The sequence below is a fragment of the Heminiphilus faecis genome, from assembly GCF_008728965.1.
GTDB classification, from domain to species: Bacteria; Bacteroidota; Bacteroidia; order Bacteroidales; family Muribaculaceae; genus Muribaculum; species Muribaculum faecis.
In genome coordinates this window covers 1-53,608 of sequence record NZ_VSMC01000022.1, presented here as the reverse complement: position 1 = coordinate 53,608, position 53,608 = coordinate 1, and the positions used below count along the sequence as shown (strand labels likewise).

Annotated in this window: 44 protein-coding genes and 1 pseudogene; 34 read left to right on the top strand and 11 right to left on the bottom strand. The window is 49.2% G+C overall.

What is annotated here, in order from left to right; translation table 11 throughout:
- Nucleotides 1–949 precede the first annotated feature (949 nt).
- The 6 genes from FW767_RS09845 to FW767_RS09820 all read left to right on the top strand — a co-directional run bounded on the left by FW767_RS09845 (nt 950) and on the right by FW767_RS09820 (nt 3,702).
- The gene (locus FW767_RS09845; protein WP_121699906.1) at nt 950–1,165 is read left to right on the top strand and encodes a hypothetical protein; all 216 of its coding nucleotides are present in this window, start codon (nt 950–952) and stop codon (nt 1,163–1,165) included.
- Between the two features lie 11 nt (nt 1,166–1,176).
- Entirely contained in the window at nt 1,177–1,398 is a 222-nt protein-coding gene (locus tag FW767_RS09840; RefSeq protein WP_100766161.1) for a hypothetical protein, read from the top strand.
- Between the two features lie 14 nt (nt 1,399–1,412).
- Nucleotides 1,413–2,009, top strand: coding sequence for a hypothetical protein (locus FW767_RS09835; protein WP_121699867.1), 597 nt, complete (start codon nt 1,413–1,415; stop codon nt 2,007–2,009).
- Nucleotides 2,010–2,024: 15 nt separating this feature from the next.
- Nucleotides 2,025–2,447 (top strand): PcfK-like family protein, encoded by a 423-nt coding sequence (locus FW767_RS09830; protein ID WP_121699868.1) that lies wholly within the window; start codon nt 2,025–2,027, stop codon nt 2,445–2,447.
- A 150-nt stretch (nt 2,448–2,597) separates the two neighbouring features.
- On the top strand, nt 2,598–3,149 hold the full coding sequence (locus FW767_RS09825; RefSeq protein WP_205523888.1) for an RNA polymerase sigma factor: 552 nt from the start codon (nt 2,598–2,600) through the stop codon (nt 3,147–3,149).
- 1 nt (nt 3,150) lies between these two features.
- Entirely contained in the window at nt 3,151–3,702 is a 552-nt protein-coding gene (locus FW767_RS09820; RefSeq protein ID WP_121699870.1) for a hypothetical protein, read from the top strand.
- Nucleotides 3,703–3,930: 228 nt separating this feature from the next.
- Here FW767_RS09820 and FW767_RS09815 read toward each other — a convergent pair whose 3' ends face one another.
- From FW767_RS09815 to spt, 6 genes are all read right to left on the bottom strand, one after another.
- Nucleotides 3,931–4,293: a RhuM protein gene (locus tag FW767_RS09815; RefSeq protein ID WP_121699871.1), complete on the bottom strand. Its 363-nt coding sequence runs from the start codon at nt 4,291–4,293 to the stop codon at nt 3,931–3,933.
- Between the two features lie 11 nt (nt 4,294–4,304).
- Entirely contained in the window at nt 4,305–5,540 is a 1,236-nt protein-coding gene (locus FW767_RS09810; protein ID WP_121699872.1) for a site-specific integrase, read from the bottom strand.
- Between the two features lie 381 nt (nt 5,541–5,921).
- On the bottom strand, nt 5,922–10,439 hold the full coding sequence (locus FW767_RS09805) for a DUF4062 domain-containing protein (RefSeq protein ID WP_262714010.1): 4,518 nt from the start codon (nt 10,437–10,439) through the stop codon (nt 5,922–5,924).
- Between the two features lie 170 nt (nt 10,440–10,609).
- Nucleotides 10,610–11,161, bottom strand: coding sequence for an NADH peroxidase (locus tag FW767_RS09800; RefSeq protein ID WP_121699874.1), 552 nt, complete (start codon nt 11,159–11,161; stop codon nt 10,610–10,612).
- A 42-nt stretch (nt 11,162–11,203) separates the two neighbouring features.
- Nucleotides 11,204–11,626 (bottom strand): Fur family transcriptional regulator, encoded by a 423-nt coding sequence (locus FW767_RS09795; RefSeq protein ID WP_235898100.1) that lies wholly within the window; start codon nt 11,624–11,626, stop codon nt 11,204–11,206.
- 243 nt (nt 11,627–11,869) lie between these two features.
- On the bottom strand, nt 11,870–13,057 hold the full coding sequence (spt, locus tag FW767_RS09790; RefSeq protein ID WP_121699875.1) for a serine palmitoyltransferase: 1,188 nt from the start codon (nt 13,055–13,057) through the stop codon (nt 11,870–11,872).
- A gap of 241 nt (nt 13,058–13,298) precedes the next feature.
- On the opposite strand from spt, the gene FW767_RS09785 reads away from it, so the two are divergent.
- Together FW767_RS09785 and FW767_RS09780 are read left to right on the top strand one after the other, a co-directional pair.
- Entirely contained in the window at nt 13,299–14,879 is a 1,581-nt protein-coding gene (locus FW767_RS09785) for a sulfatase-like hydrolase/transferase (RefSeq protein ID WP_148464465.1), read from the top strand.
- Nucleotides 14,880–15,126: 247 nt separating this feature from the next.
- The gene (locus FW767_RS09780) at nt 15,127–15,594 is read left to right on the top strand and encodes a DUF6291 domain-containing protein (RefSeq protein WP_121699877.1); all 468 of its coding nucleotides are present in this window, start codon (nt 15,127–15,129) and stop codon (nt 15,592–15,594) included.
- Between the two features lie 122 nt (nt 15,595–15,716).
- Here FW767_RS09780 and FW767_RS09775 read toward each other — a convergent pair whose 3' ends face one another.
- From FW767_RS09775 to FW767_RS09760, 4 genes are all read right to left on the bottom strand, one after another.
- On the bottom strand, nt 15,717–16,124 hold the full coding sequence (locus FW767_RS09775; protein ID WP_121699878.1) for a DUF4332 domain-containing protein: 408 nt from the start codon (nt 16,122–16,124) through the stop codon (nt 15,717–15,719).
- A 254-nt stretch (nt 16,125–16,378) separates the two neighbouring features.
- Nucleotides 16,379–16,633, bottom strand: coding sequence for a type B 50S ribosomal protein L31 (locus FW767_RS09770; RefSeq protein WP_121699879.1), 255 nt, complete (start codon nt 16,631–16,633; stop codon nt 16,379–16,381).
- Between the two features lie 130 nt (nt 16,634–16,763).
- The gene (locus tag FW767_RS09765) at nt 16,764–18,617 is read right to left on the bottom strand and encodes a biotin/lipoyl-containing protein (protein ID WP_121699880.1); all 1,854 of its coding nucleotides are present in this window, start codon (nt 18,615–18,617) and stop codon (nt 16,764–16,766) included.
- Nucleotides 18,618–18,722: 105 nt separating this feature from the next.
- Entirely contained in the window at nt 18,723–21,110 is a 2,388-nt protein-coding gene (locus FW767_RS09760) for a transglycosylase domain-containing protein (RefSeq protein ID WP_369863607.1), read from the bottom strand.
- A gap of 281 nt (nt 21,111–21,391) precedes the next feature.
- Here FW767_RS09760 and FW767_RS09755 point away from each other — a divergent pair, with 281 nt between their 5' ends.
- From FW767_RS09755 to FW767_RS09630, 26 genes are all read left to right on the top strand, one after another.
- Nucleotides 21,392–22,765 carry a hypothetical protein gene (locus FW767_RS09755; RefSeq protein WP_121699881.1) on the top strand — a complete coding sequence of 458 codons (1,374 nt, stop codon included), beginning with the start codon at nt 21,392–21,394 and terminating at the stop codon, nt 22,763–22,765.
- Complete coding sequence (locus FW767_RS09750) at nt 22,762–24,327, top strand: SPOR domain-containing protein (RefSeq protein WP_121699882.1); 1,566 nt, start codon at nt 22,762–22,764, stop codon at nt 24,325–24,327. The genes FW767_RS09755 and FW767_RS09750 overlap by 4 nt, the downstream gene beginning before the upstream one ends.
- Entirely contained in the window at nt 24,320–25,753 is a 1,434-nt protein-coding gene (locus FW767_RS09745) for a TackOD1 domain-containing metal-binding protein (protein ID WP_121699883.1), read from the top strand. Before FW767_RS09750 ends, FW767_RS09745 begins: the two co-directional genes overlap by 8 nt.
- A 39-nt stretch (nt 25,754–25,792) precedes the next feature.
- Nucleotides 25,793–27,139: a glycosyltransferase family 2 protein gene (locus FW767_RS09740; protein ID WP_121699884.1), complete on the top strand. Its 1,347-nt coding sequence runs from the start codon at nt 25,793–25,795 to the stop codon at nt 27,137–27,139.
- Between the two features lie 45 nt (nt 27,140–27,184).
- Nucleotides 27,185–28,471, top strand: a complete 1,287-nt coding sequence (locus tag FW767_RS09735) for a nucleotide sugar dehydrogenase (protein ID WP_121699885.1) — start codon at nt 27,185–27,187, stop codon at nt 28,469–28,471.
- 235 nt (nt 28,472–28,706) lie between these two features.
- Nucleotides 28,707–31,142 carry a hypothetical protein gene (locus FW767_RS09730; protein WP_121699886.1) on the top strand — a complete coding sequence of 812 codons (2,436 nt, stop codon included), beginning with the start codon at nt 28,707–28,709 and terminating at the stop codon, nt 31,140–31,142.
- A 180-nt stretch (nt 31,143–31,322) separates the two neighbouring features.
- A complete protein-coding gene (locus FW767_RS09725) occupies nt 31,323–34,427 on the top strand; it encodes a PAS domain-containing hybrid sensor histidine kinase/response regulator (RefSeq protein ID WP_235898099.1) in 3,105 nt (1,034 codons plus the stop codon).
- 11 nt (nt 34,428–34,438) lie between these two features.
- Nucleotides 34,439–35,809, top strand: a complete 1,371-nt coding sequence (locus tag FW767_RS09720; RefSeq protein ID WP_121699888.1) for a bifunctional cytidylyltransferase/SDR family oxidoreductase — start codon at nt 34,439–34,441, stop codon at nt 35,807–35,809.
- Between the two features lie 4 nt (nt 35,810–35,813).
- On the top strand, nt 35,814–36,635 hold the full coding sequence (locus tag FW767_RS09715) for a LicD family protein (protein WP_121699889.1): 822 nt from the start codon (nt 35,814–35,816) through the stop codon (nt 36,633–36,635).
- 66 nt (nt 36,636–36,701) lie between these two features.
- Nucleotides 36,702–37,655 carry a Rossmann-fold NAD(P)-binding domain-containing protein gene (locus FW767_RS09710; RefSeq protein WP_121699890.1) on the top strand — a complete coding sequence of 318 codons (954 nt, stop codon included), beginning with the start codon at nt 36,702–36,704 and terminating at the stop codon, nt 37,653–37,655.
- Nucleotides 37,656–37,669: 14 nt separating this feature from the next.
- A complete protein-coding gene (locus tag FW767_RS09705) occupies nt 37,670–38,467 on the top strand; it encodes a formate/nitrite transporter family protein (protein ID WP_121699891.1) in 798 nt (265 codons plus the stop codon).
- Between the two features lie 22 nt (nt 38,468–38,489).
- Nucleotides 38,490–38,945 carry a DUF4494 domain-containing protein gene (locus FW767_RS09700; protein WP_121699892.1) on the top strand — a complete coding sequence of 152 codons (456 nt, stop codon included), beginning with the start codon at nt 38,490–38,492 and terminating at the stop codon, nt 38,943–38,945.
- Between the two features lie 11 nt (nt 38,946–38,956).
- The gene (locus FW767_RS09695) at nt 38,957–39,631 is read left to right on the top strand and encodes a YggS family pyridoxal phosphate-dependent enzyme (RefSeq protein WP_121699893.1); all 675 of its coding nucleotides are present in this window, start codon (nt 38,957–38,959) and stop codon (nt 39,629–39,631) included.
- A gap of 109 nt (nt 39,632–39,740) precedes the next feature.
- A complete protein-coding gene (locus FW767_RS09690; protein WP_121699894.1) occupies nt 39,741–41,144 on the top strand; it encodes an MFS transporter in 1,404 nt (467 codons plus the stop codon).
- Between the two features lie 41 nt (nt 41,145–41,185).
- On the top strand, nt 41,186–43,216 hold the full coding sequence (locus tag FW767_RS09685; protein ID WP_121699895.1) for a transketolase family protein: 2,031 nt from the start codon (nt 41,186–41,188) through the stop codon (nt 43,214–43,216).
- Nucleotides 43,217–43,952: 736 nt separating this feature from the next.
- Nucleotides 43,953–44,318 (top strand): 30S ribosomal protein S6, encoded by a 366-nt coding sequence (gene rpsF / locus FW767_RS09680; protein WP_121699896.1) that lies wholly within the window; start codon nt 43,953–43,955, stop codon nt 44,316–44,318.
- Between the two features lie 3 nt (nt 44,319–44,321).
- Nucleotides 44,322–44,591, top strand: a complete 270-nt coding sequence (gene rpsR, locus FW767_RS09675; RefSeq protein ID WP_068961324.1) for a 30S ribosomal protein S18 — start codon at nt 44,322–44,324, stop codon at nt 44,589–44,591.
- 21 nt (nt 44,592–44,612) lie between these two features.
- Nucleotides 44,613–45,059 carry a 50S ribosomal protein L9 gene (rplI, locus tag FW767_RS09670; protein WP_121699897.1) on the top strand — a complete coding sequence of 149 codons (447 nt, stop codon included), beginning with the start codon at nt 44,613–44,615 and terminating at the stop codon, nt 45,057–45,059.
- A 166-nt stretch (nt 45,060–45,225) separates the two neighbouring features.
- A complete protein-coding gene (cls, locus tag FW767_RS09665; protein WP_121699898.1) occupies nt 45,226–46,644 on the top strand; it encodes a cardiolipin synthase in 1,419 nt (472 codons plus the stop codon).
- A 92-nt stretch (nt 46,645–46,736) separates the two neighbouring features.
- Nucleotides 46,737–47,030, top strand: a complete 294-nt coding sequence (locus tag FW767_RS09660; RefSeq protein ID WP_121699899.1) for a hypothetical protein — start codon at nt 46,737–46,739, stop codon at nt 47,028–47,030.
- A gap of 4 nt (nt 47,031–47,034) precedes the next feature.
- Entirely contained in the window at nt 47,035–47,328 is a 294-nt protein-coding gene (zapA, locus tag FW767_RS09655; RefSeq protein ID WP_121699900.1) for a cell division protein ZapA, read from the top strand.
- Between the two features lie 115 nt (nt 47,329–47,443).
- Entirely contained in the window at nt 47,444–48,988 is a 1,545-nt protein-coding gene (rny, locus tag FW767_RS09650) for a ribonuclease Y (protein WP_121699901.1), read from the top strand.
- Nucleotides 48,989–49,008: 20 nt separating this feature from the next.
- Nucleotides 49,009–50,277 carry a PSP1 domain-containing protein gene (gene ricT / locus FW767_RS09645; protein ID WP_121699902.1) on the top strand — a complete coding sequence of 423 codons (1,269 nt, stop codon included), beginning with the start codon at nt 49,009–49,011 and terminating at the stop codon, nt 50,275–50,277.
- Nucleotides 50,270–50,743 (top strand): gliding motility lipoprotein GldH, encoded by a 474-nt coding sequence (locus FW767_RS09640; RefSeq protein ID WP_205523887.1) that lies wholly within the window; start codon nt 50,270–50,272, stop codon nt 50,741–50,743. Before ricT ends, FW767_RS09640 begins: the two co-directional genes overlap by 8 nt.
- A 16-nt stretch (nt 50,744–50,759) precedes the next feature.
- Entirely contained in the window at nt 50,760–51,941 is a 1,182-nt protein-coding gene (locus FW767_RS09635) for a M24 family metallopeptidase (RefSeq protein ID WP_121699904.1), read from the top strand.
- A gap of 15 nt (nt 51,942–51,956) precedes the next feature.
- Nucleotides 51,957–53,369, top strand: a complete 1,413-nt coding sequence (locus FW767_RS09630; protein WP_121699905.1) for a CCA tRNA nucleotidyltransferase — start codon at nt 51,957–51,959, stop codon at nt 53,367–53,369.
- Between the two features lie 146 nt (nt 53,370–53,515).
- Here FW767_RS09630 and FW767_RS13330 read toward each other — a convergent pair.
- Nucleotides 53,516–53,608: pseudogene (locus FW767_RS13330) on the bottom strand (transposase); the annotation flags it as partial.

Genomic DNA, 53,608 nt, shown 5'->3' with positions numbered 1-53,608 from the left:
TTTTTCTACCGATTCACTCTTGGGGGCGGACTCGGCCGCCCCCGCCGCTTGGGCATCCCCCTCCGAGAGGAGTGAGGTTGGTCTGCTTATCTAAGCAAAGTTTTTGCACTTCGATTTTGAATCTTCATGATTTTTTTATCCTCACATATAAGTTTTTTCGTAAAAGCGGTTTTGTCCGTCGGCACACCATCGCCCAAAATGATTTTGGATGAACGTATGCCGACTACCGCATAAGCGGAGAAAAGGGCTTTGCCTCACGCCTAAACAGAAGTTTAGACTGATGATGCAAGGCCCATTTCTTTTGCGCTTATGCCAGAGAGGTGCTTTTACGGATTTCAGACGATTTTTCTTTTTCGCTGTCCATTTGAGCCGGAAGCGGAAAGCCGCGCATGACCGCCCTCTCCATAAATGTAACAAGCCGTCACCCACGGCAAGCAAACCTGAAAGAATGATTTTATATCTCCGACCGGACACGTCCTGCCGGAGATATAAAACCATACTTTCTACACAGTAGTTTGCCCGGTTCCACGCTTCCGGCTATCTCCCTTTTTCTTTTGTGGACTTCTTTTTTACGGATTTCTCTTTTGAAGTTTTCTGTCTAATCTGCCTCCACTTCCGTTTACCTCCATTTCCGCGCCTTTCAGTGGGCCGCATCAGGCAGTCATTTCCGTTCTGGGCGCAAAGGTAATTCCGGGATTGGACGGGAAAGCAAGGTCAAGCCTCCTGTTTTCGGGAAAAATCTCCAGCCCTACGGGTAGTATTTTTCCCGAAAAACCTTGCATTCCCTAATCCCTACCTTTTTAAGCACCCGAAACGAAAACGACCGATGCGACAGAAAGACGCATTAAAAAAATGTCGGATAAACGAGAGGCAGATAAGATAGTTTGAAACTCAACTCCCTCAGCTCTTGAATCCGCATTAAAAACAAAAAAATCAAAACAGCGAAGATATGACGGCAACGGCAAATTTCAGACAATTGGCGCAATACATAGGACTTGCGATATGCGGTTTAATCGTGCGCACCGCCTTCGGGATATTGGGTATCCTTTGGGGCATCATCACGGAGATAGTAAACGGAGTGTCCCGAGTGGCGATAGGCGTAATCGTGGCTATCCTCTCAACCATCGCCTTCTTCGGCTTCATCCTTTGGTTACTAACCCTTTAATCCCTACCGAAATGGCAAAGAGAAGCAGCAAAACGGCAGCACAGCAGTGCAGATACTACGAGGTGGACAACATCTTTGTGTACATGGTGGAAACGTACATCAACGGCAACATATCCGTGTTCCGTGAACTCTACCACGAACTGAACAAGGACGCACGGAGGGACTTTACAGACTTCCTTTTGAGCGAGGTTGAGCCGACCTATTGGAGAGAGATACTGAAACAGACAATTTAAATACCGACAGTGATATGAGAACGATAACAAGAACATACGACTTATTCCAATTAGCCGAACTCTCCGCAGTGGCGAGGGAAACCGCCTATGGCGAATGGCTGCACACTTTTGAATACGGATGGAACAGCGAGAACCGAAACACGCTGGACGCATTTGAAAGCGTGTTCAATATCAAGGTCAATGATTGGAGCTACGACACGTGCCGTTATTCCTACCACTTTACCTCACATTACAGCGGAGAGGAAGAGCAACTCAACGGCATACGGCATCTGAAATACATCGTCAATAACTATTGGCACATCCTATTCAAGCCGAAAACCTATTACCTCAAAGGCGATTACAAGAAAAGGCGCAAAAGCCGTGTATTCACGGATAATTGTTGCGTACTGACAGGCTATTGCGCAGACGAGGACATTCTGAAACCCATCTATGACTTTCTGAAAGCACCCGATACCCGAACTACTCTGTACGACCTTATGGACAAGTGCCTTGACAGCTTTTTCAAGTCGTGCCGTGACGATATGGTATACCAATGCAGCGAGGAGAGTTTTGAGGAAAGTTGCGCAGCCAACGACTACGAGTTTTTGGAAAACGGAAAGATGTATAACTGATAAAACGACAGCGATATGAAAACGACAGACCATTTCAAGAGAACTATACAGATGTATTTGGAACAGCGTGCAGCGGAAGATGCGCTCTTTGCCAAGAACTACCGCAACCCAGCCAAGAACATAGACGATTGCGTGACCTACATTCTGAACTATGTGAAGAAAAGCGGTTGCAACGGCTTCACGGACGGAGAGATATACGGACAAGCCGTCCACTACTATGACGAGAACGAGATAGAGGTGGGCGAACCTATCCAATGCAAGGTAGCCGTGAACCATGTGGTGGAACTCACAGCGGAGGAAAAGGCGGAAGCACGGCAGAACGCTATCCGACAATACCAAGACGGACTGATGCGCGAAATGCAAAACCGTCACAAGCCGAGAACCGACGCCAACAAGGAGATGCTCGCCTCCCACAAGGTGGACACCTCGGATTGTTAATGACTTAAATGACAATAACGGCTATCTCATCTAAATCACTTAAATCGGAGGTAGCCGTTATTTTATCCTATGTTATTCCAATGTGTAGTAGCCTGATTATTACTATCTTTGCGAATGAAAAACAAAAAATATATAAAATATTTCGCGTTTATGAAACTTTCGAGGCTGAATATGCACCTAACGAAGCAAAGCAAACAAAACAAGCTCAGTATGACAGACCCACCAACAACAGAAAGGGATTTTGCCTCGTTCATAAAGCAGCACTCCCGAATCATCAACAAGGTTAGCTATTTCTACGCTACCGATAAATTGCCGTTTGACGATATCAGGCAAGAAATCTATGTCAGCATTTGGCTGGGATTAAATCAATTTCGAGGCAACAGTAAAATGTCAACATGGATTTATAGGGTAGCGGTAAACTCTGCACTCATGGCCTTACGTTCATCGAAGCCAAAAATCGAAACTGTATCGGTTGATTTCGGACTGCTCGAAGCATCTACCGAAATTGACGATGCGCAAAAGGAGAATTTTCAAGCCCTGCACTCTCTTATCAACCGACTTGAAGATATAGAGAAAGCAATCATTCTTCTCTGGCTCGATGAATATTCCTACGATGAAATAGCCGATACCCTCGGCCTTAAACGCAACACCGTTGCGACTAAAATTCACCGCATTAAAGACAAACTCGTTAAACTGATATAATATGCAACTCGACGAACTCAAAAAAAGTATGTCAACGCTTGAGCAGGTGCTCGCCAAGACAAACACCGATATAAAGATAAACGTGTCAGCCTCTAAAACAGCGCAGACCAAGATACTCAAAAAATTCCGCAAGGCATATACATCTTTGCTCTTAGTAGCTATTATATTTGTGGCTGCGGCAATCTACAACATCAATCCAATCTCGTTTCCTCTCTATCTGAAAATATACCTGTCTTCGTTCCTCGCTATCGGTGCAATATGGTACATTTATCTGTACCGCAAATTAAAGAGCATCAACATAGCCGTCCTCTCTCCCAAACAACTTTTTTCAAAAACTGCAACTATCAAGTTGCTGACTTTATCGGGTGAAATATTCATCGGTATGTGTCTTGTTTTCTTTTTCGCCCTTCTTTTGCCGAGCGTATGGACTTTTCACCGTATTGGCTTCTGGATAATGACAATTGGACTGATTTTAGGCATTGTTTACAGCATATTCCATTATTGGCCGCAATACATAAATTTGTTCCGCGACTTCAATTCCATAAAGGAATAAATCAGACCTTCCCAACTCTCCGTATAAGCCGCTCCTAATTCGGGCGGCTTTTTCATACCATCAAAAACGAGAAAACAATGGCAATTAAATAAAACAAACAGCCCTTAAAAATTGCTACCCATATTTGATTTTCCATAAATTGTTTCAATCATACACTTTTCGTACACCTCAAATATCATAAATATCGATTATTCGGAGAATTTATGCCATGCATTACAGCTATGTGTTTTAGCAATACCCAGCTTTTCCGTTCTGTATGAACATCACGTATGCCTGCCGCTTTTCCTTTGAGAGTACCTTGCCTACCAGCCACGTGCGGAACACGTGTGTGCAGTAAGTGTTCAGCCGGAAGGCGACGGGGATGATGATTTCAAGCGAGTAAACATCCGCGTACAGCCCGTTTTCAAGTTGTATGTAGCGGCACACCTCGTAGTCGTTCAGCACGTCCGTCTTTAGGACGGATTTGATGGCGGCGTTCACTGCCGGAACAGCCGTGTGGAACAGTCCGGCGATTTCTCCGGCGGTCATCAATACATCGTTACCGGTTACGCGGACCGCCTTGTCCTCTATGATGATTATGTCACGTTTCATGGCTTCTCTTTTTATATGGTGCAACCTGCAAATTCCTCGATTTGGTTCAATCTTGCGGCAAGGTTCTCCATGTCTTGGTTGAGCTTCTCTTTGGTTATCTTAGCGTATATCTGCGTTGTCTTTATGCTCTTGTGCCCTAACATGGAACTTACCGTTTCAATGGGCACGCCGTTGGAGAGGAACACCGTCGTGGCTGCCGTGTGGCGGCTTTGATGCCACGTGATATGCTTGGTGATGCCGCAACGCTTGGCGACAGCACGGATTCCGTACAGGCAGGTCATGTAGTGCGGCACGGGGAATATCCTACCGTCCTCGCACAGACCCCGGTATTTGTCGATGATGCGCTTGGCTATGTCAAGCAGCCGGATATTGGAAACGACACCCGTCTTCTGGCGGTTGATGTTTATCCACTCGTGTTCGTCGAAATAGGTACGGATGTTCTCTTCCGTCAGGTTGCGCATGTCGGCGAACGACAGGCCCGTGAAGGCGCAGAACAGGTATAAATCACGGTATAGCTCCTGCTTGGCGTTCTTCAGTTTGCCCTCCATCAGCAGCCGGATTTCATCTTTCGTCAGGAAACTGCGCACCGTTTCCTCCTTCTTGATTTCGTACTCGCGGAACGGGTCGCGTGTGAGCCATTCGTTGTTGATGGCGATGAACACCATCGTCCGAAGCGGGCAGACATACAGCCACACGGTGTTGGTGCAGCAGTGTTTGTCCGTGCGCAGGAACATTTCAAAATCGGAAATGAAAGCGGGCGTAAGCTCTTTCAGAGCAATGTCTTTTACGCGGTAGCGGATGGTGAGGAACTCTTGCAGGTGCTTGTAAACGGTCTTGTACTTCAAGAGCGTGCCTTTGGCTTTCATGCCTGCCGCCACCTGTTTCTCGTAGTCCTCGTTGTGCTGCCGGAACACCTGCATCAGCGTGTGATAGCGGTGTTCCAGTCCGAGAAAGGCGTTTTTGACCTTTTCTGCCGTGACGAAGTTGTCACGCTCCATGATTTCCTGATAATGTTTGTTGATGCGCACCCGCATCTTGTCAAGCATGCGGTTCGTTTCGAGTGCAGCCGTGCTTCTGCCGGTGACACGTCCCCCTTTGGTGTCCCACAGCTTGGGATAGACGGTCAGTTTACAGCTGAACTGCGTCTGGCTGCCGTCCACCGTGATGCGTCCCATGACGGGCACTGTCCCGTCCTTTTTCACTACCTGACGTTTGAGGTAGTAGATAACTGAAAATGTACTCTTCATCGTCCTTAATTTTTTAGGATCAAAATTAGTCGGTGAAGAATCCATCGTCGGTACGCAAAACACGGAGGAACGGCGCAATCTTTTTCCGTGACCGGATTTGTTGCATGGGTTGTTAGTAACTCACTAATCCTTAACGCTTTGTTTCGCTATCCGTGTCCGTATGTCGCCCTTTCGGGCATGGTTACGGACAAGTAACGTAGCGGCGTCCAGATTTGGCTTCAGCGGTGATTGTGATGGCTTCACGAATAATCGGAAGCGACTGAAACCCCTGTAACTCAATTCTATCACTATATCTTTACGCATTTCACTTTTTTGTAGTAACTTTGTAAATATTATATAAAAAACTGCGCCTGCCAGATTAAGGGTCTGTATGGTATCGGATTATTTCTTGAAGAAGCGTCCAAAAAGATTTTTAACACCATTGGGCTTTTGACCACATGCAACCACATTATCATCGCATATAATCTTATCAGCGGGTACTTCAACCGGAAAGAAGGCTACATGACCGGAATTTCTGACAGCGGCGATACCACTGTCGCAAATCGAATAGAATTTTGCTTCCGGCTCATAAGTCTGTTTAATTATGTTTCCATCATAGTCGCAAAACAAAATACGTTTATCTCGGCAGATAGCATAGAAACACATACATTTGGGATGCATATATATGTTCATCACATCATCGGCCAACTTAACATTATTCAAAAGCGACATGTCACAACGGTAAAGCGAATATCGAGAATCACGGTAAAACAGAAATTCACTATCGTGGGAAACTCCCAGCAAATGTCCTGACAATGGTCCGGCTATTTTAACGCTGCCTGATGGCAATGAAACGACAGATACCTGTCTACCGTCAGATACATATACTGCCAGACCTTCGCGCGAATAAACATACCGAGGCATAAATACCGGCTTGAAGAAGTATTTGAAATAATATATTTGAGTAAACCCAAACTTATCCTTATTTACAAACTTATTTTCCTGCATGTCAAAAATCCACCCCTGACATACGACATAACGATTTCCGGGCAGTATCTCAAACGCATCAAAACAATTCAGCCATGGGGTATCGGCATTAAACAACTCAAACCGTTGAAAAGAGGATGATACTACGTCATATTTGTACAATACCGTATTTCGTTTGCAGGCATCAGGACTTCCTTCCTCTATAAGTTCTGCAGCGATAGCTACTCGTCCGTCAGAAGAGAATCGCAGACACGGACTACCATAGTTTTGCATATGACATTCCGCAATAAAGCGGCCATCATCAACAGAAACGATACGAAATCTATCGCCATCAGGCAGCCCTACACAATAAGCTATAAGTCTGCCGTCAGGAGAAATAGCACTCGACCTCACCCAACCCGGATATTGCCCTTCAGGAGCAAAGAATGTCTCTCGCCATACTCCCGCATCATTTTTGCATATTAAAACCAAAGGAGCCAATGTAGAAGAATCCTGATTATTAATTGTTACAATATGCCGATTACCTGAGGCAGACGATGAAATGCCCAATACTCCGCAAAATCCTTTCTTGCTCACATAATAAGTCGATAGCATTCCATGCAAGTCATAAAAATCGCTACGACCGACAATACCATATAATCCATCATTGGATATTTCAAATGACAAAGGTATCATACTATATGAAACCGCATCATCAACATGTGCTCTAATACGTGAAAGGCTAATTTCAGTGACTACGCCATCATCAATTATATAAGCTATATCTCTGTCTTGAAAGATCTTTCCCCTGAATCCTTTAAAGCACCAATATTCATATTTCCCTTTATTATAATATAACAAATATATGACTGACTTCTTTTTTAATCGATCTATTGGGGGCCAATTCGCGATAACAGCAAAATCGTCAGACGCATCCAATATTCCCGTACATTGAAATTCAAATACATGAAGCCGTTGCTCATGAAGATCAAAATACATTAATTTACCATTATCACCAATCACCCATGCCACGTTACTTTCATGAGAAAAACGGAAAGGATATTCTTCTACGGACTTAATACGATTGTCTGTACCGGTTATATATATAATATTACCCGTACTCAAATTCACTATATAGATACGTCCTGATTCTGACGGATTACAGTAAGCGACATAATTACCGTCATCGGAAATATCCATTATCACATTATATACTTCTTGTGAGTCTATCAGGCCACCAAAAGCTATCTTTCCATAAAATTCACGTGAAGACAACTTATATATTTCCACCCCCTCCAAATTCGAAACGACCAAAATGTCGGCAGTAGGTTTTAACCGAATTGCACACGGCATTTCACATTCAAGAACAGAATTCCAAGTCCCATTCCGGTAATCGTATTCCAAAAGTGCACGTTTATTGTCGTAATCCGACAATTTATATGATTTTTCATAGTATATAAAATCATCTGTAGCATGTACTCTGTTAGGCTCCACAAATAACAATGAGCGTTCCTCATTAAGCTCACGCAGTTCATCTCTCAAGTAGAGTTTCTCAAGTCCTTTATTCTCAACGGCTTCTCCTAAAATCGTGCCTTTCCAAAGATTAAGACATCGTGTAATATACATATCTTCGGTTAAGTCATACGGCAATTTCGAGAATATGGCTTTCATCTGAAACAAACGGCGCACTTCGTTCTTCATATCAGACGATAATGCATATTTTATAGCGATATCAACATCTTCAAGCAACGATTCAATACCACACAATCTTATTTTCAGTCTTACGAATTCGCTATCGCGAAGCAGAGAAATAATTTCAGGTGCCACAGATGCATCATTAATATCGGCTACAGTTCCGAGACAGTATATCAGATCGCTGACAGCCGACACATGTCCTTCACGCCATGTTTTGCGGTAATAGCAATATTGTAGGTACAATGCATGGCTAATATCTTGAGCTGTCAACCAGTTATCATGTACATATTCCCGTAGCTCATCATTGACAAACCTTATTAGCTCTCCTTTATAATCTTTACGGACAGTCAATATTATGCTCTCAAGCTCATTGTAGTAGCGCGACCAATGAATGGATGGAATCCCATACTCCTCAGTCATCAAAAATTCATGAAAGCTCTCTGACTTTAATTCTGCTACAAGTACTTCATCCAATGCCAATATACGGTTAATCGTAGTAGCATCAACACCTATGCGTGAAGTGGCAATAACAGCAAGTGCAATACGCGAAAATCGTTCCCCATGACGCTCCGGCACAACAAGCATATTGAATATATAACCTACAGCATCAAGACGCGAGTATGGAAGCTCAGTCAAAGATGACCGAGAATCGACAGAGGCCAACGCACCTGACAAAAATCGCAAAAACTGTATAGATCCTGAATAACCGGACAATCTGTTGTTAAGCTGCATCCATTGTTCGTCAGTCATACGACGTCCGGCTTGGGACAAAAATGACGAAATATAATCTCCGCTGTCCTCTCCGGGATTACCGATATCATAAAAATCATTTTTCGTCAAACCTTTAGTAAAACGCTCATCATTTCGGCATGATGCTATTATACGCAAGTTATGATAACATCGTGAAGCTTCATCCACAATTCCCTCACTGCTGTATGGATTTATCAACGAACGACTTTCAGACGCCAACCAGTCCAGAGTACCGCTACTTATACCCTCATAATCAATACGTTCTACTCCATCAAGGATAATGACATAACGCCCGGGGCGCACACATTCATCAGCTAATTCAAAAATTTTACCGCTCCCACTTTTTATCTTACTTTTTACAAACTCCATATCATATGGCTCGGGGGTTCGTTCAAGTGCCTCTTCTGTATAATAAGAGCGAAGTTCGTTAAGTATAGAAGTAATAATGTAATCAAAACGGTTATTTCTCTCCGTAATGCCAACGAAGCGCAGCACCACTCTAAAATCAGGAATCTTGCGACACTCCGTAGCCAAACGAGCCATTAAAGCTGTCTTTCCGGCTCCGACTCCACCCCTGACAACCAATGCATATTGGTCAGTCTGTTGATATACGCGACTCAATATATCGGCAAATTCCCGCTCTCGGCCTACGAAACTACGACTTTCACTTTCTGCAAATTCCCATCTTAAACCTTGTTCAAACTCGTCAACCGACAACGTATTATCACGCACTGCCTGTTCCACAACCCGTCGTATACGTCTCTCCATCTGCTGTTCAAAATAGAGCGCATACTTCTCGCTTTTGTACTCATTGTACTTTAAATCACTACACGTCAATATATTTTCTTCACTAACAAAACTACGTATTCTGTCTTTAAGCCTGACACAGCGCTCTATGGCACCGCTATCTCCATCATAGAATTTTGTCTTATCACAATCACTTACATCAGTCAATGAACGGAAATATGCTACTACATGATCGCCAGCATTTTCCGTGTCAAATATGCCGGCGGCAATCTCCTGCGCAGTTGCTGACTGCTGCGGATAAAATTTATGGAACAGTTCTTGCAAAGGCCGTTCAAACATCTCGGCATAATCCTCGACCGAGATATTCTTATGTCTGCGTCTAAGAATAAACTCTCCGTCAGGCAACTTGTTGCCATCATATTTATAACAGGTTCTCAATAAAGACTTACCGGCAATATCGACATTTTCATATAGTGCCCGCATTTTATCGGCGGCCATAGTCTCCGGGAGAGGTATCCATCCGTAGCGTTCACCCAACAAAACTATAAAATTAGGCTTAGGAGATAGCTTTTGGCATCGCCTCAGTTCATCAAGACATATGCGCATCGTCATGTTTTCTTCTGCATCCTCCCGACCTATGCCCCATCGCAAATCAACAGCCTCGATAGTCCAACCATGTGCAATGTACTCTTTACGCAAGCGCTCCATGATACCAAGAATAATATTACGTTCTATTTCCATATCGGAGAAAGTAGAACTGATAAAAAAAACGGATGTAAGGATGTCGAAACATGATAATCAGCGTATAGTTTGTATATATCGTAAATATACGATTTAAAATACTAATTTGACATATTAGGCTGTCTTTTTCACATACAAAAAGCGGCTGCCGAATTTGGCAGCCGCAGATTAAGGGTCAGTATGGTATCGGATTATTTCTTGAAGAAACGGTTGTAAAGACCTTGGAAGCCTTGACCGTGACGGGCTTCGTCCTTAGCCATTTCATGTACGGTGTCATGGATAGCGTCGAGATTAAGTTCTTTGGCGCGACGCGCTATGCGCATCTTGTCTTCGTTGGCACCAGCCTCAGCTGCCATACGCTTTTCAAGGTTGGTCTTGGTATCCCATACAACCTCTCCGAGAAGTTCGGCAAACTTAGAAGCATGTTCTGCCTCTTCCCAAGCATAGCGCTTGAAAGCCTCGGCGATTTCGGGATAGCCTTCACGATCAGCCTGACGCGACATAGCGAGGTACATGCCCACTTCGCCGCACTCGCCGTTGAAGTGTGCCGTAAGGTCCTTGATCATTTCCTCGTCACAGCCCTTGGCTACACCGATTTCATGCTCGGTTACAAACTGGAGGGCGGCAGTCTCGTCAAGTTCTTTGAACTTGCTGGCGGGAGCACCACATACCGGGCACTTTTCGGGAGCTGCATCACCTTCATGAACATAACCACACACTGTGCAAATAAATTTCTTTTTCATTGTCTTTGATTATTAAATAATTATACGAATAATATTGAATTTCTACATTTTATCATGACACTTCGAGCATAAGCCTCTATAACAGAGCTCAATCTGTTCTACATGAAAGTCTCCGTCAGGCGACATGCCGGCAAACGTCACTGCGTCCAAGGGCAGATCCATAACCGCCCCGCAACAACGGCAGTACATATGAGCATGTGGCGTATCCACAAAATCAAAACGTGCATTGCGCGGATCGGAATTCAGTCTCTCAACACCTATGCCTGATGATACAAGACAATTCAATGTATTATATACCGTAGTAAGTGATAACGACGGCATATCGGGCATAAGGGCATCATATATATTTTCAGCCGTAGGATGCACCGGATGCTCCATCAGATAGCGCATTATCGCAATACGTTGAGCTGAAGGCCGTATACCTTTAGCTTTCAAATATTGGCTTACCTGCGCTGTTGTCATCATAATTACTTTATAATATTTATAAATTTGTAATCACTACAAAGTTATAAATAATTCTGATATCTGCAAAATATTTCAACAAAATATTTCAGAAAATTACCACATCAATAATTACGTCCGCACCACAGACCCGCATAACATTACAGCATGCCTCGACGATCCTGCGGATTATCCTGCCGAATAACAATAAAAAACCGCCGGCACAACCATAGGAAGTACCGGCGGCAAATATGTCGTAGAGTGATATTACTTTATTATACCGTGCTTCTTGAATACTTTCTGTATTTTTTCGAGTGCGACGGTCACCTGATCTTTTGTATGGGTAGCCATAAGACTGAACCGGATAAGAGTGTCATGCGGAGCCACCGCAGGCGAAACCACCGGATTGACAAACACGCCCTCTTCAAGAAGATCGCGGGTCACCTCAAAGGTCTTGTAATTATCGCGTATATAAAGCGGTATGATCGGAGTGGAAGTATGGCCTATCTCACAACCCATCTCACGGAAGCCGTCAAGAGCATAGTTGGTTATATCCCACAAGTGCTCCTGTATCTGCGGCTCGCTCTCCATGATGTCAAGAGCTGCCATGACAGCAGCAGTCGACGCCGGAGTAATGGATGCGGTAAATATATAAGAACGTGAGTGGTGGCGCAGGAAATTGGTTATCTCCTTGTCGCATGCGATAAAGCCGCCGAGCGAGGCAAACGACTTACTGAAAGTTCCCATGATAAGGTCCACGTCTTCCGTCACGCCGAAATGATTGCAGACACCGCGACCTCCTTTGCCAAACACGCCTATGCCATGAGCTTCATCGACCATGACACTGGCATCGTACTTCTTGGCAAGACGCACTATTTCGGGAAGATTGGCTACGTCGCCCTCCATCGAAAACACACCGTCGGTCACAATCAGCTTTACTTTCGAGGGATCGCACTTCTTAAGTTGTGCTTCAAGCGACTCCATGTCATTATGCTTGTACTTGAGTGCCTGAGAGAATGAAAGACGACGACCGTCTATGATCGACGCATGGTCCTGCTCGTCAAAAAGTATGTAATCCTCACGTCCAGTAAGCGTCGACACAACACCGAGATTGACCTCGAAGCCGGTAGAGTATATCATGGCGTCCTCCTTGCCTACATAAGCGGCAAGACGCGCCTCCAATTCTTTATGAATGTCGAGCGTACCGTTCAAGAAAGGTGAGCCGGCGCAACCGGTACCATACTTTTTAATAGCCGCGATAGCAGCCTCCTTCACCTTAGGATGATTGACAAGTCCGGTATAGCAATTGGACCCGAACATCATGACCTTGCGACCATTTATAATAACTTCGGGGTCCTGTTCGCTTGAAATCGCGCGAAAATAGGGATAAATGCCCGCAGCCTTTGCCTTCTGCGGCTCTTGGTACTTGTCAAGTTTAGCCTGTAATAGCTTCATAATACTTCTTTAACGTAAGCGGTTTTATAGGTTGTTACCTTGCCTGCCGATTTTGCAGGCTGCAAAGATAACTAAAATCCGTGAATTAACGGCAACTTTATTTAATTTTATACCGTATTATTTTAAATATGTATTTATGGGGTGTTCTTGCGATTGCGCCATATCTAATTTTCGTTTCGAAAGTTGAATATCCTAAACGAAACAATTATATTTGCAAAATGTAACCAACATTTTATCTCACATGAAAATCAGAAGCCTTAAGAACACAGTGGCACTCATGTCACTGGCCGTGACAACACCGGCCATAGCACAGAAAACGCCGGCGACACCTCCGAAACAAGCCAAACCCAACGTACTTATCATTTATGCCGACGATCTCGGATACGGCGACCTCGAATGCTACGGAGCCAAAAACGTAGCTACCCCCAACGTGAACCACATAGCCCAAAACGGCATAAGATTCACAAACGCCTATGCCGTGGCGGCCACAAGCACACCGTCAAGATATGCCATGCTTACCGGCCACTACAGCTGGCGGCGTCCCGACACCGACATAGCTCCGGGCAATGCCGGCATGATCATAAGGCCCGAACAGTATACGATGGCTGACCTGTTTAAATCGGCCGGATACACTACATGCGCCATAGGCAAATGGCATCTCGGTCTCGGTGACGAGACCGGCACACAGGACTGGAACGCACAGCTTCCGGCCGCTCTCGGCGACCTTGGCTTCGACTACTCATACATAATGGCAGCCACGGCCGACCGTGTGCCATGTGTGTTTATCGAAAACGGACATGTGGCCAACTATGATCCGTCGGCACCGATTGAAGTCAGCTACAAGAAAAATTTCCCCGGAGAGCCCACCGGAAAGAAAAATCCGGAACTGCTCTACAATCTAAAATCGACTTTCGGACACAATATGTCAATAGTCAACGGCATAGGCCGCATCGGTTACATGAAAGGCGGCGGCAAGGCTCTGTGGAAAGACGAGAACATCGCCGACTCCATCACGGCACATGCCATCGACTTCATAAAAGAGAATGCCGACAAGCCGTTTTTCATGTATTTCGCGACCAACGACGTACATGTGCCACGATTTCCGCACGAACGCTTCCGCGGCAAAAACAAGATGGGGCTTCGCGGCGACGCAATAGCTCAGTTTGACTGGAGCGTCGGTCAGCTTCTTTCCACTCTTAAAGAGCTCGGCATCCTTGACAATACGCTTATTATTGTGTCAAGCGACAACGGCCCCATACTCAACGACGGCTATGACGACCATGCCGAAGAGTTGCTTAACGGGCATTCACCCGCCGGACCGCTCAGAGGCAGCAAATACAGCCTTTACGAAGGGGGTACCCGTGTGCCTGTTATAGTGTCGTGGCCGGCAGGCAATCTTAAAAAGGGCGAAAACAGCACATTGTTATCGCAAATAGACCTCGTAGCATCATTTGCGGCATTATTGGGCCAACGCATGCCTTCCGGCAGCGCTCCCGACAGTTTTAACCGCATGGACAACTGGCTTGGACGCGACAATACCGACCGGCCTTGGATCATACAACAGGGCTATGACCACACACTGGCACTGCGCACACCGAAATGGAAATATGTCGAGGCAAGCTCGTATCCGGCCATGAAACCCAAAGGAGCATGTGTAGAAACAGGATGCGCTCCGGTTCAGCAATTGTTTGACATGTCGCAGATATATGAAGATAAAAATGTCGCTACCCAGTATCCCGACGAGGTAGGCCGCCTGCACCTGCTCCTTGAACTGATACGCAGCTGCGACTACAACGAACTTCCTCCGGCCGACATGCCGTAACTCTTTAAGCCTGCCTGCAGGCTGATATAATATACATCACCTCGCGAACCACGGTCCATATCCATAAGGCCCACTACCGGCTCGCGAGGTGTTTTTTTTCGAATTAACACACATTAAATAGCTATTTAACGCTTTTAATGCAAACAGTTTATGCAAGACACAAAGTGTTAATGCCCAATTCTACATAAAAACGCCATCGTGACATATTATCTTTGCGGGAAACGACAGTCAAACCCTATATCGTATTATGAAACGCAGACCAAAATTTGACAAGCTATGGAGCGAGTCCATAGCCATGCTTCCCGCAGAACTCCGGCAACCGCTCGTCGAAGCCATCAAGGAGTATCAGACGACCGGCACAAAGCCGGCCGGGCTTCATCCGACAGCTCAATGTGTGTTCAATCTGCTGAAGCCGGTTATCGACCGTCGCGCCAAGGCCGCTTCCTATCAGCGCCGGCGTCGCGAGGCCCAAGTGCAGCGAGCGCCCGCCACCGCCGATGCCGGCCACCTCGTCAAGCAGGACCGCAGGTACATACGCCTCATAGCCAAGCGCTATAACCTTGTCCACTGCCGCATCAAGTCGGAGATTGACCGTCTATCAGCCATGCTTACCGACAACGGCATAGACCGCATACCCGTCAGCACCTACAAAGAATGCCTTGAGCAGCACCTCGCCGGCAACACGACTCTGCCGATTGATAAAGCGCATCTCTAACCGTTAAGCCGGGTTGTGCAGACGATGACTTCATCTTGCAGACGGAGCATAAAAAAAGCATAGCGCTCACGGCAGCCATGCTTTTAATTCGGTATATCCGTTGCCGGACAGAATGAAATTCGTCAGTAAGTGATAGTAGGCGGTAATGTAGCGGCCTCGTCAATCATCTTCTGCACCTCCGCAACAGAGGGAACACGACGTGTCAGATGCTTCCCGGTATTTATCTCTTCCATCTTGGCCACAAGATTTTCAGCTTTACGATGACGCAGTTCTTTTACCGTGTCAACGCCGGCGGCTTCAAGGAGTTCGGCAAATTGCGGACCGATACCGTTTATGCGGAACAAGTCGGCATGATTAGCCCACTTCAGTATCAGCTTTGATGAAATACCGGTAGCCTCGGCCAGCTCCTTACGACCTTTGGGTGTAATACAACGCTCAAGAAGATCATCGACGGTTTTAATACCGGCCTCGTTCAGTTTGACAGCATAAGCATCGCCCACACCTTCAATGTCAATAATTTTGTATGTCATAAATGTTAGGTATTAAATTGTTTTCTAAATATAACACATATATGTTATTAGTGCAACGAAATATATAAATTATTTACACAACTTTAACACTTATGACTTACGTTATGTCCAGCCTGCCCTAAATGTCAATATGAAACACACATTGACACATCTACGTTCAGCATCACGCCGCAGGCACACCTGATTAAAAAGCAGGCGGGACAGTTGTCAAGGATGACACTGTCCCGCCTGTAAAAGTCAAGCAAGAATGATGATTATTTTTTCTTGCGGTTACCGTAACGGCTCATGAACTTATCAACACGACCGGCGGTATCGACAAGTTTCTGCTTACCGGTGAAGAAAGGATGAGAAGCGCTGGTGATTTCAAGCTTAACCAAAGGATAAGTCACACCGTCAACTTCGATAGTTTCCTTGGCGGCAACAGTCGAGCGAGTGATAAAAATCTCCTCGTTAGACATGTCTTTAAACACTACTTCGCGGTAGTCAGAAGGATGGATGCCTTGTTTCATCTTGTATAGTTTTAATTGTTTAATTCAAAGTGTTCAAAATCACGCTGGTAAGGCGCAAAATTGTAATGGCTTGCAAATTTACGCATTTTCGTGAAAGTGACAAAACTTTCAATCAACTTTTTAGCATACATCACTCAAATTCGATGAGAACGGCTTCTGTGCCCACAACGTCATCAGGCTCTACGAAGATACGCTTCACAACAGCATCTTTTTCAGCCTCGACTTCATTTTCCATCTTCATGGCCTCATAAACGAGAAGAAGCTGTCCGGCCTTAACCTTGTCGCCCGGCTTCACGCTGACCGACAGTACACGTCCGCCCATAGGAGCCACAAGCACCTCGCCTGTTATAGGCTCTTCGGGCTCTTTTGCGGCAGCCTCTTCAACAGCTTCGGCCTTTGTCGCGGCATTTACTTTCTCCCACTCCTCGGCACGGCGGCGCTTCAAGAATGTATTGGCCACACTCGGCAGAAGTTCGAGCAGAAGATATTCCTCATCATTGGACGCGAGTTTTACTCCGCCAAACTCAGGCAACTCCGGATTTTCAGGCTTCCTGTATTTTGACACATCGTAAGCCTTCTCCTGCGGATCACCGGTAATCTGCGCACGGAATTGCGGGTCTACCGCAACGGGAGTATGACCGTATTCACCCTTGACGAGCGATATAAACTGATTGGATTTGTTGGAATAGTCAGGATTACCTTTCTTGCGGTCAAGAGCAAGACTCACCGCCTGACTGCCCACTATCTGGCTTGTAGGAGTTACCAATGGCACAAGACCAGCATCGCGGCGCACCTTGGGTATAAGACGCATGGCGTCGTCAAGCACATCTTCAGCCTGCAGTGCTTTCAGCTGGGCCACCATATTGGAGTACATTCCTCCCGGCACTTCGGCCTCTTTCACGAGCAGGTTGGGCTTGGGGAAACCGAAATAATCCTCGATGGCATGACATGCGTCGAGCAATTCATCCTCGTTGTCGGCCTTCGCAGCGGCGATAGCCTTGTCAAACAAAGCGTCGACATCGGCCGGAAGCGTGTCGGTGAGAGGATCGAAGTCCATAGGCATGTTCTTGACAAGGTCAAAATCATGAAGCTCCTCGCGCACCGTGCGCAACTCCTTGCGTATCTTGCTGACCGCCTCCATATTGACTTCAACCTCAATACCGAGTTTGCCGGCAAAGACATATATCAGTTCAAGGGCAGGAGCAGCAGAGCCACCGCCAAACCACCATATGTTGGTGTCGAGTATGTCTACACCGTGTATCATGGCCATGAGCGACGAAGCCAGTCCGTAGCCGGGCGTACAGTGAGTGTGGAAGTCCACAGGCACACTGAGTGCTCTCTTAAGCTTGGGCATTATAGTGGCTATACGCGAAGGATTGACCAATCCGGCCATATCCTTAAGCGTTATTATCTTGGCGCCATAAGCCTCCATAGCCTTGGCCTTCTCCACAAAGTATTCGTCAGTAAATATCTTCTCGGGCTTCTTGCCGAAGAGTTTGCTGAAAAATCCTTTCGGTTCTTCCTCCTTAGGATCTACCGTGTAGCAAACAGCTCCGTCGGGAATGCCGCCGAGCTCGTTGATCATGCGTATCGACTCCTTAACATTGTCAAGGTCGTTAAGAGCGTCAAATATACGCATCACGTTAAGACCGTTCTTGATAGCCTCGGCATAAAAGCCTTCGAGCACGGTGTCGGGATAAGGAACATAACCAAACAGGTTACGACCGCGAGAAAGGGCCGACAGAAGCGAGCGTCCTTTCATGGCCTCGCTCACCTTGCGCAGACGGTCCCACGGCGACTCGTCGAGATAACGCATTACAGAGTCGGGCACAGCACCGCCCCACACTTCCATGATATAGAAATCGGCATTTTCATACAGCGGCAACAGCCTGTCAATACTGGACTGCGGCATACGGGTAGCAAACAATGACTGCTGACCGTCACGCATCGTCAAGTCCCTGATCTTTAATTTTCGTTGTTCCATACCTTTGATCTGGTTATAGGGTTATAATACTTCTTGCGGCAAAGGTAACCCTTTAACCTTAATTACGGAAATAAATCCGTAATTATTTTCGCGTATGCACGCCAGTTAATCAAAAACGCCTTCTATGCTCTCCTCTGCAGGATCGGCTTCATCGTAGTATTCGCCATAGTATTCCTTATGGCAGAGGTCGAGATTGTCAGGAAACTTAAATGTCGCGTTCTGACGGTAAGGCAACGTCGGGTCAGCATATACCTGCTTCATAAACAGACCATAGATAGGCAAAGCCATCGACGCACCCTGCCCCATGGCCATGCCGTTGAAGTGGATGTAGCGCTCCTCGCCTCCGACCCATACACCCGACACAAGCTGTGGAGTGAAGCCCATAAACCAGCCGTCGGAATTCGAGTTGGTCGTACCGGTCTTGCCCCCCATCTGCGCCGTAAGAGCATACGGCGGTCTGCGAAGGCGGTTACCGGTACCTCCGTCAACCACGTTGAGCAGTATAGACAATATTTTATAGTATGCTTCGGTGCTTATGACTTCCGTATGGTTGGGAGCGAACTCCGATATGACATTACCGTTTCCGTCGGCTATGGCAGTGACAAACATAGGATCGACACGCATGCCATTGTTGGCAAAAGCAGAATAAGCCGTCACCATCTCCTTGACCGACACGTCGCATGGCCCGAGACAAAGCGCTATCACCGGGTCGAGATGGTTGGTGATGCCGAAATTATGCATATTGCGCACAAGCGTGGCAGGCGACAGCTGGCTCATAAGCCGCGCCGAAATCCAGTTATTGGAGTTAGTAAGCGCCCATCTTATATCGACCATCTCTCCCACTCTCGCGCTACCGGCATTGCGCGGCGACCACGGACGCCCCGCCTCGTCATATATGGTAGGCTGCTCGTTAAGAAACTCGTCGCACGGCGTGTAGCCCTCCTCCATGGCATATGTGTATAAAAACGGCTTTATGGTAGATCCTATCTGACGACGTCCGGTAGATACCATATCGTACTGGAAGAACGTAAAATTGGGTCCTCCCACGTAAGCCTTAACATGGCCCGTGACAGGGTCCATCGACATAAATCCGGAGCGCAGGAAATGCTTGTTGTACAGAATCGAGTCAAGAGGCGTCATAACCGTATCGACAGGTCCTTCATATGAGAACACTTTCATGTCAACGGGCGTCTTGAACGAAGCCATTATATCCTCCTCTGAGTGACCGGCCTTTTTCATCATTATATAACGGTCGGTCTGCTTTACCGCTTTCTGGATAAGTCCGTCAAGCTGCGACGATGACAGTTCCTCGCGGTTGGTCGTATACGGAGCACCCTTGACTCCTCGCTTCTCACGGAAGAAACTCGGCTGAAGCGTCTTGCCGAGATGGTCGGTCACGGCCTTTTCAGCATAGCGCTGCATACGGGAGTCTATTGTGGTGTATATCTTGAGTCCGTCAGTATAGATGTCGTATTTCGAACCGTCGGGCTTGGGATTCTTTTCAATCCAACCGAACAGCGGATTAGTGGCCCAAGCTATGGAGTCATCGACAAACTTCTGTTTCTCCCAGCCTCTGTATTCTGACCGCACAGGCTTCTTAGCCCGCAGTATACGCCGCAATTCCTCACGGAAATATGGAGCGAGTCCCTCCTTGTGGTCCACTTTATGAAAGTCGAGCTTCAGGGGCAGTTCTTTAAGCGAGTCGAGTTCGGCACGGGTAATCATGTCGTTCTTATACATCTGCTCAAGCACCACGTTGCGTCGCTCGCGTGTACGCTCAGGCTTCCTTACGGGGTTATAATACGAGGGATTTTTCACCATTCCCACAAGCATCGCGGCCTCTTCGACAGTAAGCTCATCGGGCTCCTTACCGAAATACACATAGGCCGCCGACTTTATACCGACGGCGTTATACAGGAAGTCAAACTGATTGAGATACATCTTGATTATCTCATCTTTTGAGTAATAACGTTCGAGTTTCACGGCTATCATCCACTCGATAGGCTTCTGCAATGCTCGCTCAAACAGGCCTTCGGATGTAGGTGAGTACAACTGCTTGGCAAGCTGCTGCGTTATGGTAGATCCACCTCCTGCATTCTTCTGACCGAGCAGCAACGTCTTGAAAGCCACACGGCCGAGAGCCTTCACATCAATGCCCGAATGCTCTTCAAACCGTGAGTCCTCCGTGGCAATAAGAGCGTCGATGACATGCTGGGATATATCGTCAAACTCGACATAAACCCTGTTGCCGGTATTGGCGAAAAAACGTCCGAGCTCGACTCCGTCGGCCGAATAAACTACCGAAGCAAACCGGTCTTTTGGATTTTTAAGTTCCTCGACAGGAGGCATGTAGCCTATCGCTCCGTTATATACCAGAAAGAAGAAAAAAAACACGGCCACCACGCAAAGCGCAAACAGAGCCCACATGGTTATAATGATTGCCTTGACATTTTTCGGAGATTTCTTCGGAGAGTTTTGTGCAATATCGTTCATGTAATAATAGACTGAATTAATGTGCAAATTTACTATTTTATAATTACAGGACCGATATTATCATCATAAATTTAGCAAAAAAGCCGCCGACGCGCGCTATCAAAGGCATATTTTTATGATGAATGACCGCACAATAATCCATAACAATTATATTTTATGGCTTTTTATTAATGTATCATTGAATATTTTTATTATTTTTGCGCATTAAAATAAAAGAACATAAGCTCACTCCCGGACTTCGGCCCGGTACCTGACATATACCAATCTATTTACACCAAGCAATGAGGATACCAGCACTTGTCATCATAGCGATAACATCATGTATCGCAATGGCCCAGAACAAAAAAGGCTTTGACATATTGGAGCAATTCGACCGACGGTTCGTACTGCTTGACTCCCTCATATTCAATAATGCCGACGAAAGCCACCCGGCGTCTCTTACCGTGGACGACGCATCGCAATACGCCACCGGCAACAACCGTGAAGCACTCAACCGTGCCATAGACCGACGGGTTGACGCCGAAATAGGCGAAATCAAAAGCCAGACCGGTCTACGTCTTACAGGGCAGACCTACTACCGACTTGACGGAGACCTTGGCATAGACCCGGAGGAGGACGCAGTGTCGCGCTACAATGCCAAGATACAGGCCGAAGTGAGATGGTATCCGTTTCAGAGTGCCATATTCAAGCGCAAAGGACGCATTGAAGAGCGCAGAATACAAGGCGATATCGACCGCATGGCTTATGACAAGGAGGACCTCGGCATGCTTGTCGAGCGACAGAAAGAGGCCTTCCGCCAATACAGCGACAGCCTGTTGAGCGGAGTATTGCTGCACCGCATCAAAAATCTGAACATGCTGAGCGGAGCTTACTCATATCTGCTCGAAAACGGCAATATAAGCAGCGACGACCTGCTCAACATACTCAACGAAAAAGCCGAGGCCGAACGCCGGCTCGCATCCATACCCGGCATGCACCTGCCGGCTCATGACCTGTCACGTCCGTCGGGTTACATAGTAGAGGTGGATACCGCCCAATTTCTTAAATATGTAAGACAGACACAAGCCGACCTCTCCACACTCCAACTACGCATGAAACTTCTGCAACAGCGCGAAAAAAACACAAGTTACTGGACCGAGTTCAACGCGGCTCCGTTTGTACGGTACTCATATTACACACGACCCGATTTGGCCAATTCGTCAAACGTCGACGCGGGAGTAGTGTTTACCATACCGCTGTCGTTTGAGTTCTGGAAAAAGAAGCAGACACTAAAAGCGCAGCGGGAGGTACTTGCCACCGAAGAGAGCCATATAGCCGACCGCATTCTTGAGGCGGCCAACGCCATACTGCTCGACATCGAGCGCTACAACCGTGCCTCCATAGGCGAATACCGCCGCATGGCCGAACTTAAGAAGTATCTGTCGATGCGTGGCGAAGCCTACTCCAACCGCGTAGGCGAATACAATCGCATGGCCCGCATGAAAGAATACAACAGCTATCTTATATGTTGTGAGAAATTCATTGAATTTCAATACAGCAAGGATTGCTGTATCGCCGACCTGCAAAAATTTCTGACCGACGTGTCGGTACTGCGTTTCTGCCGCGAGATACCGATTGACTCCACTCTAATAGACAACACACCGCAACAGCTATGAAAAACTTCACGTACCGTTCTCACGAAGAGAAAGAAAACATAGAGGAGATTCTCCGGCAGCGAAAGCGCAAGATCAACCGCCAGCAGATAGTGGCCGGCAGCGTGCTTGGTGTCATCATAGCGGTCATAGCCCTCTACATAGGCCGACAGGTATATTACACCGACTTCGACGGCTATATACATGTCGATGCCAACCAGATAAGGACACCGTTTGACATATTTCTCGACAGCCTCTATGTGGAGACCGGCGACGTAGTGCTTCCGGGCGACACGCTCTACTCATACTACATGATGGACATGATGGTCGAAAACGCCAACTACAATACCGAGCCGGCAATCGTGGCCCGCAACCGCGACCTCACGCTGCGTTACAACAATATACTCCAGCAGATACAGGTACTCAAAGTAAGGATAGCGGAGCTACGCAAGCAGATATCGTTAGAAAACCACAACATTCAGTTCGGGCTGAGCGACAACTCTCACAAAATGGACCTCGAACGCATGTTAAGCGAGGCACTCGCCCAGCTAAAAGCCTTACAGAACGAGCTTGCCATGCTCGGAGGCATGAGACACGCCACCGACCCGGTAAGACGAGGCATACACGCCTCAGGCATACACGAAAGCGGATCGCAGATATACGACAACATCCGGTCACAAGCGCTTAAAGACACCCGTAACTTCCGACTTGCCACCGACTCCGCCATAATAGTCAACATCGTAGCGCCGGACCGAATGGTATTTTTCGAGAAAGAGCTCCTGATGACCCTGCAGCACCTCAATCTGCTCGACAACAACGTGCATGTCGTAGCCTATATACCTATCGACCAGATAAACCGCATAACCTACAACTCAAACGTAGAGGTAATTGTAAACGAGAACATATCGTTTGAAGCGCATGTATCGCTGCTCGGCGCACGCACCGAGGTCATACCGGAGCATCTGCGGAGCTACTTCACAAAAAAGAACACGGCCCTCATAGCCAATCTTGAGCTTGACTATGACCAGACAATACCATTCTGGAGCGTGGCATCAGGACTGCCCGTGACCGTAAGGGTACGCAATATCGAGACATGGCAGAGCGAGTCGCCAAACAACTATCTGTGGGTGACTACCGGCGAGGGGGTACATCACGAGTCGCTCGATTCGTTTATCAAGCGCCGCCGTCACTACAGTGTAGCCGAACGGCGCCTTGAAGAGGCCCGCCAAGACTCCATAAGACGAGCCAAGGCAGAGGCATTACGCGACTCGGCTGAAGCCCATAAAGACCGTCAGACGGCTGAAGCCGAAGTAAATGCCGCAGTGCCCGACAGCATGAAAGTATTCCGTATCATGACCAATGTGTTCCGCAGCGAAACCAATGCCGACAAACGTCTGGAGGAGCTCCGCAAAAAACATCTTGACGGAAGCGGCAAGATGTTGCGAAGCGGGCGATGGTATGTTTACGCAGGTGCTTACAGCGACATAGATGAAGCGCGCGAGCACCTCAACAGACTCGCCAAGTCGTCGCACGAATTCCGTGACGCATGGATCCTTGACACACGTAAACCTGAACGAAATGATTAATACCGAATCCGATAAAAGCAGCTACACCATAGTCACCAATATCAACCGGCGCAAGATATTGGTGATAAACGACGTGGTCGACATCGACCACACACCGGAGATAGCGTTTGAGGACTTTGACGCCATATTCATCAATGTCATCAACTCGCTCCATGACTACAACATGCTCGCAATAAGGCTTGCCTCTCCGCTACTGTCGGAAAAATGCCGCTTCAAGCCTTTTTTTGCAAGCAGCCGCCTTATGGGATGGCTTGGCGAGGCCGATATAATAATCGACGGCTATGCACCGTCGCCCACCGACCGCAACATGGCCCAGAGCATCGACGAGATTTATGCTTCGATGCGACGGCTCAACTTCCTGCTCGGCACAGAGCCGGTCATCACCCACGCCGAAGAGATGTTCCGCCTTGTACGCTACGCCATATCCCGCAACCGCTTTTCGTTCAGCTCCGAGCCTGTACGCGGCATGAGCTCCGGCTATATGGCTCTTTACAATTACTCCATGTGGCATACCGGCCAAGACCGTATAGCAGCCCTCGAACGCGAGTTTTTCCACTCCGAGATGCTGCGTCTCGGCTATATACGCCACGGACGTTTTCTTGACAAGATACACGAATGCCCGCACTGCGGCGGCTCTCACCTGTTTTTCTTCGAAAGCTGTCCGAAATGCAAGAGTTCAGACATAAGGCTGCAGTCGGTCATACATCATTTCCGGTGCGCCAACGTGTCGCCGGAGTCAACCTATATGTGGGACGGAGAACTGCGCTGCCCCAAGTGTAACCTTATGCTGCGTCATATCGGGGTAGATTACGACAAACCGTCGGCCATCTATACGTGCAACCAGTGCGAGGAGTCGTTCATGTACCCTGACATGAGGGTACTGTGCTCCTCATGCAAGCGCACTCTGTCAACCGACGACCTCGTGGCCCGCGACGTTATTGAATACGAATTCACTCCCGACGGCATCCATGCTTTCGCCAACTACGATGTGGTCCACACTCTCAGTCAGGCGGGCTTCTACGGCTACACGTCGACCCGCAACTTCATGGATTATGTAAGGCTCTTTTCCGAGTCTGACAAAAGTCAGGGCGAGATTCTCGTTGTGGTGCGCTTTTATGTATTTGATCCCGATGCCGACGCAATGGCCGCTCTCGACGCCCGGCCCCCCGTAGTCAATGCCATGAGCCGCTTCTTTAACTACAAAAGCGCCTTGTGGGGCAACAACTACTACTTCATGAGCCGCGTAAGAGAGGGCGACGTCGCTCAGGTGCAAGGGCGTATGGAGTATGAACTCAAGGCCGAGCTCAACGACTACCGCGGCCAACACCGGGGATTTCAGTTTGAGCTTCTTGAGACATATCTGTATTATCCCAACACCGACCCCGAGCAGTTTGTAGGCCGACTTGAAGAACAGAGAAGGCATTGAACCCGTCGCGCGCGCATATATATAAATAGGTATATCATCATGATAGAAACTTTTTTCAAAGGACTGTTATCCGACATATTTCAGCTGCTTAACGGCATCATGGTATGTTTTTCCACCAACTTGTCGTGGGAAGTGGCCCTTACTACATTCTGGTTTCTGTTTATCATTGAGTTTCCCCGCTACTATATGCTTGATCTTATAGTAGCCTTTCAGCAGGTATTCACATGGAAAAGCCGGCGCAAACGCGCCACACTCGCCACCCGCATGCTCTATATAGAGAAGCCGCTCGTATCTATAATCGTGCCGGGCAAGAACGAGGGAAAACACATATATGACCTTGTGAAGTCACTCCGCGAACAGACCTACCGCAACTACGAGATAATCATAATCGACGACGGTTCAGACGACATGACGCCGCTCATATGCGAAGACCTGAAACGCGCCGGCTATATATCCAAATTCTTTCGCATGCGTCTTGGCGGAGGCAAGGCAAGCGCCGCAAATTTCGCCACCATTCACGCCTCGGGAAAATACATAATACATCTTGACGCCGACAGCTCGCTTGACCGCGACGCCATAGAGAAGATACTCATACCCTTTTACTTCGATCGCAGAATAAAGGGTGTCGGCGGGTGCATCAAGGTGCGCAATGCCCACTACTCGTTATGTTCCTCGGTCCAAGCTCTCGAATACCTCAAGACCATCATGGTAGGCCGTATGGGCACCAACATGCTGGGCATTTACCATATCATTTCGGGAGCGTTCGGAGCCTTTGAAGCCGAAGCCATACGTCAGGTCGGCTGCTGGGACATAGGACCGGGACTTGACGGCGACATAACGCAGAAGCTGCGTAAGGCCGGCTACAAAGTATGGTTTGCCAACGATGCGGTGTGCATGACCGACGTACCCACATCATGGGCCCGACTCTTCAAACAGCGCATGCGCTGGTCCAAGTCGCTTGTGCGATTCCGCATACGCAAGCACAAGGATATACTCTGGAGCGACCGCAATTTTTCATTTCTCAACATGCTTTCCAATATGGAGAACATCGTCTACGACTTTGCGTTCAACTACGTATGGTTTTTCTACATAATCATGTTGTTTTTCATGAACGTAGACCGCCTGTGGGAAATCATAGTCATCGGCTATCTTATACGCATAGCGTTCTCACTGGTGGCTTTTGGCGTGATAATGTTTCTTACCGAACGTCCGAGAGATGAATTCAAACTGTTTCCATATGTATTTGTTCTTACCTTCTATCACGGCTACTTCCTGAGGATAACCCGGCTTATAGCCCATACTGCCGAACTGTTTTTCTTTTCTTCATATAAAGATTCGTGGAATCCCAAGAAGACATCTTCTATTGCACGAGCCGAAGGCATATAACCGTAAACCATTGTATATATGATAATTACCCCCCCCCATTTAATCATGAATCATAGTCTCGAGGATATAAACATAGGCATTATCGGTTTAGGATATGTAGGTCTGCCACTGGCCTGTCTTTTTGCCGGAAAATATCCCGTGACAGGTACTGACATAAACGCAGAGCGCGTAGCCGAAATAGCCGGCGGCGTAGACAAGACCGGCGAATTGAGCAGCGACGAACTTGCTCGAGTTATTGGAAACGGCCTTAACGTGACTGACAAAATAAGCGCCATGACCGACTGCAATGTGTATATAATCACCGTGCCCACTCCGGTGGACATAGACAACATACCCGATCTGACACCACTGCGCGATGCCTCGCGGAGTGTGGCATCGGTGCTTCGTCCCGGCGATACGGTCATATACGAGTCCACCGTTTATCCCGGAGCCACTGAAGAGGAGTGTGTGCCCCTGCTTGAAGAGGGTTCCGGCCTGCGATATAACCTCGACTTCCATGTTGGATACTCACCGGAGCGTGTAAACCCCGGCGACAGAGAGCACCGCGTAGAGAACATCAGCAAAATCACTTCGGGCTCCTCGGCCGAGGCCGCCGACTTCGTCGACCGTCTGTATGCATCGGTACTAAAGGCTCCGACATTCCGCGCCGCATCGATAAAGACCGCCGAAGCAGCCAAAATACTCGAAAACACCCAACGCGACATCAACATAGCATTCATAAACGAAGCCGCGATGGTGTTCAACGCATTAGGCATCGACACGGCCGAAGTAATAAAAGCCGCATCATCCAAGTGGAATTTCGTACCGATCAGGCCCGGACTTGTGGGAGGCCACTGCATAGGCGTTGATCCATACTACTTCATATATAAGGCCCGCAAAAAAGGCATGGAGCCCCGGCTTATGTCAGAAGCGCGGAGGGTCAACAACTACATCAGCGAGTATGTGGCCGGCCGCGTGCGTCATCTGATGAAGAAAAAGGGCATACCGGTGAAAGACTCCAAGATACTGCTGCTCGGCTTCGCCTTCAAGGAGAACTGCACTGATGTACGCAATACGAAAGTGACTGACATATACAATGCTCTTTCCGACTTCACCGACAACATAGACATCTATGACCCGTATGTAGCTCCCAAGCGAGCCAAGGACGCAACCGGAATGACAATCATAAACGACTTCACTCAGGTTGAAAAAAGACAATATGATGCGGTGATATATTGTGTTGACCATGATGAATTTGCCCGGCTTGACATCAGGCGGATGTTGCGTCACAACTCGGTTGTATACGACGTAAAGAGCGCCCTTGACAAAGCCCTTGTAGACGAACGCCTGTGACGGCGGGTAGCCATAAACAACAATAACCTGACATAATGGCCTACAATATAGCCGATTAGTGCGCAAATAAATTTGCTTTTATTAAAATAATTTTTTATATTTGCACAATTCATTATCGCAACAAACAATTATATAATAACCTCAATCAAAGAACATCAGAATTACTATGAGTAAAAAAACTGTGTTTGATTTGCGCCCGTCACGCAAATGTACCTTAAAAATCGGTGTTTTCGCGATGGCACTTGCAGCTATGACCGGCTGTAAGGATGACGGAATAGACCAAGAAAACCCCGAAGGACCCGATGCGCCTGCAATCGAGGCATCCAACGGCGTAAAGGGCAACATCGTTACCGATCCCACCGCACTCGGTGCCATAATCAACAACTACAGCCTCGGCGCCACAAATGGAGGCAGAGCATCAGAGGCCCGTGGATTCGAGATGCCGGCAGCCCCTGCCATTCCGGCCGATGCCAAAGAATTCGACCAGAACATGAACGGCGGCAGCTACAAGCTGGAGGCGGCCGGTGAATACGGGCTCAACATGAACAATCAGTCGTCGCTCTACATTACCGGCAAGGGCATCACTATCAACATCAGCACATCCAACGGCAAGCCCAACAAGATCTACATCATGGAAGGCAGCGAGGTCACCATCAACAACGAATGGGGCATCAAGGGCGTGGAGATATATGCGTATGCACCCTTGACCTACACCAAGACCGACGCGCTTAATCTTACCGAAGAGGCTGCCCTGTATATTGACCGCGGCATAGACAACAAGGATTTTGCCGTATCGCTTGACAACAAGACCGCCCTCAACGTTGACGGCGATGTCAATGTTAAGTCAATCAAGCTCATGAACGGAGACTTTGCCGCCAACTCACTCACCGTAGAGAACGCCGAGATCGTGAATGACTTCTCAATCAATGTGGCCCAATACATAAAGGTCACCGGCGACAGGCTCAGCATCAACTCCAACGGTTCGATAGCCACCAAGTGCCTCGAAGTGCCCAACGGACTTCTTGACGTGCAAAACTGCGGCGAAATGATCATTGACAGCTACATCGTGGCCAAGGACATGAACGTACTGGCCGGCGGAGCTGCGATAAGCATGCAGGAGCAGTCGCTCGTGGACATCACAGGCACACTTTTCATGCCTAACAAAAAAACCGGCTTCATATTTGCCGGCAATGAGTCAAGCAAGGTAAAAGCCGGCACATTCAAAGCTCAGGCACAGCTCAACAACAACCTGAATCCTCCTGTAAGAACCATCGACGACCTTCCCGGCCTGTTCAACGGAAATGTCGGTCTTAAATTCAGCTCCGTAATGGACAACGATGGCAATCCCGTGGCCTTTGGCAAAGACGTGACCTTCACTAACGGCGGCACGACAATACTTGAAGGCGACGAAGACATATACATACCGGCCGACAACGACGGATGCCGTCCTTCTGACGGTGACAAGGGCAAAGACGACGACGAACCCGAACCCGTTATCGTCATCGGCGGCACCGACGCCCACACCCACCCCATCTCGGCCACTTGCGTAGACCTTACGGGCAAACAGGCATTCGTGTCATGGCACAAGCGCGGCACCGGCACAGGCAGCGGCAGCAATCATGAACACGACGGCATACCCTACTGGGGCTGCATAGAAGTAATCGAACTCACTCCGGCCGACACCCTCGCCGTGACCTCTTACATGGAACTGAAGCCGGAAACCGCCGGCGGAGCATATGACTTCAACCATGTCATATTTGACGCCAAGACCAACTCGCTCCTCGCAATGGGCGACAACGACGCGAAAGGCGCCATCATAGGCAAGATCATGTTAGACCCGACCCACAACTTCGGCAACGTGACCAACAACTGGGCCGGCGACATGCTCGTGCGCGCACTGCTCCAGCCCGCCGGAGACAACCAAAAAGCACAAGGTATATCGGGCAACAGCGTCGTAATACGTGAAAACGCCGGTAAACGCACTCTATACATGGCTACCGCAGGCGGCTACCAGACCATGGAGTACGACACCGACTCTATCCTGATAATACCCGCCGACAAGCAGCACCCGACACCAAATGTAGGCACTTACTCACTAACCGGCGGTTCGGCCAAGCACATAGCCATCAACGACCGCCATGCCGTGACCATCGAGTACACCCAGCGCCCGGGCGACATCGAAGTGGAGTATGATGAGGACGACTTCACAACAGCACTGCCCGCCGCGATAACCGTATGGTCCATCGACAACTTCCCCACCGCCTACGAGACCCGCTGGGACATACCCGCCTTCGCTCCCGTATACGGCAAGAACGTGATAGCTATCGACGGCGACCTCATATACTCATGCCAAGGCAACAACGGAGTAGCCGTGTATGACCTGCAGGGCAACGAAAAGGCCCGCTGGGACATACCCAAAGCCAAGAAGGGTGCGGCAGCCAACGGTCTGTGCATAAAGGGCGGCAATCTATATGTAGCCGCCGGCGCAGCAGGTGTTTATGTACTTGACAAGGCCACCCTCGCGGTAAAGAAAAACAATGCCGGAGCCGATCTGAAGTACACCAAGCAGGGCAACGCATCGGCAAACTATGTCAAAGTTGCCGATGACGGCACAGTCTACGTGGCTTACGGCCGCGCCGGCGTGAAAGCTCTCCGCTTCACAGGCATGTAACCGGAGCAGGGCTTAAACATTATCACCGGTCGGGAATCGCAATGATTTCCGACCGGTTGCCTTTTAACATTTCTTTTCGCTTTTTGAGCCTCTAATATTGTATTATTAAATATAATTTGATTATTTTTGACGAGAAATTGCCTATTTATGGATTATTTGCATCGATAACCTCCCTTATTCATGAACAGATATAGTAGCATTTTGCGTGTAACCGCACTGATTTCAGCATTAATACTTATCGGGACAACCTCTGCCATGTCGGCGTCAAATGCCGATAGCGGACAGAAAAACATACTCGTACTGAACTCCTATAACGACGGAGCCGCATGGAACAACGAGTTGACCTCGCTCATACTGAACACCAGCGCCCACTCATCGGACTTCACCGTCAGCGTGGTGAACCTGAACTTCACTTACATCACCAACGACACAATCTATGAAAGGACCCTCAACGGTGTGCTCAGCCGTTTTCCAAAAGCACCCGACGGCATGGTCATACTCGGCGCGCCGGGCTTTACGCTTATGGAAAAACTTACGGCCAAATGGGGCAACATACCCACCATATTCATAAGCAACGACGACCGCATAGCCCCGGAAAAATATTATTATACCGGAGCTACGATTGAAGACGACGGCACACAGGATGATCTCGTGCCCTTGTCGGAATTGCGCGAAATCTACGACTTCACTTTTATTGAGTCGCCGATCATGTACAAGGAGACCATCGACCTTATGGTACGGATGAATCCGGGACTCGGCAGAATCGTGTTTGCCGCCGACGAACTCTCGATAAACCGTCATCTGAACACCAGCATACGCTCCTATATAGCCGCTACATATCCTGAAATAGATTATGAATGGCTCGTAGGCAATGCGGAAAACAACGGCAAGCTGCTCAGCTATCTTACAGGAGGCGAAAACGGCACGGCTCTGCTCTTCTCGTCATGGTTTTATACCAAAAAAAATGTCAACGGCTATCCGTCACTCGTAACGGGCGACTACATAATGGTCAAGCAGGCAAAACAGCCCATATATACCTTACGCGAGGCATACCTCGACAAAGGCATACTGGGAGGGTATTACCCCGACAGAGACAAACTCCACAACATCACGCAACGTTATCTTAAAGAGATGGTGGCCGGAATGTCAATGTCACAACTGCCGTTCTTCTATCCGGAGTATCCCGATGATTTCCACTACGTGGTAAACTATCCGCAGATGAAACTGTGCGGCTACTCCGAAAGCAACTGTCCCGACGACACAGTATATATAGACAAGCCTGAGTCGGCATGGAAAGCGCTGTTATGGTATCTGCTTGTAGGCGCACTCGTCATAGTGCTCGTGGTCATACTGCTTCTCATCAAGAACATAAAGACATCGACCAAGCTCAATGCTTACCGTGACCATGACGTACTCGTGCGCAACATGCCCATAGCCTACGGACATGCCACCGTACACACCGGAGCCAACAAAAAAGTCATGGCCATCGAACTGAAGTCAGACAACCAGTCGTTTGAACAGATAGCCACCGACCCCAATACATTCCTCAACATGGATTATGTAAAGCAACTCGTGGAGACAGGCATGGAGAACGGGCACTCGGTGACATTCACCCACTACTTCAAAGACAACGACACATATTATAACTTCCTGATAACCCAAGGCGCTCAGCCCGGCACAATAGAGATATTCGGCATCGACAGCACCAAGCAGAACAAGGCCGAGAACGAACTGCGCGAATCGCGCAAGCAACTCCAGATGACGCTCAGCGTGGCACGCATAATACCGTGGCAGTGGGATCTTGAGACACAACGCATATTCTGCGACTCGGGCGGAGTGTTCAGCCACATGAACTTCCAAAGCTCCTTTGACGAGAAGCGCGGGCAGAACATCGTTGACTCAAACGAGATATTTCAGCGCATACACAAGGAGGATCTGCCGCGCATAAGAAAAGCCTACCGAAATCTTGTGGATCGATCAGTAAACTACATAAAAGAAGAGTTCAGAGTAGTGACTCTCGTAAACGGAGAAGAACTGACCGACTGGCTCGAAGTCAACGCCACCGTCGACAATGTCGACACAAATGACCGTCCGACAGCGCTTACAGGCTCGTTACTGCTCATCACCGAGCGTAAAAAACAGGAACAGACTCTTATTCAGGCCAAGGAGCATGCACGCGAGTCTGACAGACTCAAATCGGCATTCCTCGCCAATATGAGCCATGAAATACGTACACCGCTCAACGCCATAGTCGGTTTCTCCAATCTGCTGGCCACCACCAACGAGCCGGAGAAAAAAGAAAAATTCATCGGCATCATCGAGAACAACAACCAACTGCTGCTGCAGCTCATAAGCGACATTCTCGACCTTGCCAAGGTTGAAGCCAACACTCTGGAATTCATATACCAGCCTACCGACCTAAACGAACTTATACGCAACTTGGAAAATACGGTGAGGCTGCGCCTCAAGCCCGGGGTAGTGCTTAACTTCACCCTCGGCGCCGCAGAGTGCGTGATAGAAGCCGAGCGCAACCGACTGTCGCAGGTGCTCATCAACATGCTGACCAACGCATGCAAGTTCACCGAAAAAGGCAGCATCACTTTCGGCTACGAGTTGCGCGGCAAAGACATATACTTCTTCGTACGTGACACCGGCATAGGCATCGACCGCGAAAAGCAGTCAAGCGTGTTCCAGCGCTTCACCAAACTCAACGACTTCGTTCAGGGCACCGGCCTCGGTCTGTCAATATGCCAGAGCATCATCGAAAAGATGGGCGGCACTATAGGCGTCGAGTCGCCCGGTCTCGGTCTCGGATCCACATTCTGGTTCACGATACCGTTCAAGGAAGTAAAGAACTCCGACCTGAAGACCGCACCCGCCATAGCGCAACCCAAGGAGACAATAAAGAAAGACAAACTGACACTGCTCGTGGCCGAGGACAACGATAGCAACTATCTGCTCTTTGACACCATCCTCTCCAACGACTACAACCTCATCCATGCATGGGATGGCGTGGAGGCCGTGGAACTGTTCAAGCTCCATCAGCCCAACATCATAATCATGGACATCAATATGCCCAACATGGACGGATACGAGGCAACTTGCGAGATAAGAAAAATATCCAAAACCGTACCTATAATCGCGGTCACCGCCTATGCATTCGCCTCTGACAAAGACCGCATAATGGAGAACGGCTTTAACGGATATGTGTCAAAACCGGTCAACGCCAACAAGTTGAAGTCGGAACTGAAATCAACCGTCGACTCTTCATTTATAATACTGTAACCCCATAATAAATGAGAAATATCGCTGTCATACTTGCGGGAGGCTCCGGACAACGCATGGGCGACAACACGCCCAAGCAGTTCATGAAGATTGCCGGAAAGAAAGTGATTGAGCATACAATCAATATGTTTCAGCTCAATGCCCGTATCGACGAGATATGCGTGGTCGTAAACAGCGACTACGAACGCGACATAGAAGAGATATGCCTGCACAACCGCTTCGGAAAAATCAAAAAAATACTTGGCGGAGGCAGGGAGCGTTACGAATCAAGCCTCGCCGCCATCAACGCATACGCTCCTGAAGGCGAGTGCAACATCATATTTCACGACTCGGTAAGACCGCTCGTCAACGAACGTATAATCAACGACGTCATCGACGCGCTCGGCAGCTATGACGCCATCGATGTGGCCGTGCCCACGACCGACACGATAATACAGGTCAACGATGATGACGAGATTGTGAAAATACCCTCGCGCCAGTTTCTGCGCAACGGACAGACTCCGCAGGCTTTCAAACTCTCCGTCATAAAGGAAGCATATGACAGGGCGCTGCTCGACCCTAAGTTCAAAACCACCGATGACTGCGGCGTAGTATTGAAGTACATGCCTGACGTGCCTATTTTCGTGGTCAAAGGCGAGCAGTTCAACATGAAGCTCACCTACAAAGAGGATATATTCCTGATTGACAAACTATTTCAGCTCAAAAGTCTTTCAGGCATGTCCTCATCCATAACCTCCGACGACAAAGCCTCGCTTAAAGGCAAGACCGTGATCATATTCGGCGGCACCGAAGGCATCGGCTATGAGATAGCCCGTCTGTGCCGCGACATGGACATGCATGTCCATGCAGTGAGCCGGCGCTCGGGGGTCGATGTCACCAATCCTGAGTCGGTGAGCGCAGCGCTCGCCGAAGCCGCATCCTCGACCGGCCGGGTGGACTATGTGGTCAACACCGCCGGACTTCTGGACCGCCAGCCGCTGAATGTAATGGACTACGATACGGTGCGCAAAAGCATTGACGTCAACTATCTCGGCTGCGTCAATGTGGCCAAGGAGTCATACCCATATCTGGAGGCATCAAAAGGATGCGCCATCTTCTTCACGTCAAGTTCGTATACCCGCGGCCGCGCCATGTACAGCCTGTACTCGTCGCTCAAAGCCGCCATAGTCAACTTTGTTCAGGCACTCAGCGAAGAGTGGTTTGACAGCGGCATCAGAGTCAATTGCATAAATCCCGAACGCACCAAAACACCTATGCGCGTCAAAAACTTCGGCAATGAGCCGGAAGGCACCCTGCTCGACCCTCGCACGGTGGCCGTGGCTTCGGTCAAAACCCTGCTGTCGCCTATGACGGGTGAGGTTATAGATGTAAAACGAGGGTAGCTCCATGATCGACAAAGCCATACAAGAGCAATTGCGTGAACGATTCAATCCCGACGGCAGCCCGTTGAGGGAATTTCAGATGCGTCTTCTCGACATACTCGTGTTTATCGACGACGTATGCCGACGCCACGGCATAAACTACTGGCTCAGTTCAGGCACATGCCTCGGCGCCATACGTCACGGAGGTTTCATACCGTGGGACGACGATATTGACATCGAGATGCTTGACACAGACTACAAGCGCTTCATTAAAGTCATGCAGACAGAGCATAACGACCGCTACATCCTGCAGACTCCGCAAAACGATCCCGGCTATCGGCTCACCCACGCCAAAGTGCGCGACCTCGCGTCATTTGTGGAGGAAGGCTGTGGCGGTGACCTCAATTTCCGCTACCGCGGATGTTTTGTGGACATATTCCATATATCACCGTCCGCCTCGCTTCAGCTCTACCGCCTCGGCTCACTGATACAGCGCAAGTATGTGGAAGCGCATTTCAACATGCTGCAAGGCAAAGGGAGCCGCGGCACATATATGCTGTATAAAATGCTGCGCGGCGCCACATTGCCGCTGTTTAAAAGCATATCGGCAATAGGCGCAGGCAACATATTGCGCCACTCAATGGGCTATTTCTGCAAGAAAGTACGTCATAAAGAGGATCTGATGCCGCTTGCCGAAGCTGAATTCGAGGGCCGCAAATTTCCCGTACCCGGCAATGCCGACTCATATCTACGGCTCATATACGGCGATTATATGGCGCTGCCTCCCATGGACCGCATACGGGTGCATCTCGACCGTTACGAGCTCCTCGACAAGATAAAAAAATGAAAAAACGCGGCATGACCGCCGCTATGTGGAAATATTTAAGTAACTTGCACCATATTTTCACATAGAATGAGAAATTTTACAAACGTACATGATATAGGCAATCTTGACGCAGCCGTCAAAGAAGCCTTTGAAGTCAAAGCCAACAAATTCGGCTACAAGCATTTGGGCGAGAACAAGACACTGATGATGATATTTTTCAACTCGTCATTGCGTACTCGCCTCAGTACACAGAAAGCGGCCATGAACCTCGGCATGAATGTCATAGTACTTGACGTGAACCAAGGCGCATGGAAACTCGAGACGGAGCGCGGCGTCATCATGGACGGCGACAAGCCCGAGCACCTGCTTGAGGCCATACCGGTCATGGGGTGCTACTGCGATGTGATAGGCGTACGCTCATTTGCCCGCTTCGAGTCGAAGGCCGACGACTATGAGGAAAAAATCATCAATCAGTTTATCCGCTACTCCGGACGTCCTGTATTTTCAATGGAGGCTGCCACCCGCCACCCGTTGCAGTCATTCGCCGACCTCATTACGATTGAGGAGTACAAGCCTACACCGCGTCCGAAAGTAGTCATGACATGGGCCCCCCACCCCAAGGCGCTGCCGCAGGCTGTGCCCAACTCCTTCGCCGAGTGGATGAACGCCACCGATTACGACTTTGTCATAACACATCCGCGCGGCTATGAACTCGCACCCGAGTTTACAGGACGCGCACGTGTCGAATATGATCAGGACAAGGCTCTCGAGGGTGCCGACTTCGTATACGCAAAAAACTGGAGCGCATATGCCGACCCAAATTACGGCAAGGTACTGAGCACCGACCGTTCATGGACCGTCACCGCCGAAAAGATGGCTCTTACCAACAACGCCTACTTCATGCACTGTCTGCCTGTAAGACGCAACATGATTGTAAGCGACGACGTAATTGAAAGTCCGCGCTCGCTGGTCATACCCGAAGCAGCCAACCGCGAGATATCGGCCGAAGTGGTCCTCAAACGCATACTTGAAAGCCTGTAACCACACACATAGCGATGGCAACAAAAACACCCGCTGAAGTAGCTGAAAGCGCCCTAACCGTAGGACTGAACAAACTCCGCCTCAGTCAAGGCAACTACGGGCGCTTTATAATACTGACCATTCTCGCCGGCATATACATAGCTTTCGGCGGCACATTGTCGCTCATCGTGGGCTACGGTTTTCCCGAAGCCGCGGCTGCAAATCCGGCGCTGCAGAAAGTGATGAGCGGAGCTATGTTCCCCATAGGGCTTATACTTGTGGTGGTACTCGGCGCAGAACTGTTTACCGGCAACAACGCGCTTCTCATGCCTGCATGGATGCTGCGCCGATGCTCACTGAAAGACGTAATAGTCAATTGGACGCTCGTCTATCTGGGCAACTTCGCGGGAGCCATGCTTTTTGTATATTTCATGGTATATATCACCGGCCTTACCGCTCCAGAGCCTTACCACAGCGCCATAATAAAGATAGCTCAAGCGAAAGTGTCGATGCCGTGGATTACCGTATTCATCAAAGGCATAGGAGCCAACTGGTGCGTGTGCCTTGCCATATGGCTCGCGCTGTCGGCCAAAAGCAGCGGCGCTAAAATGTTTGGCTGCTGGCTGCCGGTGATGGCATTTGTCGCCCTCGGATACGAGCACTCTATAGCCAACATGTTTTTCATACCCTGCGGCATGCTCGAAGGAGCCGAAGTGACACCGTTGCAGATGGTAACGGCCAATCTCATTCCCGCGACACTGGGCAACATAATAGGAGGCGCACTTTTTGTAGGCTGTGTCCACACCTATTTGCATCTAAAAAAACAAAAATAACTAAAACAATCGTATTAAAAATATGAGCAACTGGTTTGAAACAAAAGTCCGTTATGACAAAATGATGGAAAACGGAATGCAGAAGAAAGTCAACGAACCCTATATGGTCGACGCGCTCAGCTTCACCGAAGCCGAAGCACGCACTATCGAGGAGCTTACACCGTTTATATCGGGCGACTTCTCCATATCGGCTGTAAAGCGCACCAACATATCGGAAATATTCTGGGACGAAACGGCCGACAAATGGTATCACGTAAAGGTCAACTTCATAACCCTTGACGAGAAAACTGCCGTAGAGAAGAAAACGACTACACATATACTTGTAGCCGCCAACGACTTTCGCGGAGCTCTCGACAACTTCATGGAGGGCATGAAAGGCACAATGGCCGACTTCGAGATAGCATCCATAGCCGAGACAAACATTATGGATGTATACAAGGCCAAACTCTCCAAGACCGAAGCCGCTCCCGAAGCATAAGCGCAACGTTCATGGAGGTAATAGGACAACGTATATCGGCAATAAAAGCGTCACTCCCAGAAGGGGTGACGCTTGTGGCCGTATCGAAATTTCATCCCGCAGAGGCCATAATGCAGGCATATGGCTCCGGCCACCGCATATTCGGAGAGAGCCGCGCCACCGAACTTGTAAACAAAGCCAAGGAACTGCCTGATGATATACAGTGGCACTTCATAGGACATCTGCAGACCAACAAGGTGCGGGCCGTCATGCCTTATGTGACCTGTATACACAGCATCGACTCGGAGCGTCTGCTCCGCCTTGTCAACACGGAGGCCGAACGCATAGGCCGCACCGTCGATGTATTGCTTCAGGTGCATGTGGCCTGTGAAGAGACAAAGTTCGGCTTTACGCCAGAAGAATTTGAATGCCTGACATCAAGCGGCATATTAAGCGAATTATCTGCCGTCAGAGTCAGGGGTGTCATGGGCATGGCAAGCAACGTCGATGACAATGACAGGATAGCCGCCGATTTCAGACTCATAAAAAATATGTATGACAAACTTGTGGAAGTTCTCGAATCGTCTGACGGAGCGCCATGCGACACTATAAGTATGGGCATGAGTCATGATTACCGGCTCGCCATAGAGTGCGGAAGCAACATGGTACGCATCGGCACTACGATTTTCGGCGAACGCGAATACTGAAATCAAGCACCGCAATATGTTTTAGAACATGTCGATTTCCGACACTCAAAAAAAATAACTAATTTTACGAAATTAACCTAAACAACAATAACCAATCATTGAAATAGTCATGGGAACAAAAAACAATTCCAACGGACGACTCATAGCGATCATTGCAATGTTCTTCTTGTTTGCAATGATCTCTTTTGTCACAAACTTGGCCGCCCCCATCGGCACAATCTGGGGAAATGAATTTGAAGGAAACAGTGTATTAGGCATGATGGGTAACATGATGAACTTCCTTGCCTACCTGTTTATGGGTATACCCGCCGGCAACCTTCTGGTTAAAATCGGTTACAAAAAGACCGCACTCTGGGCCATGGCCATCGGTGTAATAGGTCTTTTCGTACAGTATCTGTCAAGCATCGTCGGCACAGAGTCGCCAGTGTTCTCGATGCAGTCCACCGTCGACGAAAACGGAGTGGCCGTTGTTCGCGAATTTACAGTCCGTTGGAACTTCATAATATATCTGCTCGGCGCATTCATATGCGGTTTCTGTGTGTGCATGCTCAACACCGTGGTCAACCCCATGCTCAACCTGCTCGGCGGCGGCGGCAACAAGGGCAACCAGCTTCTCCAGACCGGAGGCGCCCTCAACTCCCTGTCAGGTACCTTGACCCCGTTCTTTGTAGGCGCGCTTATCGGCCAGCTCACAAAGTCAACCACCATGCAGGCCGTAACTCCGCTGCTGTTTATAGCCATGGGTGTGTTCGTGGCCGCATTTATCGTCATATCATTTGTGGCCATACCCGAGCCCAACCTGTCAAAAGACGGTCATAAAAGCGTCAAATACAGCCATAGCCCGTGGAACTTCCGTCATACGGTACTCGGCGTTATCGGTATATTTATATATGTAGGTATTGAGATCGGCATACCCGGAACCCTCAACTTCTATCTTGCCGACCAGAAAGGCACCGGAGCCGGAGTCATCGGCGACGCATCGACCATAGCCGGTGCTATCGTGGCCATATACTGGCTTCTCATGCTTGTAGGCCGCAGTCTTAGCGGAGCCATCAGCGGCAAGGTATCGACCCGCGCCCAGCTCATCACCGTATCGGCAGTGGCCATAGGCCTTGTCATCGGAGCCATCTTCATACCGAAATCAGTCACTGTAAGCGTGCCCTCATTTGTATACAGCGGCATCAACGGCGAGGTTGCCACCGTGCCGGTAAGCGCTTATCTGCTCATACTGTGCGGTCTGTGCACATCAGTAATGTGGGGAGGCATCTTCAACCTCGCAGTTGAGGGTCTCGGCAAGTATACAGCACAGGCTTCGGGCATCTTCATGATGATGGTCGTAGGCGGTGGCGTACTTCCGCTCATCCAGCAGTTCATAGCCAAAGAGGCCGGTTACATGACCAGCTACTGGCTCATAGTGGCATGTCTCGGCTATCTGCTCTTCTACGGACTTGTCGGCAGCAAGAATGTCAACACTGACATACCCGTGACCGAAGAGGAGCAACTCTATCTGTAAAAACCAAACTATCCAACTATTTTACCTCATAACAGTAATTCATGAATAAAGATCTGATGAACCGCGCCGCCGACAACATAAGAGTGTTGGCCGCGTCTATGGTAGAAAAAGCGAAATCGGGACATCCCGGAGGCGCTATGGGAGGCGCTGACTTTGTAAATGTCCTTTACTCATCTTTTTTAGTGACCGATCCTGACAATCCCACATGGATCGCACGCGACCGCTTCTTCCTTGATCCCGGTCACATGTCGTCGATGCTCTACGCCGTACTTGCCCTTACCGGCAAATACACTATTGACGAACTCAAAGAGTTCCGTCAGTGGGGCAGCGTGACTCCCGGACACCCCGAAGTACATCCTGAACGCGGTGTTGAAAACACTTCCGGCCCGCTCGGTCAAGGCCACGTTATGGCTGTAGGCTGCGCCATTGCCGAACGCTTCCTTCAGGCTCGCTTCGGCGACTGGATCGCCCACAAAACATACGCTTTCATCTCTGACGGCGGTGTTCAGGAAGAAATCTCACAGGGAGCAGGCCGCTTGGCCGGATACCTCGGTCTGAGCAATCTCATCATGTTCTATGACAGCAACGACATACAGCTCTCGACCGAGACCAATGCGGTGACAACAGAAGATACCGCCGCCAAATATCGCGCATGGCACTGGAACGTTATCGAAGTCGACGGCACCGACCCGCTTGCTATGGCAGGAGCGCTCGAGGCTGCCAAAGAGGAGAAAAACCGTCCTACCCTTATAATAGGCAAGACCGTGATGGGTCGCGGAGCAGTCACCGCCGACGGCGCTTCGTACGAAGGCAAATGCTCTACTCACGGCAACCCGCTCAGCAAGTCAGGAGCTTGTTACGAAAAGACAATGGAAAACCTCGGCGCAGACCCTGCCGATCCTTGGCACATATGGGAAGACGTAAAGAAGCTGTATGACGACCGTGCAGCCCTCCTCCGCGAAGAGGTAAAGGCACGCCGCGAGGCCGAAGCTGCTTGGCGCGCAGCCAATCCCGAACAGGCAGCCGTTCTTGACGGATACCTTGCCGGCAAACTTCCCGAAATAGACTGGAAGGCCATAGCACACAAACCGAACATCGCAACCCGTCAGGCTTCGGCCGACGTACTCGCCGAACTGGCCAAGAAGGTAGGCAACATGATCGTAGCATCGGCTGACCTCGCCAACTCCGACAAGACCGACGCATTCCTTAAGAATACGACTCCGCTCGCCAACGGCGACTTCACAGGCGCATTCCTTCACTGCGGTGTGGCCGAGCTTACCATGGCCGCCCTCATGAACGGTATAGCCCTCCACGGAGGTGTGATAGGCGCCTGCGGCACATTCTTCGTATTCTCCGACTACATGAAGCCGGCAGTGCGCATGGCCGCCCTCATGGAACTGCCCGTAAAATACATATGGACTCACGACGCATTCCGCGTAGGCGAAGACGGTCCTACCCACGAACCCGTGGAACAGGAAGCACAGATACGTCTTATGGAAGAGCTCCGCAACTTCAAAGGCGAGCCCAGCATGCTCGTACTCCGCCCCGGCGACGCTGCCGAGACCTCGGTATGCTGGAAGATGGCCATGGAGAACGACAAGACTCCTACCGCCCTCATCCTCAGCCGTCAGGACATACCCGACCTGCCTGCAAGCAGCGGCGACCGCTATCAGGAAGCCCTCGGCGCAGAAAAGGGAGGCTATGTGGTTGTAGACACAGCAAACCCTGCCGTAACTCTCGTAGCCAACGGCTCGGAAGTATCGCTGCTCGTGGAGGTAGCCAACCAGCTTGCCGCTGAAGGCGTTGCCGCCCGCGTTGTGTCGGTACCCTCTATCGGATTGTTCGAGTGCCAGACTGAAGCCTACCGTCACAGCGTAATTCCCGCCGACGGCAAGGTATTCGGCCTCACCGCCGGTCTGCCCTCTACTCTTCGCGGCGTAGTAGGTGCTCACGGCGAAGTATTCGGCCTCGACCACTTCGGCGCATCCGCACCTTACAAGGTACTCGACGAGAAATTCGGCTTCACCGCTCCCGCAGTGCTTGCTCTCGTCAAAGCCTACATCAAGAAATAAGCGACTCCGCTTTTATCTCACGAAGGACCGGTCATCTGCGACCGGTCCTTTTTTCATAATGACACATTCAACAACAAGATTATGGGGTTCGATATATGACTGCGTCCAACTTTAGAAATAAGAGATAAGACCTCAGCGATACGGTATATCCCCCTCGTAAATATTATGAATTGACAAAAAAACGGCAAGACCACCAATACAATGTATTCCTACCTTCTTCTTTTAAAAGGCAGATGGATATCTTACAAGAGTACGGATATTGTGTGAGCTATCAACAATGAACCGGACTACAGCAACCATCGGTTTGATTATAACGCAAACAGAGTCACTAATTCAAATTCGAGACTACCTACGTGAAGCATAGGGTCAATGTAAAAATCGGTTGTTAAATTCCACGTATGCTTGTCGGGACGGCACCACAGCGTACGGCTGCAATCCGAATGGGCTTCTGCAAAATTTCCGCACAAATGGCATTCAGGATTCACCACGACATACGGCCCTCCTGATTTACGGGCGCCATACTACTGGCGCCCCTACATTTCTGCGGGCTTCCAACAGTTCAATCGGGTTTTGCAGTTGACCCGCTATTTGCCGGGGATATCGGTCGTGAAACTTTATGTTGAGGCATTATGTTAATTTTTAAAATATTATTTTGCTCATTCACTTGCATTAAGCCGGAAAAAGTCGTAACTTTGCCGTCGCTTTTTAAAAACTTATATTAAACAACGTAATTAGTATGAACCACTACGAAACCGTTTTCATTTTAACTCCCGTTTTGTCTGATGCTCAGATGAAGGAAGCGGTAGACAAGTTCAAAGGCGTTATTACCGAAAACGCCGGAACAATTGTCAACGAAGAAAACTGGGGACTGCGCAAACTCGCCTACCCCATCCAGAAGAAGTCGACCGGCTTCTACACCCTTGTAGAATTTGATGCAAATCCTGATGTCATCAAGAAGCTCGAGACTCAGTTCCGTCGCGATGAGCGCGTATTGCGTTTCTTGACTTTCCGTCTTGACAAGTACGCTCACGAGTATGCAATCAAACGCCGCACGCTTAAAGGTGCAAAACAAAATTCACCCGTAGAAGAAAAGGAGGACTAAATCATGGCACAGGCTCAATCAGAAATTCGCTATCTCACTCCGCTTTCAGTGGACGTAAAGAAGAAAAAATATTGTCGTTTTAAGAGAAGCGGCATCAAGTATATCGACTACAAAGACCCCGAATTCCTCAAGAAGTTCCTCAACGAGCAGGGCAAATTGCTTCCCCGCCGTATCACCGGCACTTCGCTCAAGTTTCAGCGTCGTGTGGCACAGGCTGTAAAGCGCGCCCGTCACTTGGCACTGCTTCCCTACGTAACCGACTTGATGAAATAATCTTAACAACAGACAGTAATTATGAAAATTATATTGAAAGAAGACATCACCGGTTTAGGCTACAAGGACGATGTCGTTGAAGTAAAAAACGGCTACGGCCGTAACTACCTCATCCCTCAGGGCAAGGCAGTGATAGCTACTGAATCGGCTCTTAAAGTACTTGCTGAAAATCAGCGTCAGCGCGCTCACAAGCTCGCAAAAATCAAAGCCGACGCAGAAGCTTTGGCTGCAGAACTCGAAAAAGTAGCTCTTACCATCACAGCCAAGACCAGCGCCGCCGGCACCATCTTCGGCTCGGTAAACGCCGCCACTATCGCCGAGGCTCTTGAAAAACTCGGACAGAATGTTGACCGCAAGCTTATTGTCATCAAAGGCTCCATTAAAGAACCCGGCAAATATTCTTGCACCATCAACCTTCACAAGGAAGTCGCTGTTGAGCTTCCCTTCGAAGTTTTAGCTGAAGAATAATCAATTCCAAAATACTATTCATAACGTACGGGAAAACGTCGCGATGACGTTTTCCCGTTTTTCATGTCAGCGCATATCATTTAACACGGCTTTTTGCGCCGATACTTTTTTGATTGATTTCTTTTTACTATCTTAGCGGCTATTATCATCACGATTTACTACAAAAATGGCATGGTACTACATCGTATTGATGGCAGCCTACATAGGTACGATAATAAGCCTTATCGCCGTGGTGCTGTCGGAAAACCGCAATCCGGTCAAGTCATTGGCTTGGATTACGGTGTTGCTGATGGTACCCGTCTTCGGTGCGGTACTCTACATATTCTTCGGAAGAAGCCTTAAAAACACCCGCATGATAACAAGGCGCAACCGCCGCCGGCTCCGCAAGCGTGAGTCGTTCAAAAGCATCGACATAGCCTCGCTGACGCTGACTCAGGCGAGCAAACAGCAGATCAAGATGGCCCGCACTCTGAACGGGTCGATATACTACCCCGGCAACAAAATAGACATATTCACATCGGGTCGCGCCAAATTTGACGCGCTCATAGCCGACCTTCAGAACGCGCACTCATACATACATCTCGAATATTACATATTTAAAGATGACAAAATCGGCAACACCATAGCCGACATACTCATAAAAAAAGCCGGCGAAGGAGTAAAAGTAAGAATCATTTACGACCACATAGGCTCTCTGTCGACCAAAACCAAGTTTTTCAAGCGAATGTCTGATGCAGGAATAGACGTCTACCCATTTTTCAGAGTCACATTTCCGGTATTTGCAACCCGCATAAACTGGCGAAACCACCGCAAGCTCGTCATAATCGACGGAGAGACCGGCTATATCGGAGGAATGAATATAGCCGACCGATACATCGAAGGTGTGCCATATGGAGTATGGCGTGACACCCACATGCGCATAACCGGACCGGCTGTAGGCGGCCTGCAATATGCATTTGCCGTTGACTGGAGCTTCATGGGACAGTCATTGCTTGACGAGAGCGCCAATACGTCACGTCGCGACAAGCCACGCTTCAACGCCGGTATCCAGATGATGACAAGCGGCCCCACAAGCCAATGGAGCAATATAGCCATGGTATTTCAGAAAGCCATAGCCAATGCACGAAAACGCGTATTCATACAGACTCCATACTTTCTGCCCACAGAAAGTCTGCTGCGCACGCTTCAGGCGGTAGCACTCGCCAAAGTGGACGTAAGACTGATGCTGCCGGCCAAAAGCGACTCCAAAATACTTACCTATGCCTCCTACTCCTACATCATGGAGTGTATGCTTGCCGGCATAAAGGTATATCTTTATGACGCCGGCATGCTGCATGCCAAGACCGTACTCGTCGATGACGAGTTTGCCTCGGTAGGTTCGGCCAATATTGATTTCCGCAGTTTCGAACACAATTTTGAGAGCAACATCTTCATATATTCACGGGAAATCAACTCGGAACTAAGCGATATATTCTTCGATGATCTCAACAACTGTACTCGCCTGAGCACTTCAATGTGGCGCAAGCGTCCGGCATGGCAAAAGGCCAAAGAATCAATGTTCAGGCTTCTCAGTCCCGTACTGTGACAGCGTATACCGTACATCGGTGATGATAAATTTTAAGCCAAAACTATTGTATTATAAGATATTTGTATTACTTTTGTAAAAATTTGGTATAAATGGCGAGCGATTTACAGCAGACACTGCAACGTATCAGCCGTAAAACGGAGTTTTTGACCGAGCGCTACAATGAAGTGCTCCGTGGGAAAACAAGCGCTGAAGCCCGCGTCAAAGAGTTGGAACAGACCGTGACACGTCTTAATGAAGAGATAAGACAGCTTAAAAGCCGCATCGAATATCTGACCGTTGTCACAATAGCTCACCCCGACCGCCGCGACGTAGAGTCAAGCAGGGCCAAGTTAACCAAATTAGTGCGGGAAATCGACAGATGCATCTCGGAATTAAGCGAATGATGCAATGAAAGATAAACTGAATATAACCATAAAGGTAGCCGACCTTGCCCACATAGGCATGCAGGTTACCCGAAAAGACGAAGAAGCCGTAAGACTTGCCGAATACTACGTAAACCGCGTGTGGAGCAAGTGGATGGGCGACAAGCCGCAGGACAAGACGTCAAAGGACGTGTTAGGAATGGTGGCCGTACACTTTGCCAAGCTCTATGTGCTCGAACAGCGCAAAAACGAGAACACGGACGAAGTGTTGCGTAAATTCGAGGAAGAACTCGACCGGATACTGCTGAAAGTCGAATGACTCCGTCATATGGTAGAGCATATTTTTTAACGTTTAACCGCACTTACAATCGGCCTTCAGGCAGGATTGTCAGTGCATTTTTATTTTATTGTGACTAATCATTAACTCACATATCATGTACAACATTTTTATATACATCGCAGTATCGGTGATAACAGCAATTCTTGCTGTAGTGATCACCGTTATAATTCAGAAAAGATCGGCACGCACTCAAGCCAAGATAATAGTTGACGAAGCCCGTCAGGAAGCGGAAATGCTTAAACAGAAAAAAATGCTTGAAGTGCGGGAGGAAGAGCTCCAGATAAAGGCCGAGGCGGAGAAGCAGGCCAATTCACGGCTATCCAAAATACAGCAGTCGGAAGCCCGCGTAAAACAGCGCGAACTCCAGCTTAACCAGCAGCAAGGCGAACTTGCCCGCCGACGCAACGAAATCGACGCTGCAAAAGCAGGTCTTGACGCTCAGGAAGCCGCCCTTGACGATAAAAAGGTTGAACTCGACAAGCTCACACGCAGCGCTCAGGAAGCGCTTGAGCACATATCGGGGCTGTCGGCCGATGAAGCGAAAGAACGTCTTATCGAGTCACTGCGCGACGAAGCAAAAACCGCTGCAGCCGGCTATATAAACGACATAATGGATGAGGCCAAGCTGACCGCCAACAAGGAAGCCAAGCGCATAGTAGTGCAGTCGATACAGCGTGTGGCTACGGAAACCGCCATTGAAAATTCGGTAACCGTATTTCACATAGACTCCGACGACATCAAAGGCCGCATAATCGGCCGTGAAGGCCGCAACATACGAGCTCTCGAAGCTGCTACAGGCATAGAGATAATAGTCGACGACACTCCCGACGCCATCGTGCTTTCAGGCTTCGACCCCGTGCGCCGTGAGATAGCCCGTTTAGCCCTGCACCAGCTCGTTGCCGACGGACGCATCCACCCGGCACGCATCGAAGAGGTTGTGGCCAAAGTACGCAAACAAATAGAGGAAGAGATTGTGGAAACAGGAAAACGCACCACGATCGATCTCGGAATACACGGCCTGCATCCTGACCTTATAAGGCTTGTAGGAAAAATGAAGTATCGTTCGAGCTACGGACAGAACCTGCTCCAGCACTCACGCGAGACAGCCAATCTGTGTGCTATAATGGCTGCGGAACTCGGCCTTAACCCCAAGAAGGCACGCCGCGCAGGACTACTGCACGACATAGGCAAAGTGCCTGATGAAGAACCGGAACTGCCCCACGCACTACTTGGCATGAAACTGGCTGAAAAGTACAAGGAAAAGCCCGAGATATGCAATGCCATCGGTGCTCACCACGATGAAATCGAACAGACCACACTGCTCGCACCCATAGTACAGGTGTGCGACGCCATTTCGGGTGCCCGTCCCGGAGCACGCCGGGAGATAGTCGAAGCCTACCTCAAGCGTCTTAACGACCTTGAGCGTCTTGCACTCTCCTACCCCGGAGTTGTAAAGACTTATGCCTTGCAGGCCGGTCGTGAGCTGCGTGTCATAGTAGGAGCAGACAAGATCGACGATGCCGAAACCGAACGTCTGTCAGCTGAAATAGCCAAGCGTATTCAGGACGAGATGACTTATCCCGGACAAGTGAAAATAACCGTGATTCGCGAGACTCGTGCCGTAAGCGTAGCTAAATAATCAAACCGCAATTCACCGTTATGGGAAAAGAAGATAAAGACAACTGCAACCAATGCCGCAATACACCGCCGCGGGGTAAGTTGCATTGTTACAACTGGCTCGAAGACATTCCCGGCGGTTATGCCGACTTTGACATGGTCGAAGTCCAGTTCAAGAATACCCGCAAAGGCTTTTATAAAAACAGCGCCAATCTTGACCTCGCCATAGGCGATATGGTAGCGGTAGAGGCATCTCCGGGCCATGACATAGGTCAGGTGACCCTTACCGGTCAGCTTGTGGCCCTGCAGATGAAAAAAGCCAATGTAAAACCCGATGCGGAGATACGTCGTATATTTCGCAAGGCCAAACCCGCCGATCTCGAAAAATACGAGGAAGCCAAGGCCAAGGAGAACGACACAATGATACGTTCCCGGAAAATAGCCGAAAGCCTCAAACTCAACATGAAGATAGGCGACGTCGAGTATCAGGGTGACGGCAACAAAGCCATATTCTACTACATAGCCGACGAACGTGTTGACTTCAGGCAGCTTATAAAAGTCCTTGCCGAGACATTCAAGGTGCGCATTGAAATGAAGCAGATAGGAGCACGGCAGGAAGCCGGACGCATAGGCGGCATAGGTCCGTGCGGACGCCAGCTGTGCTGCGCAAGCTGGATGACCAACTTCGTATCGGTAGCCACAAGCGCCGCACGTTACCAAGACATATCGCTTAACCCGCAGAAACTCGCCGGTCAGTGCGCCAAACTCAAATGCTGTCTCAATTTTGAGGTGGACACCTATGTGGAAAGCATAAAGCGTATGCCTTCGCGTGAAATAGCACTTGAGACAGCCGACTCTACTTACTACCACTTCAAGACCGACATATTCAAACGCGAGATGACATACTCGACCGACAAGTCTGTGCCGGCCAATCTGGTGACTGTCAGCGCCGACAGAGTCTTCGACATCATCAACATGAACAAACGTGGAGAGAAGCCCGAAAAGCTCAATGTCGAAGGGTTAGAAAAGCAGAAGGAGCGCACGGAGTTTGTCGACCTCGTAGGGCAGGACAGTGTTACCCGCTTTGACAAAGCCAAGAAGAAAAAGAAAAAAGGCACTCCGTCGCAGCAGCGCGGCAATAGTCAGCCGGGACAACGCGAGAACAACGGAGGCAACAGGCCGCCGAGAAACGATCGCTCCTCCCGCGGAGACAACAACCGCCGCCAAAATCAAAATGCGCAACGCAACGGAGAGACAGGCGCACAACATAAGGAAAACAAGAAACCCACTTCACCGAAAACCGATGAATAAGCTCCTCGGAGTGTATATGACGGTGCTGTTTTCAATCGGTCTGGGAGCATGTTCTTCCCGACAGAATGACTACAGCGAATTTCGAAATCTGTCACCGTCGGGATGGATTTATGACGACACTCTGTCTTTCATCACCGATATTGCCGACTCAGTAGCCACCGGTACACTTACAGTAGCCGTACGCCATAACAACAACTATCCGTACAGCAACCTGTGGCTCGAATTGACGCGACGAAGCGGAGTTCAAACAACAAGCCGCGACACCCTTAATCTGCGGTTGGCCGACATCTATGGCCGCTGGTATGGCAACGGCTTCGGAGCCACATACCAGTACAGCGACACCGTACACGGTATCACCCGGCTGTCAAGAGGCGACACGATAACAGTAAGGCACATCATGCGACTTGATACATTGCCCGACGTTGAACAATTGGGTATCACATTCGTTTCGACAGAAAGTAATTAATTTGACATCAATCAAAATGACACTACACGCTCTTACTCCGGCAGAAGAGATAAACCTCAGGATCGCGAGGCTACAGAACGCCATAAGGACCTGCGGCATGGATGCCGTGCTTATATCCGATAATGCCAATATATATTATACATCAGGCAGGGTATTCAGCGGCTATGTATACATACCGGCAACCGGCACAGCCACATACTTCATACGCCGTCCCGAAGGCATAACCGACGATAAAGTGCAATACATCCGCAAGCCGGAGCAGATCGCAGGTCTGTTGTCGGAAGCCGGAGTCGGGCTGCCCGCAGTTATGGGATACGAGTTAAGTTCGCTTGACGTCATAAGCTACCGACGGCTTGTAAACGCATTCCCCGGAGTAACACCTGTCGACGCATCGCCTATTATAAAATCGGTACGATCGGTAAAAACCGACTTCGAACTTGAACAGTTGCGTCGATCAGGCATCAGGCATCAACACGTGTATGACCTCATACCGCGCCTATACAGAGAGGGCATGACCGACATCGAACTTCAGATCGAAATCGAGCGCGCCTCACGACTTGAAGGATGTCTGGGCATATTCCGCATTGCCGGTGACTCTATGGAGTTTTTCATGTCAAACATATTGGCGGGAGACAATGCCGACTCTCCCACTCCTTACGATTTCGCGATGGGTGGCGCGGGCCTTGACCCGTCATTGCCAGTAGGCGCCGACGGCACGGTCATAACCCCCGGCATGTCGGTGATGGTCGACTCCAACGGCAACTTCACCGGCTACATGACCGATATGACCCGAGTGTTCTCCTGTGGAAAGCTTGACGATAAAGCCATGGAGGCCCACCAATGCTCGATCGAGATATGCCGTGCTCTGGAGAAAGCGGGAAAACCCGGTACACCGGCAGCCGAACTGTATGAACTCGCCGTGTCAATTGTAGAGCGACACGGTCTCGAACGTTACTTCATGGGACATAAGCAGAAAGCAGGCTTTATAGGACACGGGGTAGGTATCGAGATAAACGAGCTGCCCGTCATTGCCCCACGCAGCCGTGACATACTCGCAGAGCACAATGTCATAGCACTGGAACCGAAGTTTGTAATTCCACATGTAGGCGCTGTAGGCGTAGAAAACACATATATCGTGACATCCGGCGGTCTTGAACGCATCACCGATGCTCCTGAACAGATCATTGACTTGATATAATAAAATTTCTGCCAGATGCTGATTGCCGACAAAATAGATTCTCCGGTATTTCACACCGTAGCCTCGGTGGCCGACAGCATGTCGCGTCCCTGCTACGTCGTGGGCGGATATGTGCGCGACCTCTTTCTTCACCGTCACTCCAAGGATATTGACTTCGTTACGGTAGGAAGCGGCATCGAGGTTGCCGAAGCCGTAGCGCATAGACTTGGCAAAGGCTCGCACTGCAGCGTGTTCAGAAACTTCGGCACAGCTCAGGTCAAACACGGTGGCATAGAACTCGAGTTTGTAGGCGCACGACGTGAGTCATACAGCCATGACAGCCGCAAACCCGTAGTGGAAGACGGCACTCTCGACGATGACCTTGCCCGGCGCGACTTCACCATAAACGCCATGGCTGTATGTGTAAATGCCGACAACTTCGGTCAGCTTATAGACCCGTACGACGGCATAGGTGATTTGGACCGCCAGATTATACGCACACCGCTTGACCCTGACATAACATTCAGCGACGATCCACTGCGCATGATGAGGGCCATCCGTTTTGCCACACAGCTCGGCTTCACAATATATGACGATACATTTGACGCCATAGCCCGCAACGCCGGACGCATAAATATCATATCGCGCGAGCGCATAGCCGACGAACTGATGAAGATCATGGCTTCGCCCGTACCCTCGATCGGATGGGAACTGCTCGAAGCATGCGGTCTGTTAAGCTATATAATGCCTGAACTCCATGCGATGAAAGGGGTTGAGATTATAAACGGCCGCGGGCATAAGGACAATTTCCAGCACACGCTCACCGTGGTCGACAACGTAGCCCGCAAAAACGACAATGTATGGCTGCGATGGGCCGCGCTTCTCCATGACATAGCCAAGCCCGTCACAAAGCGCTGGGACCAGAAAACCGGATGGACCTTTCACAATCACAACTTCATAGGAGCAAAAATGGTGCCCCGCATATTTCGCGCCATGAGGCTGCCGCTTAACGAGAAAATGAAGTACGTGCAGAAGTTAGTCGAGCTGCACATGCGCCCCATAGCCCTTGTCGAGGACGAAGTCACCGACTCTGCCGTACGCCGCCTCCTATTTGATGCCGGCGACGACATCGAGGACCTCATGATACTGTGTGAAGCCGATATCACCTCCAAGAATCAAGAAAAGGTGCGGCGCTTCCTCGACAACTTCGTACTCGTACGTAAAAAGATGGAGGAGCTTGAGGAAAAAGACCGCATTCGCAACTTCCAGCCGCCGGTATCAGGCGAAGAAATAATGTCGTTCTTCGGTCTTGGCCCGTCGCGCGAGGTAGGCGTAATAAAGGAGCGCATCAAAAATGCCATACTTGACGGAAGCATCCCCAACGAACGCGAGGCTGCACTCACCTACATGCACAAAGTGGCCTTGGAGCTCGGTCTATCCGCCAACTAAAGCATCGACTTTCAAAAACGGACACAAAGCTGAAAAGGCTCCATAAGACCGCCACTGCACCTGTCGCCATACTTGACCAGATCAGGAGCCCACGCCGAACCTTTGAAATCATGGGTCAGCGGATTTTCCCGGTGGGTGGTAAGATGTCAAGAGTATAATGTGGCCAGTCTGAACATGAAGAATTTAATGTCACTGACTCCCCTGAATTGGGTACGGAATGCTTTTATCTTTGCGTTGAA

Excerpts from the sequence above, each read along its gene's own strand:
- FW767_RS09845 (WP_121699906.1), top strand. The coding sequence starts at position 950 with ATGACGGCAACGGCAAATTTCAGACAATTGGCGCAATACATAGGACTT.
- FW767_RS09840 (WP_100766161.1), top strand. The coding sequence starts at position 1,177 with ATGGCAAAGAGAAGCAGCAAAACGGCAGCACAGCAGTGCAGATACTAC.
- FW767_RS09835 (WP_121699867.1), top strand. The coding sequence starts at position 1,413 with ATGAGAACGATAACAAGAACATACGACTTATTCCAATTAGCCGAACTC.
- FW767_RS09830 (WP_121699868.1), top strand. The coding sequence starts at position 2,025 with ATGAAAACGACAGACCATTTCAAGAGAACTATACAGATGTATTTGGAA.
- FW767_RS09825 (WP_205523888.1), top strand. The coding sequence starts at position 2,598 with ATGAAACTTTCGAGGCTGAATATGCACCTAACGAAGCAAAGCAAACAA.
- FW767_RS09820 (WP_121699870.1), top strand. The coding sequence starts at position 3,151 with ATGCAACTCGACGAACTCAAAAAAAGTATGTCAACGCTTGAGCAGGTG.
- FW767_RS09815 (WP_121699871.1), bottom strand. The coding sequence starts at position 4,293 with ATGAAACGTGACATAATCATCATAGAGGACAAGGCGGTCCGCGTAACC.
- FW767_RS09810 (WP_121699872.1), bottom strand. The coding sequence starts at position 5,540 with ATGAAGAGTACATTTTCAGTTATCTACTACCTCAAACGTCAGGTAGTG.
- FW767_RS09800 (WP_121699874.1), bottom strand. The coding sequence starts at position 11,161 with ATGAAAAAGAAATTTATTTGCACAGTGTGTGGTTATGTTCATGAAGGT.
- FW767_RS09795 (WP_235898100.1), bottom strand. The coding sequence starts at position 11,626 with ATGATGACAACAGCGCAGGTAAGCCAATATTTGAAAGCTAAAGGTATA.
- spt (WP_121699875.1), bottom strand. The coding sequence starts at position 13,057 with ATGAAGCTATTACAGGCTAAACTTGACAAGTACCAAGAGCCGCAGAAG.
- FW767_RS09785 (WP_148464465.1), top strand. The coding sequence starts at position 13,299 with ATGAAAATCAGAAGCCTTAAGAACACAGTGGCACTCATGTCACTGGCC.
- FW767_RS09780 (WP_121699877.1), top strand. The coding sequence starts at position 15,127 with ATGAAACGCAGACCAAAATTTGACAAGCTATGGAGCGAGTCCATAGCC.
- FW767_RS09775 (WP_121699878.1), bottom strand. The coding sequence starts at position 16,124 with ATGACATACAAAATTATTGACATTGAAGGTGTGGGCGATGCTTATGCT.
- FW767_RS09770 (WP_121699879.1), bottom strand. The coding sequence starts at position 16,633 with ATGAAACAAGGCATCCATCCTTCTGACTACCGCGAAGTAGTGTTTAAA.
- FW767_RS09765 (WP_121699880.1), bottom strand. The coding sequence starts at position 18,617 with ATGGAACAACGAAAATTAAAGATCAGGGACTTGACGATGCGTGACGGT.
- FW767_RS09760 (WP_369863607.1), bottom strand. The coding sequence starts at position 21,110 with ATGAACGATATTGCACAAAACTCTCCGAAGAAATCTCCGAAAAATGTC.
- FW767_RS09755 (WP_121699881.1), top strand. The coding sequence starts at position 21,392 with ATGAGGATACCAGCACTTGTCATCATAGCGATAACATCATGTATCGCA.
- FW767_RS09750 (WP_121699882.1), top strand. The coding sequence starts at position 22,762 with ATGAAAAACTTCACGTACCGTTCTCACGAAGAGAAAGAAAACATAGAG.
- FW767_RS09745 (WP_121699883.1), top strand. The coding sequence starts at position 24,320 with ATGATTAATACCGAATCCGATAAAAGCAGCTACACCATAGTCACCAAT.
- FW767_RS09740 (WP_121699884.1), top strand. The coding sequence starts at position 25,793 with ATGATAGAAACTTTTTTCAAAGGACTGTTATCCGACATATTTCAGCTG.
- FW767_RS09735 (WP_121699885.1), top strand. The coding sequence starts at position 27,185 with ATGAATCATAGTCTCGAGGATATAAACATAGGCATTATCGGTTTAGGA.
- FW767_RS09730 (WP_121699886.1), top strand. The coding sequence starts at position 28,707 with ATGGCACTTGCAGCTATGACCGGCTGTAAGGATGACGGAATAGACCAA.
- FW767_RS09725 (WP_235898099.1), top strand. The coding sequence starts at position 31,323 with ATGAACAGATATAGTAGCATTTTGCGTGTAACCGCACTGATTTCAGCA.
- FW767_RS09720 (WP_121699888.1), top strand. The coding sequence starts at position 34,439 with ATGAGAAATATCGCTGTCATACTTGCGGGAGGCTCCGGACAACGCATG.
- FW767_RS09715 (WP_121699889.1), top strand. The coding sequence starts at position 35,814 with ATGATCGACAAAGCCATACAAGAGCAATTGCGTGAACGATTCAATCCC.
- FW767_RS09710 (WP_121699890.1), top strand. The coding sequence starts at position 36,702 with ATGAGAAATTTTACAAACGTACATGATATAGGCAATCTTGACGCAGCC.
- FW767_RS09705 (WP_121699891.1), top strand. The coding sequence starts at position 37,670 with ATGGCAACAAAAACACCCGCTGAAGTAGCTGAAAGCGCCCTAACCGTA.
- FW767_RS09700 (WP_121699892.1), top strand. The coding sequence starts at position 38,490 with ATGAGCAACTGGTTTGAAACAAAAGTCCGTTATGACAAAATGATGGAA.
- FW767_RS09695 (WP_121699893.1), top strand. The coding sequence starts at position 38,957 with ATGGAGGTAATAGGACAACGTATATCGGCAATAAAAGCGTCACTCCCA.
- FW767_RS09690 (WP_121699894.1), top strand. The coding sequence starts at position 39,741 with ATGGGAACAAAAAACAATTCCAACGGACGACTCATAGCGATCATTGCA.
- FW767_RS09685 (WP_121699895.1), top strand. The coding sequence starts at position 41,186 with ATGAATAAAGATCTGATGAACCGCGCCGCCGACAACATAAGAGTGTTG.
- rpsF (WP_121699896.1), top strand. The coding sequence starts at position 43,953 with ATGAACCACTACGAAACCGTTTTCATTTTAACTCCCGTTTTGTCTGAT.
- rpsR (WP_068961324.1), top strand. The coding sequence starts at position 44,322 with ATGGCACAGGCTCAATCAGAAATTCGCTATCTCACTCCGCTTTCAGTG.
- rplI (WP_121699897.1), top strand. The coding sequence starts at position 44,613 with ATGAAAATTATATTGAAAGAAGACATCACCGGTTTAGGCTACAAGGAC.
- cls (WP_121699898.1), top strand. The coding sequence starts at position 45,226 with ATGGCATGGTACTACATCGTATTGATGGCAGCCTACATAGGTACGATA.
- FW767_RS09660 (WP_121699899.1), top strand. The coding sequence starts at position 46,737 with ATGGCGAGCGATTTACAGCAGACACTGCAACGTATCAGCCGTAAAACG.
- zapA (WP_121699900.1), top strand. The coding sequence starts at position 47,035 with ATGAAAGATAAACTGAATATAACCATAAAGGTAGCCGACCTTGCCCAC.
- rny (WP_121699901.1), top strand. The coding sequence starts at position 47,444 with ATGTACAACATTTTTATATACATCGCAGTATCGGTGATAACAGCAATT.
- ricT (WP_121699902.1), top strand. The coding sequence starts at position 49,009 with ATGGGAAAAGAAGATAAAGACAACTGCAACCAATGCCGCAATACACCG.
- FW767_RS09640 (WP_205523887.1), top strand. The coding sequence starts at position 50,270 with ATGAATAAGCTCCTCGGAGTGTATATGACGGTGCTGTTTTCAATCGGT.
- FW767_RS09635 (WP_121699904.1), top strand. The coding sequence starts at position 50,760 with ATGACACTACACGCTCTTACTCCGGCAGAAGAGATAAACCTCAGGATC.
- FW767_RS09630 (WP_121699905.1), top strand. The coding sequence starts at position 51,957 with ATGCTGATTGCCGACAAAATAGATTCTCCGGTATTTCACACCGTAGCC.